The 42,501-nt window shown below is 32.8% G+C and carries 37 protein-coding genes and 1 riboswitch; of the genes, 30 read left to right on the top strand and 7 right to left on the bottom strand.

Annotated elements, in window-relative coordinates; all coding sequences use genetic code 11:
* Positions 1 to 438: 438 nt before the first annotated feature.
* Complete coding sequence (locus EKG35_RS12745; protein WP_126294843.1) at positions 439 to 1,038, top strand: nitroreductase family protein; 600 nt, start codon at positions 439 to 441, stop codon at positions 1,036 to 1,038.
* A 332-nt stretch (positions 1,039 to 1,370) separates the two neighbouring features.
* Here the strand turns inward: EKG35_RS12745 and EKG35_RS12740 are convergent, their stop codons facing one another.
* Positions 1,371 to 1,664, bottom strand: coding sequence for a YxcD family protein (locus EKG35_RS12740; RefSeq protein ID WP_126294842.1), 294 nt, complete (start codon positions 1,662 to 1,664; stop codon positions 1,371 to 1,373).
* Positions 1,652 to 2,113: a hypothetical protein gene (locus EKG35_RS12735; RefSeq protein ID WP_126294841.1), complete on the bottom strand. Its 462-nt coding sequence runs from the start codon at positions 2,111 to 2,113 to the stop codon at positions 1,652 to 1,654. Before EKG35_RS12735 ends, EKG35_RS12740 begins: the two co-directional genes overlap by 13 nt.
* A 220-nt stretch (positions 2,114 to 2,333) precedes the next feature.
* Between EKG35_RS12735 and EKG35_RS12730 the strand changes: the two genes are divergently transcribed.
* The 3 genes from EKG35_RS12730 (at position 2,334) to EKG35_RS12720 (ending at position 4,710) form a co-directional block, all read left to right on the top strand.
* Entirely contained in the window at positions 2,334 to 2,597 is a 264-nt protein-coding gene (locus tag EKG35_RS12730; RefSeq protein WP_126294840.1) for a YhdT family protein, read from the top strand.
* The gene (gene panF / locus EKG35_RS12725) at positions 2,597 to 4,036 is read left to right on the top strand and encodes a sodium/pantothenate symporter (protein WP_185807747.1); all 1,440 of its coding nucleotides are present in this window, start codon (positions 2,597 to 2,599) and stop codon (positions 4,034 to 4,036) included. Before EKG35_RS12730 ends, panF begins: the two co-directional genes overlap by 1 nt.
* Positions 4,037 to 4,122: 86 nt before the next feature.
* Entirely contained in the window at positions 4,123 to 4,710 is a 588-nt protein-coding gene (locus tag EKG35_RS12720) for a hypothetical protein (protein WP_126294838.1), read from the top strand.
* A gap of 44 nt (positions 4,711 to 4,754) precedes the next feature.
* On the opposite strand, the gene EKG35_RS12715 is transcribed toward EKG35_RS12720, so the two are convergent.
* Positions 4,755 to 5,126, bottom strand: a complete 372-nt coding sequence (locus EKG35_RS12715; RefSeq protein WP_126294845.1) for a nucleotide excision repair endonuclease — start codon at positions 5,124 to 5,126, stop codon at positions 4,755 to 4,757.
* 234 nt (positions 5,127 to 5,360) lie between these two features.
* On the opposite strand from EKG35_RS12715, the gene EKG35_RS12710 reads away from it, so the two are divergent.
* The 11 genes from EKG35_RS12710 to EKG35_RS12660 all read left to right on the top strand — a co-directional run bounded on the left by EKG35_RS12710 (position 5,361) and on the right by EKG35_RS12660 (position 18,658).
* Positions 5,361 to 5,783 (top strand): hypothetical protein, encoded by a 423-nt coding sequence (locus tag EKG35_RS12710; RefSeq protein ID WP_126294837.1) that lies wholly within the window; start codon positions 5,361 to 5,363, stop codon positions 5,781 to 5,783.
* Positions 5,784 to 5,910: 127 nt separating this feature from the next.
* Positions 5,911 to 6,330: an acyl-CoA thioesterase gene (locus EKG35_RS12705; protein ID WP_126294836.1), complete on the top strand. Its 420-nt coding sequence runs from the start codon at positions 5,911 to 5,913 to the stop codon at positions 6,328 to 6,330.
* Between the two features lie 297 nt (positions 6,331 to 6,627).
* Positions 6,628 to 8,130, top strand: a complete 1,503-nt coding sequence (locus EKG35_RS12700; RefSeq protein ID WP_126294835.1) for a malate:quinone oxidoreductase — start codon at positions 6,628 to 6,630, stop codon at positions 8,128 to 8,130.
* A gap of 189 nt (positions 8,131 to 8,319) precedes the next feature.
* Complete coding sequence (locus tag EKG35_RS12695; protein WP_246020346.1) at positions 8,320 to 12,096, top strand: AAA domain-containing protein; 3,777 nt, start codon at positions 8,320 to 8,322, stop codon at positions 12,094 to 12,096.
* An 18-nt stretch (positions 12,097 to 12,114) separates the two neighbouring features.
* Complete coding sequence (locus EKG35_RS12690) at positions 12,115 to 12,876, top strand: hypothetical protein (RefSeq protein WP_126294833.1); 762 nt, start codon at positions 12,115 to 12,117, stop codon at positions 12,874 to 12,876.
* A 66-nt stretch (positions 12,877 to 12,942) separates the two neighbouring features.
* Positions 12,943 to 13,052: riboswitch (SAM riboswitch) on the top strand.
* 104 nt (positions 13,053 to 13,156) lie between these two features.
* Positions 13,157 to 14,095, top strand: coding sequence for a homoserine O-acetyltransferase MetA (gene metA, locus EKG35_RS12685; protein WP_126294832.1), 939 nt, complete (start codon positions 13,157 to 13,159; stop codon positions 14,093 to 14,095).
* A gap of 253 nt (positions 14,096 to 14,348) precedes the next feature.
* Positions 14,349 to 14,855, top strand: coding sequence for a sigma-70 family RNA polymerase sigma factor (locus EKG35_RS12680; protein WP_126294831.1), 507 nt, complete (start codon positions 14,349 to 14,351; stop codon positions 14,853 to 14,855).
* The gene (locus EKG35_RS12675; protein WP_126294830.1) at positions 14,852 to 16,177 is read left to right on the top strand and encodes a DUF4179 domain-containing protein; all 1,326 of its coding nucleotides are present in this window, start codon (positions 14,852 to 14,854) and stop codon (positions 16,175 to 16,177) included. Before EKG35_RS12680 ends, EKG35_RS12675 begins: the two co-directional genes overlap by 4 nt.
* A 75-nt stretch (positions 16,178 to 16,252) precedes the next feature.
* A complete protein-coding gene (locus EKG35_RS12670) occupies positions 16,253 to 17,107 on the top strand; it encodes an MBL fold metallo-hydrolase (protein ID WP_246020344.1) in 855 nt (284 codons plus the stop codon).
* Positions 17,108 to 17,254: 147 nt separating this feature from the next.
* Positions 17,255 to 17,695, top strand: a complete 441-nt coding sequence (locus EKG35_RS12665) for an Rrf2 family transcriptional regulator (RefSeq protein WP_126294829.1) — start codon at positions 17,255 to 17,257, stop codon at positions 17,693 to 17,695.
* A 63-nt stretch (positions 17,696 to 17,758) separates the two neighbouring features.
* Positions 17,759 to 18,658 carry an NAD(P)/FAD-dependent oxidoreductase gene (locus EKG35_RS12660; RefSeq protein WP_126294828.1) on the top strand — a complete coding sequence of 300 codons (900 nt, stop codon included), beginning with the start codon at positions 17,759 to 17,761 and terminating at the stop codon, positions 18,656 to 18,658.
* Between the two features lie 100 nt (positions 18,659 to 18,758).
* Here EKG35_RS12660 and EKG35_RS12655 read toward each other — a convergent pair whose 3' ends face one another.
* Both EKG35_RS12655 and EKG35_RS12650 read right to left on the bottom strand, forming a co-directional pair.
* Positions 18,759 to 20,153 carry a hypothetical protein gene (locus tag EKG35_RS12655; RefSeq protein ID WP_126294827.1) on the bottom strand — a complete coding sequence of 465 codons (1,395 nt, stop codon included), beginning with the start codon at positions 20,151 to 20,153 and terminating at the stop codon, positions 18,759 to 18,761.
* Positions 20,154 to 20,366: 213 nt separating this feature from the next.
* A complete protein-coding gene (locus EKG35_RS12650; RefSeq protein WP_185807746.1) occupies positions 20,367 to 20,927 on the bottom strand; it encodes a phosphatase PAP2 family protein in 561 nt (186 codons plus the stop codon).
* Positions 20,928 to 21,376: 449 nt separating this feature from the next.
* Here EKG35_RS12650 and EKG35_RS12645 point away from each other — a divergent pair, with 449 nt between their 5' ends.
* Positions 21,377 to 21,586: a hypothetical protein gene (locus tag EKG35_RS12645; RefSeq protein WP_126294825.1), complete on the top strand. Its 210-nt coding sequence runs from the start codon at positions 21,377 to 21,379 to the stop codon at positions 21,584 to 21,586.
* Positions 21,587 to 21,598: 12 nt separating this feature from the next.
* Positions 21,599 to 22,477, top strand: a complete 879-nt coding sequence (locus EKG35_RS12640) for an alpha/beta hydrolase (RefSeq protein ID WP_126294824.1) — start codon at positions 21,599 to 21,601, stop codon at positions 22,475 to 22,477.
* A 206-nt stretch (positions 22,478 to 22,683) separates the two neighbouring features.
* Here the strand turns inward: EKG35_RS12640 and EKG35_RS12635 are convergent, their stop codons facing one another.
* On the bottom strand, positions 22,684 to 23,103 hold the full coding sequence (locus EKG35_RS12635; RefSeq protein ID WP_126294823.1) for a helix-turn-helix domain-containing protein: 420 nt from the start codon (positions 23,101 to 23,103) through the stop codon (positions 22,684 to 22,686).
* Positions 23,104 to 23,458: 355 nt separating this feature from the next.
* Here EKG35_RS12635 and EKG35_RS12630 point away from each other — a divergent pair, with 355 nt between their 5' ends.
* The 11 genes from EKG35_RS12630 to EKG35_RS12580 all read left to right on the top strand — a co-directional run bounded on the left by EKG35_RS12630 (position 23,459) and on the right by EKG35_RS12580 (position 39,846).
* Positions 23,459 to 23,668, top strand: a complete 210-nt coding sequence (locus EKG35_RS12630) for a helix-turn-helix domain-containing protein (RefSeq protein ID WP_126294822.1) — start codon at positions 23,459 to 23,461, stop codon at positions 23,666 to 23,668.
* Positions 23,669 to 24,412: 744 nt separating this feature from the next.
* Positions 24,413 to 25,123, top strand: coding sequence for a PAS domain-containing protein (locus tag EKG35_RS12625; RefSeq protein WP_126294821.1), 711 nt, complete (start codon positions 24,413 to 24,415; stop codon positions 25,121 to 25,123).
* Between the two features lie 253 nt (positions 25,124 to 25,376).
* On the top strand, positions 25,377 to 27,455 hold the full coding sequence (locus EKG35_RS12620; RefSeq protein ID WP_126294820.1) for an EAL domain-containing protein: 2,079 nt from the start codon (positions 25,377 to 25,379) through the stop codon (positions 27,453 to 27,455).
* Between the two features lie 35 nt (positions 27,456 to 27,490).
* Entirely contained in the window at positions 27,491 to 30,718 is a 3,228-nt protein-coding gene (locus tag EKG35_RS12615; protein WP_126294819.1) for a response regulator, read from the top strand.
* 22 nt (positions 30,719 to 30,740) lie between these two features.
* Positions 30,741 to 31,592: a CheR family methyltransferase gene (locus EKG35_RS12610; protein ID WP_126294818.1), complete on the top strand. Its 852-nt coding sequence runs from the start codon at positions 30,741 to 30,743 to the stop codon at positions 31,590 to 31,592.
* A 268-nt stretch (positions 31,593 to 31,860) separates the two neighbouring features.
* Positions 31,861 to 33,873, top strand: coding sequence for a methyl-accepting chemotaxis protein (locus EKG35_RS12605; protein WP_126294817.1), 2,013 nt, complete (start codon positions 31,861 to 31,863; stop codon positions 33,871 to 33,873).
* Between the two features lie 246 nt (positions 33,874 to 34,119).
* A complete protein-coding gene (locus EKG35_RS12600; RefSeq protein ID WP_126294816.1) occupies positions 34,120 to 35,652 on the top strand; it encodes a spore germination protein in 1,533 nt (510 codons plus the stop codon).
* A gap of 2 nt (positions 35,653 to 35,654) precedes the next feature.
* Positions 35,655 to 36,776 carry a GerAB/ArcD/ProY family transporter gene (locus EKG35_RS12595; protein ID WP_126294815.1) on the top strand — a complete coding sequence of 374 codons (1,122 nt, stop codon included), beginning with the start codon at positions 35,655 to 35,657 and terminating at the stop codon, positions 36,774 to 36,776.
* Positions 36,763 to 37,878 (top strand): Ger(x)C family spore germination protein, encoded by a 1,116-nt coding sequence (locus EKG35_RS12590; RefSeq protein WP_126294814.1) that lies wholly within the window; start codon positions 36,763 to 36,765, stop codon positions 37,876 to 37,878. Before EKG35_RS12595 ends, EKG35_RS12590 begins: the two co-directional genes overlap by 14 nt.
* A 133-nt stretch (positions 37,879 to 38,011) precedes the next feature.
* Positions 38,012 to 38,956, top strand: a complete 945-nt coding sequence (locus EKG35_RS12585; RefSeq protein WP_126294813.1) for a VanW family protein — start codon at positions 38,012 to 38,014, stop codon at positions 38,954 to 38,956.
* A 239-nt stretch (positions 38,957 to 39,195) separates the two neighbouring features.
* On the top strand, positions 39,196 to 39,846 hold the full coding sequence (locus tag EKG35_RS12580) for a glycoside hydrolase domain-containing protein (protein ID WP_126294812.1): 651 nt from the start codon (positions 39,196 to 39,198) through the stop codon (positions 39,844 to 39,846).
* A gap of 49 nt (positions 39,847 to 39,895) precedes the next feature.
* Here EKG35_RS12580 and EKG35_RS12575 read toward each other — a convergent pair whose 3' ends face one another.
* The gene (locus EKG35_RS12575) at positions 39,896 to 40,789 is read right to left on the bottom strand and encodes a 3-hydroxyacyl-CoA dehydrogenase (RefSeq protein ID WP_126294811.1); all 894 of its coding nucleotides are present in this window, start codon (positions 40,787 to 40,789) and stop codon (positions 39,896 to 39,898) included.
* A 179-nt stretch (positions 40,790 to 40,968) separates the two neighbouring features.
* Here EKG35_RS12575 and EKG35_RS12570 point away from each other — a divergent pair, with 179 nt between their 5' ends.
* Both EKG35_RS12570 and EKG35_RS12565 read left to right on the top strand, forming a co-directional pair.
* The gene (locus EKG35_RS12570) at positions 40,969 to 41,529 is read left to right on the top strand and encodes a flavodoxin family protein (RefSeq protein ID WP_126294810.1); all 561 of its coding nucleotides are present in this window, start codon (positions 40,969 to 40,971) and stop codon (positions 41,527 to 41,529) included.
* A gap of 200 nt (positions 41,530 to 41,729) precedes the next feature.
* The gene (locus EKG35_RS12565) at positions 41,730 to 42,212 is read left to right on the top strand and encodes a DUF2798 domain-containing protein (protein WP_126294809.1); all 483 of its coding nucleotides are present in this window, start codon (positions 41,730 to 41,732) and stop codon (positions 42,210 to 42,212) included.
* Positions 42,213 to 42,501 lie beyond the last annotated feature (289 nt).

The following is a 42,501-nucleotide window of genomic DNA, read 5'->3' as shown; positions in this document are numbered from 1 at the left end:
AGCTATGAACACTTTAAAGCGAAAATTTTATTAAATAATTTATATAAGAAAATTGGGGTTCATTTAGGATAATCGGGGTGCCGTGTAATATCACTTCACCCCAACATTTGACATAGAACCATAAAAGTAAAGTGAACGGTTTTCCATTGATTGCAAAATGAAGAGTGATTCTAAGCAATATTTTCACTTATAACGCTTACCATATTGGATTAAATCGTCCAAATTCTGCAAAAAAGTAGGCAACCAATACAAGATGAAATAGTAAGACATTTTATATTACGCCCTAAATAAAAGTGTGCTTCACAGAAAAAAGGTGTTCTATCGTAGTATTATTTTAAAAAATAAGAGGAATATTACTATAGGAGCCAAGTATGTGGATGAACAATTCTACTAAAGAGCGTACAAGTAATTTAATGAAAATTTAGGAGGAAGTAAATTATGAAGAAAGATTTTTACACTGTACTTAAAGAAAGACGTTCTTACTATGGGATTAATAAAGATGTACAAGTATCAGAAGAAAGAATTAAAGAAATTGTAGAATTTGCTGTAAAATTCACCCCGTCAGCTTTCAATTCTCAATCTGCACGTTTAGTTGTATTATCAGGTGAAGCACATAATAAATTATGGGATATTACAACTGAAACATTAAAAAAAGTAGTTGGAGAAGGAAATTTTTCAGGAACTCAACAAAAAATGGATTCTTTTAAAGCTGGTTATGGGACTGTTTTATTCTTCGAAGATGAAGCAATAGTTAAATCACTTCAAGAACAATTTGCTTTATATGCTGAAAACTTTCCAATTTGGTCAAACCAAGCATCAGGTATGCATCAATTAGTTGTATGGGCAGCATTAGAAGCAGAAGGATTAGGTGCATCTTTACAACACTATAATCCGCTAATCGATGATGAAGTGAAAAAAGAATGGAACATCCCTGATAATTGGAAGCTTATTGCACAAATGCCATTTGGTAATCCAACAGCTACACCAGGTGAAAAGGAATTCCAACCACTTGAGGATCGTGTGAAATTTTACAAGTAATTAATTATGAAATAATTTTAAACCAGTATCCTCACGGAGCTGGTTTTTTTGATGATAAATCATTGTTCTTGTAGATGTTATGAAATTCCAGTATGTAAATCCAATGAAGGGTATTAGGTTTAACCTAATAGGATTGATACTATGTACTAGGTTAATAAGCAAATAGACGAGTTGTAATATGTTTCATAATAATCAATCAATGTTTAAATACTGGAAAAATGCTGTTTATACTAAAGATTTTCAAGTATTTTCACAGAAACAGAAAGAAAATAACAATAAAGAGGGGACCAAAAATGATAAGTTTTTGATCCCCTCTTTCAGTAAGTAATTTATTACCACTCAATATTCGCAATAATTCCTTCATCATCATGCAAGTCTAAAACAATACGTGCTGATATAGAATCACGATTTAATTGTTCATCAATATATAAACGAATAGCTGTAATAAAATTAACTGTATTATAAAAATCCATTTGTCCATTTACATAAGCTTCAGCAGTAAACCCTGAAGCATCGTCATACATTAATTCGACTTCAACAGCTTGTGGTTCTACATTTCTAAACTTTGCATGAAACAAACAAAGTGCATTAATTACTTCTTGTTCTGATAATGTTATCTTTTCCAAGTGTCTGTTACCTCTTTATTCTTTCTACGAGTCAACATTTGATAAATTTTTATACAAATAAATACGATGAAAATAATAGCAAATGCATTAATTGCAAATCCTAAAATATTACCGATTAACCCCATATCCGAGAATAGACTACCAAATAGCAGCCCAGCTATACCACCAACAAATAAGCCTTTCATAAGACCGCCAGTTGTGAAGCCGCCCGCTTTTGTAGTGCTAGTATTCGATTTATTTGTTGTAGTAGTGGATTTATTCACTGTTGAATTTGTTCCGGAATCGTTGTTTTGCATATAGTTACTTGAACCTGTATTATTGTTATAGCTTTTCTTTCCAGACTTGTACGATTTTGCTTCTACCGTTTGAACATCATCTAAAAGAATAACTGTTCCTACACTTGAGAAAGCTAAAGTGAAGGCGATAAATATTGCTGAAAGTTTTTTCATTAAGTAATTCCTCCATTTATCTAATTACACTATAAGTATATCAAATTATATTAAATGAAAAAAATAAATACTCTGTTTGTTCAATGTTTTACGTATTTCGTAACAAAATGAGAAAGAAATGAACTTATTAGAAAATCTTCCATTTCTATATGTGACAAAGTATGATAGAAAAGTGAATAAATTCTATAAAAGTTTTTAGGAAATGAAAGGATGAAATAGGTTGCAAGATAAACGTTTTAAAATTGCAAACCGTGAAGCATTGATTGGTATAGTGCTTGTCGTGATTAATTTCGCAATTTGGTTTGGGTTTGCCTATGGTTTGGGTTCAGGTAATCCAACTGAATATACGTATGTTTTTGGTTTTCCTGCCTGGTTTTTCTATAGCTGTTTTGCGGGCACTATTTTTATGATTGTCCTTATTTGGCTTGCAATCAAATTGTTTTTCAAAGATATTCCATTTGACGATGAGGAGGAGCACCTATGATTCATTGGCAAGTGATTATCCCACTTTTGATTTTTTTAATTATTATTTTTTGTATAGGCTTTTGGGCTAACAAACATGTACGCTTATCCAAATCCTTTTTACAGGAATATTTTCTAGGCGGTCGTGAAATGGGCGGCTTTCTATTAGCTATGACTATGATGGCTACATATGGCAGTGCTTCAAGCTTTATTGGTGGACCTGGTGTGTCTTACAACTTAGGTTTAGGCTGGGTTTTACTTGCAATGGCACAGCTGCCAGCGGGATATTTTGTATTAATGATATTAGGTAAAAAATTTGCCATCCTCTCACGTCGTTATGAAGCGATTACATTAATAGATTTTCTTAAAAAAAGATATGAAAGTAATACTGTAGTAGTACTTTCTGCAATCAGCATTATTGTATTTCTATTTGCTTCCATGACTGCTCAATGGGTTGGGGGAGCAAGATTAATTGAATCGTTGACTGGCTTAAGTTATACAGTGGCGCTGCTTATTTTTGCGGTGACAGTACTAATATATGTTATTATCGGCGGATTTCGTGCAGTAGCATTAACAGATGCAATGCAAGGGTCAGTTATGCTAATTGGAACAATTATTTTATTAATCGGAACAATTATAGCAGGTGGGGGATTAGATAATATTATGAATTCCCTAGTAAATGAAAACCCACAGATGCTGTCTCCTTTTGGATCTGATGGATCACTTACGCCACTTTATGTTTCCACTTTTTGGATATTAATTGGTCTTGGTGTAGTAGGATTACCACAAATTGCAGTTCGTGCTATGAGTTATAAAGATTCAAAAAGTCTACATCGCGCGATTCTTATAGGCACAATTGGCATTGGAACGATAATGTTTGGGATGCATGTAATCGGAGTTCTTGCACGTCCGGTAATACCAGGAATTGAAATTGGTGATAAAGTAATGCCTATGCTTACACTTGAAGTATTGCCGCCGTTACTAGCTGGAATTGTACTTGCTGCTCCAATGGCTGCAATTATGTCAACTGTTAATGCATTGCTTATTTTAGTCAGTTCAACAGTAGTAAAGGATTTATACTTAAATTTTATTCACCCAAATGCGACAGATAAGCAAATTAAGACAAGAAGTTTTTGGGTTACAACAATAATAGGACTAGCTGTTGTATTCTTCGCAATGAAGCCTCCTGAATTTTTAATTTGGTTAAATTTATTTGCATTTGGTGGTTTGGAGTCTGCCTTTTTATGGTCAGTTGTATTTGGACTTTATTGGAAAAAAGCAAATAAATATGGAGCTATTGCTTCCATGATTACCGGCCTAGTTTTGTATATTTCTATTGATCGATTATCTCCGCATATTTTTGGGATGCATACTGTAACGATACCTGTATTGGTTTCCTGTATCGTTTTTGTTATTGTAAGTCTTGCAACTCATCAAAAGTCAGAACTTGAGAACATCTAACTTTTAATTAATCTCTTCAAATTTAATTGGGAACTTTCTTGAGGGAAATGGCTCAAAAAATAAAACTTGGAAAGGGGTCATTTCATATGGCAAATAAAGCTACGAAGCAATATAACGGAATGATTTTATTAACAGGCTATTTACAGCGGCTATTTGTTGCAGAAACTATTTATCGTAGGCTTAACGAACCTCATGATCCAGAACGCTTTGAAAAAGCGAAATCTTTATTAGATGAAGCATATACAATTGTGCAAGTATTTGAGAAAACTCAATCCTTAACATATGAGCAAAAAGAACAGCTATTATTGATTGTTAAAAAAACAGAAAACCTCATGGCATCTTACTTTAAAGAAGAAACAACTTACTCCTTTCCACAGAAGATTGCTATAGTGGGCTCTTCTTTATATGCAGAGCAGCATGTCAATTCAGGAATTGTGCGTTTAGGAGAGATATTTAAAGTTGAGGTTAATAGAGATTTCCACATGCGAATTAAATTCTATGAACAAAGAACAAAGGTAATCGACTATTTAGTTTATTCAATTGAAAACAAAGAATCGCCTGAAGAACAAATAATGAAAGCTATTGATTCATGGTTTAACGATGTAATGAGAAACAAAGAGTTTATACTGAATGATTTAAATCAAATACCACAAATGCTTGAGCATGAAAAATAATAAAAAAGCGAGTCGAAAATTTATTTTCGATTCGCTTTTGAATTTTAATAAAACACTTTATCAATATTATATTTTGCGCGGAATGTATTAATTGCGTAGGTTTCGTATATTTCACGTTCCATTGGGTCTTCAATTTCATACACTTCGATTTTATAAATTTCATCACGATGATTTTTCATCGGTGATACATTATCTTCGAAGTGTTTTTTAATACGCTGACGAATCTTCCGTGCTTTTCCAACAAAAAGCAGCTCGTTTGCCTTATTATAAAAGAAGAAAATGCCGCCTTTATCACGAGTAATTTTATGGAAATCTATAAATCCGTGGAAAGGTGTAATTGGCACATCGCCTTCTTTTAATTCTTGTTTACGTTGATAAATGACAACATCGGGTTTTGGAAATTCAATTTTAATCAAGCTAATTTCACGTCCTTTATTTGTATAGATTTTCATGCTACCATAACTTCCAATGAATTGCTAGAAAGGAAATATTCTATAGGCTATAATAAACCTTCTTATCATTAGTTTCTCACATTTTTTATATTTATATGTGTAAATCGCTTTATGACTTTATAAACAATCCACATTAGGTTCTTTTATTTAATTGTGTGTTAATATAAATTAAAAACCAAATAATGGGGATGGGTATAAATGCCAGTTTTAAATGATAGATTTTTTAAGGCTTCTAAAACTAGCTTGGAGTTTAAAATAATAGAAGTCGAGTCCTTATCGAGTAAAATAAAAATTATATTTAATAGCGGGGAACACCAATTAGAATTTGAATTTTTAACCTTAAGAGAAGATGTTGAGATGATTTATGAATTGATTTTTAATCACTGGGATGAATTATTAAAAGGTGGCGTGTGGGATGCAACTGATCCTTCGTTTTCATTTTCGATTTTTGAAAATAAAAGTGAAATAATTAATGATAAAATATATCGATTTCAATTTTGGATTGACGCAGGTGAATTTAATTGTAGAAGATCTACCGGATCAGGCATCGGGATAACGATATATCAAGATAGAGAAACTATTGAAAAATTTGCATTACAGTTAAAAAAAGAATTAGGATAGAATTTAAATTTTTTTGTAAAGACTAGTGGTCCTAAATATTAAAATTGATAAAGATACATACAAAGACATTTAAAAAAATCCCAATAAAACAGTTATTGCGCTATACTAATAATTAGAGGTGAATAAAATGTTTGTAAGTGAAAAACAGATAGAAATTCGTTATGCAGAAACAGATCAAATGGGTGTTGTGTATCATGCAAACTATTTAGTTTGGATGGAAATTGGGCGTACTAAACTCATTCAAGATCTAGGGTTTGACTATGCCGGATTAGAGGAACAAGGCTACTTATCACCAGTACTTGATCTATCGATTCAATATAAGAAAGCAATGAGATATGGACAAGTAGCTACTGTTCGAACTTGGGTAGAATCACATTCAAAGCTTCGCACTACATATGGCTATGAAATATTGCATGAAGACGGATCAGTTGCTGCAACTGGTACTTCAGTTCATACATTAGTGAAAAAGGATAACTTTAGACCTTATCCTTTAAGTAAAGTTGATCCTAAATGGGAAGCGAAATATTTAGAAATTGCACACACATAACTAAATTTTTAAGCAATTTTTCGATATTGGACATTACAAAACCTTATCCTAGCACATTCTTTAGGATAAGGTTTTTTCGTTAATTACTAGGTTGTGTTATATTATTTCTCACTATTTACCACTTTTTAATTACCTTATATATATCATATAATAGTATATATTTTAATCTATAAATAAATGTAGTATACTATAGAATGGTTATAAAACGATACAGAAAAGATGTGTTCCTAAGCTAGGCTTTGATTAGGTGGGATACCTGCATCTTTGCTGCAAATTTAGGGGAAAAGGTTGGTAAAAATGAGCAATAGAAAAACTAACACAGACGTCATTTTAATTGGCGCCGGAATTATGAGTGCTACTTTAGGTACACTGCTAAAAGAGCTAAAACCGGAATGGGATATTAAAGTTTTTGAATCGCTCGAAAAAGCAGGGGAAGAAAGCTCTAACGAATGGAATAACGCAGGTACTGGACATGCTGCTTTATGTGAGCTTAACTATACTACTGAAAAATCAGACGGATCTATTGATATTAGCAAAGCGGTTAATGTTAATGAACAATTCCAAGTTTCAAGACAGTTCTGGTCTTATCTTGTAGATAAAAAATTGATTAATAATCCTCAAGATTTCATTATGCCATTACCTCATATGAGTATGGTGCAAGGCGAAGAAAATGTTCAATTCTTAAAGAAACGCCATGAAGCAATGGTGAAAAATCCTTTATTTAAAGGAATGGAATTTTCTGATGACCCAGCAAAATTGATGGAGTGGATTCCACTTATCATGAATGGCCGCAAAGATAATGAGCCAATTGCAGCTACAAAAGTTGATTACGGTACGGATGTTAACTTTGGTGCTTTAACACGTATGTTATTTGAACATTTAGAGTCTAAAGGTGTAGAAGTTAACTATAAACACAAAGTTCAGAAACTTAAACGTGCTAATGACGGCTCATGGGAAGTAGTAGTACATGACCTTGATGGCTGTAAAGCAAAATACTATAATGCTAAATTCATTTTCCTTGGAGCTGGAGGCGGTAGCCTTGAATTACTACAAAAAACTGGTATTCCTGAAGGAAAACATATCGGTGGATTCCCTGTAAGCGGTTTATTTATGGTATGTAATAACCAAGAAATAGTAGAGCAACACCACGCTAAAGTTTACGGTAAAGCAAAAGTAGGTGCTCCACCAATGTCAGTACCGCACCTTGACACTCGTTATATTGATAATAAAAAATCGCTGTTATTTGGACCTTTCGCAGGATTCTCACCAAAATTCTTAAAAACAGGTTCAAATATGGATTTATTTGCATCAATTAAACCGCATAACCTTACAACGTTATTAGCAGCAGGGGTTAAAGAAATGTCATTGACAAAATATTTAATCCAGCAAGTGCTATTATCAAAAGAACAACGTATGGAAGAGTTGCGCGAGTTTATCCCTAATGCTAAATCAGAGGATTGGGATATTGTAATAGCAGGTCAACGTGTACAGGTTATTAAAGATACAGAAAAAGGCGGTAAAGGAACACTGCAATTTGGTACTGAAGTAATTACTGCTAGTGACGGCTCAGTTGCAGCATTACTTGGTGCTTCTCCTGGTGCTTCTACGGCTGTTCACGTTATGCTTGAAGTAATCAAGAAATGTTTCCCAGATCAACATAAAGAATGGGAGCCAAAAATTAAAGAAATGATTCCTTCATATGGCTTAAAGCTTATGGATCACCCAGAGCTTCTACAAGAACTTCATAATTCAACAGCACATACTCTTGGGTTAAGTGAAAAAGAACCTGTTCTTAGCTAAAAGCTATAAACTATAATTAGTATTCATATATTAAAGTATAAAGAAGAACCTTTGATCTAAGTTTGTTTGGATTAAAGGTTCTTTTTGCATTACTTTATATTTAACGTTTTGTCAAAACTACCGCTAACTTAAGAAACTTGATATAATGACGTTTGTGAGAAAAATCGAAAGAGAAATGGAGGTATGTTCATGGTACAAAATGCAAAAGATTCAGTAAAGTGTTTTATTGTTTTAACCAATACTGCTCGTGAAGCAATAAAGCAACATTTTCAAGATGAACATGCCTTTTTTAATTTACAAAAACCATTCGAAGTATATTTAGAAAAACAATCAATCGAACAAACTTCTATTTCATTAACAATTTATTTTGATAATAAAACAAATGAAAAACTCGCTAAGAAATTTGGCGAACGCGTTGTTATAATGGATTGCGTATTCGATTTAAAAAATGGACTCGTCGCAAAAAGTTTTCGTACACGAGGTAAAAACACACCAATAAAAACTAACCGTCGCCAAAAAATGCGCATTCATTTTGTACCTTCCCGCATTAATGGCCATACATATTCCGAAAAGTTTATCTCTTGCATAGCAGAACTTCCTGTTGCCCAAGAACGCTTTGACTATGTCAACAAGCGAATCACAAGCTGGGAAGGCTATTTAAAGGTGCTTTATAAAAATGCGTCTGTGGACGATATTGATGCAACCTTTGATTCGGTCAAGTTCAGTCACGACTTTTCAACTGTTACATTGCGCTGTAAAGGTATTGATAATAAAGAGTGGAAACAACTTAAAGGCTTAAGTGTTTATACGAAAGGATTCCCAAAAGAAATTGGGGAAGTCGTAAAAGTGAATCGATCTGATTTTACTGTAGATATTGAACTTAATCCTAGACTTGCAAAAGATGTTCGTAATCATAACTTCGATTTCGCTTCCGAGCATATTACGTTTAGCAATGCCTCCACAAAATCGCAATTAAATCGTCTCCTAAAAGGATTTGAACGACTAAAAGATGGTCTAGCAGCAAATCCAAATTTAGAAAATATTCTGTTCGAAGATAAGCCAACTATTGCTGAACGGAAAAATAATATCGAGCTTGAGTTTCATAATAATTTGAATGAATATCAAAGAGATGCAGTAATTGGGGCAATGAGTGCAGATGATCTATACGTTATACAAGGTCCTCCAGGTACGGGGAAAACGACTGTTATTTCTGAAATTTGCTACCAAAATGCAAAAGCTGGTTTAAGGACTTTGATTGCCTCTCAATCGAATTTGGCAGTAGACAATGCACTAAGCCGATTATTATCAAATAAAGATATACGTATTTTAAGATATGGCCGTACAGAAAGTATTGAAGAAGAAGGAAAAAAGTTTATTGAAGAAAATGTTGCACAGTACTGGAAGAAACAAACATACGAGGCTATTATTCATGAAATTAACCATCATCAAACAAAAGAACAAGAACTAAAAGAAGAAATCACTCAATGTAAAAGTCAAATTGAGTTATTAAAAAATAGAGAATTAAAATTACTTGAGGACATTGAAAAGAAGCAAAAAGCAAAAATAGAGCTTGAAGAAGTGGCAGAAAAGATTTCACAGCTCAAAAAACAAATCATTCCACTAAAAAAAGAACGTGAGAAAACAGAACAAGGAATAGAAACATTAACAAATTCTCTAGAAAAATTAACAGCAAAAATAAATGAACTAAATGAACAACTAACATCAATTGGTTCATTACAATCAATAAATGAGGAAATACAAAAAGCAGAGGAAAAAATTCAAAAAAGTAAACATACCATCGAGTATTTACAATTAAAAGAGCAATTAGATCAAGTAGAAAAACAACGAGAAAATATTCGAAACCGATTAGAAAAATTAGATTTTAGCTCTGATAAAGTGGAGAATACGGTAGAACAAATCCAATCGTTGAAAAAAGTTTATGAAGTTGAACAGATAATAGAAAAACACCAGCTACGCCGCGGATATGTTTTGAATCAACTGTTCGCTGATATGGAAAAAATCCATACGCAGCTAATAAAATTTAAACCATTAAAAGAAATAATGAATCGATTAGAAAAAGCAATTGAATATAGTCATACTACCCTTGGAATACAAGTGCAAACTGTAGATTTGCCGCCAAATCACCATTATTCTTTAGATGAGATAAATGACTTTTTAACTAAACTAAGCTATGCCTTCGCTCAAAAGAAGATTAATAAGGAAAATGGATTGCGTTCTATTCAAGGGTTATATATGAGAAAACGCTTCCTAGATCAGTTATCATATCGATATCGGGCGCTAATTGATGAATCTCTCCTCGTTTTTTCAAAAATAAAAGAAGAAGTAACCGATCAAATTATGGAGAAAACCGGAGTAGATCAATCTTCCATTAATTCATTAAAAGTACAAGAAGATAGCTTGAACCAAAAGATTGAACAATATCATAATCGTCTAGAAGCATTTCATCCTATTTTAGAAGGCTCGGTCATTCCTTCAACAAGTGAGCTGCAATCAGTTTGTACTTTACTTGAAGAAGATATTAAAAAATTACAACAAGATAAAGAACGGTTACTAGAAATTGACTCGCAATTAGAGAAAAAAGTAAATGAAAAGCAAAGTATAGAGACTGAATTATTAAATGGTCAACAGCTATTAAAAGAAACAATTGCTGACTTAAAACAACTTAATTTAGATGGTTTGCTCCTTGAAAAGAAATATGAACAATTAGAGCAAATTACAAAACTAAATCCTGAGCTTGAACTAGAAAAAACAAACGAAAAAATAAAAAGTCATCAAAAAGAAATAGAGAAACTGGATTTAAAAATTTCAATGCTTCCAATCACGCAAAGTTTACAATTACAGTGGAAAGAATTGCTTGAACAATCTACTGATCACGATTTAGATGAAATTCGCAAATTATATGTAAAACATGCAAATGTAATTGGGACAACCTGTGTTGCATCTGCAAACAAAGAATTTATGGATAATTACCCGATTTTTGATGTTGTTATTATCGATGAAGTGTCGAAGGCAACACCACCAGAACTATTGCTGCCAATGTTAAAGGGTAAAAAGATCGTATTAGTAGGGGACCATCACCAATTACCGCCATTAATAGGCGATGATACATTCGAAGAAACTTTGGAAACGGTCATAAAAGAAAGCGATACATTTGAAGAAAAACGAGAACTAGAAAAACTACTTGAAGAATCATTATTTGAACGGTTATATAAAAACTTGCCGCGTTCGAATAAAAAAATGCTCGCCATTCAATACCGGATGCACGAAAATATTATGCAAACAATTACGTCATTTTATAAGAGTGAAAATGACTCTCTTCAGTGCGGCCTAACGGATTCAGATGCAGTGAGAGACCATAAATTAAATAGCAAATTTGTAAATCGCAGCGAACATTTACTATGGTTCGATATACCGAATAAGCCGGCATTTTTCGAGGAAAGGATGAAGGAAGGCTCAAGTTTATTTAACACAGCAGAACTTGATATGATTCGCAATATGCTCCTTGACTTAAATGATGCAACTGAACAAGCAAAAGAACAAGGCATTATAGAACAAGACACTTTAAAATCAGTTGGTGTAATAAGTTTCTATGCTGAACAAGTAAAACGGATTAATCGATTAATCGAAGAAGAATTGCATCTTCCTCACCTGCATATTAGAACAGGATCTGTTGATAAATTCCAAGGCATGGAGATGGATGTTATTTTGGTCAGCATGGTTCGAAACAATGACAATAAGTATGGTGATATTGGTTTTGCCAAGGATTATCGCCGTTTAAATGTCGCCCTATCACGTGCACGGGAATTGCTCGTATTAATTGGCAGTACAGAAATGTTTACACGACGTCCAAAGCACGAAGAAACACGAAACATGTATAAAAATTTATTAAATGTAGTTAAAAACCAGAACGGCTATAGAGAATACGAAAAAACAGTTATTAATTAATGTTATAAAGGAGGAGCGATGGAGCTACAATTATTACAACAGAAATTATTAGAGCAGCTTGAAAGCAAAACTACTGGAACGATTGTTCAAAAAGACATTTGGTGCTTTCCTGTTCATACAATAAACGTTTCATATAAACCAGTACTTCGTACGAAAATGGACATTTTAATGAAAATGCTGCTTATTTCATTACAAAAAGCGAAATTTAAAAATAGTGAGCAATTAAGCGAAATTCTTTTAGTAGAAGAGCTCTTTGTACAAGATTTATTATCCAAAATGCATAAAACAGGGCTTATCACTAAAGTTGAGGATTGTTATCAATTAACTGAAAAAGGGTTGAAACAATTAGCAAATGGCGTTTATGAAGAAGATCAAGATACAACTTCCGTAGAGCTTTTATATAGCCCAACTCATCAGTCATTTTTTAGTGGGGATATTGAAGAAATTTTGGATTTTGAAGATTTTCCTGAAAAAATATATCGATATAGCTCACATGAGGAGGAGCTTAATATTGATAACGACAAGATTTTACCTGAAATACGAAAGCTGCAGCACAATTATGAAGACGATCAGCAATCAGATCAATTGTTCATTACATCAATCGATGCTATTGAAAATGTACAAATCAATGATATCCCATGTTTAGAGTTTATTATTTTTGATAAAGAAAAAAGTTCTTTTCATGCTCGAGTTTGGAACACACTACTGGATTCTTGGGACACTACTCTTGAGTATCAATTACAAGAAAAAGAACAATCTATGTGGCAAGAAAAATATTAACAAAAAAATAAATCTCGAATATTGCAAATATTAATTTTCCATGTTAGTATTAGCTTAATTTCATCTTTCTTATCAAGAGAAGCAGAGGGACATGGCCCTATGAAGCTTCAGCAACCTCTAACAGCAGTTAGAAAGGTGCTACTTCCAGCAAGACGTTATGTCTTGAGAGATAAGAGTGCGCGTTTACATTGTACCTCTCATTCTCATGCTGGAATGAGGGGTTTTTTATTTGATTTAAAAGAGAGATGAAAACGGCATTATAAGAAATGGGGGAACAAGAATGCCTATAAATATACCAAAGAATTTACCTGCTGGAGAAAAATTGCGACAAGAGAAAATTTTCGTGATGGAAGAAGACCGCGCGAGAACGCAACAAATTCGTCCACTAAACATTTTAGTTTGCAACTTAATGCCAGAAAAAGAGAAAACAGAGCTGCAACTATTACGTTTATTAGGGAACACGCCTTTACAAACGAATGTAACGTTTCTAAACACAGCAACATATGCGTCGCGAAATGTTTCAAAATCGCACTTAGACACATTCTACAAAACATTTAATGAAATTAAGCACCGTCGTTTTGATGGCATGATTATTACAGGTGCACCAGTAGAACGTATGGAGTTTGAAGATGTTAACTATTGGGAAGAAATTACAGAAATTATGGATTGGGCAAAAATTAACGTAACATCTTGCATGTATATTTGCTGGGGAGCACAAGCTGCACTTTATCATCATTTTAATATCGGCAAATTTGAACTGCCAAGAAAATGTTCTGGGATTTATTCGCATGTCATTACAGATCTTACGGTTGATTTAGTAAGAGGATTTAGTGATGAGTATGTTGCTCCTCATTCAAGACATACTTCTGTATCTATTGATGATGTACGCAGCCATCCTGACTTAAGATTATTAAGCTACTCTGAAGAAGCTGGACCATTTATTATCCAATCAAAAGATACAAAGCATATTATGATTACTGGCCATTTAGAATATGATGCAACAACGTTGGCAGATGAATATATTCGCGATGTTGAAAAAGGGGAGCCAGTAGATATTCCAGTGAACTATTTCCCGAATAACGATCCATCAAAAACACCAAAAAACACATGGCGTGCCCATTCACATTTACTTTTCTACAACTGGTTAAACTACTACGTATACCAAGAAACACCATACGACTGGCATTTTGTCGATGACATGATTGAGTACCATATATAGAAAGTGTAACGGTTACTTAAGAATTTTCAAAATATAAATACAATTTATGTTGGGGTTGTTTAGAAATTAAAATTTCTGAGCAGCCCCTCAACTGTTTGTAATCAGCAACTTCTTTAATAATCGTGTCATTTTCATCAGTAGGCTCATCCTAAAATGGCTTCAAAAGCAGCCCCTTTTTTACTTTATAGAAAAAGTTATTAATTAATGAACGTTTTTTTATTATAGAAAGTCTAATGATTAAAGGGGGAGACATATGCAAAACTTTGAACGCGAGAAAAAAGCAATTGATGGTGATAAATCAGCCTTCCTCGAACTTTTAGAAATGTACGAAGATACGCACTATAGGATTGCTTTTAGTTATTTTAAAAATGAATATGATGCACTTGATGCCATACAGGAATTTACTTACCGCAGCTTAAAAAAACTCCATACTGTTAAAAAGCCGGAATATTTATCTACTTGGCTTATTCGAGTGTTATTAAATGTATGTCATGATATGCAGAAGAAAAAGAAACGTTTGGAATTACATGAATCAATTGAAATCGGACAACACAATGATTGTTCCTATTTAGAACTTTCCGAAGCAATTTCTAAACTATCGCCAGAACAACAACATCTTATTTACTTAAAATATTTTCAGGATTTAAAAAATGAAGAAATTGCAAGTGAAATAAATATCCCAGAAGGAACAGTAAAATCTCGCCTACATAATGCACTTCGGAAATTAAGATATTTTTTTGGGGAAGGAGGTCAATCATGAGTAATTTTAATAAGCAAGATTTTGAGAAATTAAAACGGGAGTTAGAAAAAATTGAAATCCCTAAGGAGAAAATACAGGCAGCACGGCAACAGGCATATGCAAAACACCTCCATTCAAGAAAACGTCAAATAAAAACATGGAAACAAGTGTCGATTGTTATGCTTCTCCTTATAGCATTTGTTACAACCGTACGTGTTTCACCAGCATTTGCACAAACAATCGCTAAGATCCCAGGGTTTGCTCCACTCGTTGAAATGATTACACAGGATAAAGGGGTAAAAGATATATTAGATAATCAATATTATGAAGAGCTTAATATTGTAGAAATAAAAAATGACCTTATATTAACTATTCTCGGAACAATAGCAGATGAATCCGGAATGATTATTTTCTATCAATTAGAAGCGCCTTATGATATTTCAGAACTTGAAACGAAAAAATTTAGACTTACACAAAATGATAAAGACATCGAGGCAGCTACAACTTATTCTTGGGCAGCAAAAGACTCAACGAAAATAATAGAAGAAAAGCTAGAAGTCGTTGCAACAAATAAAATAGATTATTCAAATCCAAACTTTCAGCTTGAACTGACATTTGACGATGCCAATAATACTTCCTTTACCGTACCTTTTACATTGAAAAAAGAAATTGTACCGACTAAAACCTATGAGATAAATCAACAATTGGAGATTGACAATCAAATTATTCATATAAAATCCCTTAAAATTTCTCCATTGCGTGCAGAAGTACAGATAACAGCGGATGACCAAAATACAATGCAAATATTACAAATCAATAAGTTAAAGGTTTTAGATGAAAATGGTGAAGAATGGGGCAAAATAACGAATGGATTCTCCGGTTTTGGAGGATTTAGAGAAAATGACAATAGTATTTTTATTCAAAGCAATTATTTTAGAGAACCACAAAGCTTAACACTTGTTATCGATGAGGTCGAGGCTTTACCTAAAGGGGAAGACTATATTGAAATTGATTTCCTTAAACAAGAAATTTTAAAAATACCTCCTCTCAAAGACTTTGAGTTATCCTTAAGAGACTTTGATATGTTCGATGTATCATATAAGTCGCCGCAAAACGATCATAAGCAATTGTTAAGTACTGTTATTGATGCAAATGGAAATAAATTTTATAGTGATGGACATTCATTTAGATATAGAGAAAATAGCACAACAGCAACTTATTCGTTTGATTTAAAAGGTGCAGTTAACCCAGTACGCGTCTATTTCAATAGCTATCCGAATTTCTTGGAAGGATCTGCTGAAATTAACATACCACTGGATGATAAATCAGACAGCTCACAGTGATGTGAGCTTTTTCTATTTCTTTGAATAATCAATTTCTATATAGAGAAACTACCTTTAAAAGGAGGTTGTTTAAAATTGAGTGAACAAATGAATTATGGTGAAGATTATAAATATATTCCAATGACCTCACTGATGAGTGGAATCGGAATTGAGGTAACACCAGATATTTACGCTTATACAATTCAAGTGGTTAATCTATGTATGGTTGGAGAAAAGGGGAAAGCAACAGGCTGGACATTAATTGATGCAGGGATGCCTAAATCAGCTGAAGCTATTATTAAAGAAGCCGAAAACCGTTTCGGTGAAAATGCACGTCCAAATGCAATTGTATTAACTCATGGGCATTTTGACCATGTTGGAGCAATAGTCGAATTAATTGAGCATTGGGATGTTCCCGTGTATGCACATGAAGCAGAAATACCTTATTTAACAGGGAAAAAAAGCTATCCTGAACCAGATTCTACTGTTGAGGGTGGACTTGTTGCAAAAATATCCCCTTACTTTCCAAATGATCCAATCAATCTAGGAACCCATGTTAAACCATTGCCGGTAGATGGAACAATTCCGCCATTAAAAGATTGGGTATGGATCCATACACCTGGACATTCGCCGGGACATGTATCATTCTTTAGAGAATCCGACCGTTCTTTAATTGTAGGGGATGCATTCGTTACCGTTAAACAAGAATCCCTTTTTAAAGTGCTGGTCCAAGACAAGGAAATTAGCGGTCCTCCAAGATATTTAACTACAGATTGGCAGCAAGCATGGGATTCAGTGAAAAAGTTAGAATCATTAAAACCAGCTGTTGCAATTACTGGCCATGGTGCACCAATGGAAGGTGATGATCTCAAACTTCAGTTGCAATGTTTAGCTATTGATTTTGATACAGTTGCAATTCCAACTCATGGTCGATACGTTAATGGTAATTAAAGAAAATGCATGACGAACCAAAAACGTCATGCATTCTTATTTGTAGGGATTAACTTTTATTTTAAAAAGGGAGCTTAATAAATTGACTTATTTAATTATTAGAGATATTATAGACTCATTAAATCTACAATAATAGAGGTGAAAAAATTGAAGTACTCAAAGGCAACTAATTATGCATTACATACAATTGTTTATTTAGCACTTTTACCTTCCCAAAAAACAATCGGGGTAAAACCTTTAGCTGAAGTTCAGAAAGTATCGCCCACATACCTCTCTAAGGTGCTAACTAACTTAGTTAAAGCTGGTTTTATTGAATCTGTTACAGGGGTTAAGGGTGGTTATAAATTAATAAAGGATCCAAAGGATATAACATTCTTAGATGTTATCGACGCTATTGAGGGGACTTCTTCATTATTTAATTGTAGTTTAGAAAATAATCTTCACGATCGACAAAACTGTTTCATTGAAAAAGTGATGAATGAAGCAGAACTGAAAATGGAAAATTACTTAAGAACACAATCTATTGAAAATGTTATTCAAAAAGTTAATGAAAATACAGTAAATCAAATCAAATCTATGGCTAATTAATTTTTTTACATCAATTAAAGACTATAAATATCTATAATATCTATAATTAAGAGGTGAAGAAAAATGATTTTAGATTGTGCAATAATAGGCGGCGGCCCTGCTGGGTTAAATGCTGCTCTCGTACTAGGTAGGGCAAGAAGAAGCGTTATTCTATTTGATAATGATCAAGCGAGAAATGCTGTTACTCAGGAATCACATGGATTTATTACTAGAGATGGTGTTTCTCCAAGAGAATTCAGAGAGTTTGCTTATCAGGATATAAGTAAATATCCATCAGTAAAAATAAAAAAGCAAAAAATTGTAGAAATAAAAGAGGAGAATAGCTTCTTCAGACTAACTACGGAAGAAGGTAATTCCCATTTAAGTAAGAAAATAATCATTGCAACAGGATTAAAAGAAACTTTGCCTAATGTTGAAGGGATTAAAAATTACTATGGGAAAAGCTTATTCAGCTGCCCATATTGCGACGGCTGGGAACTAAGAGATCAACCTTTAGTTTTAATCTCTGAAAATAAAAGGGCTGCACATGCAGTAATGACGATTTATCAATGGAGCAAAGACTTAGTTGTTTGTACAAATGGCAGTAAAATAATTTCGGATGCAGAGGAGCAGTTATTTAAGAAAAAAGGCATTCGCGTTATAGTAGAACGAATAGCAAAGTTAAGTGGGGCAAATGGGAAATTAGAAAAGGTGATTTTTGAGAATGGGGAAGAGATTATTAGGACAGGAGGCTTTGTTTCGACAGAACTTGAACAACCGAATCATCTTGCAAATTCATTAGGGTGTGAGATGAATAGTAACAGTGGAATTATTATGGACGAGTTCGGTAGAACAAATGTAAAAGGCGTCTACGCAGCAGGGGATATATCATTTGGTCCATCACAATTAATAATTGCTGCTAGTCAAGGAAGTCGTGCTGCAATTGGGGTTAATAGTGACTTGATAACAGAAGAATTTAAGTAATTTATAATAAAATGCATGACAAGAGATAAAATGTTGTCATGCATTTTTATTTAGTGGGTTTTTACTAAGATTTCATTCAAGTAAACCTTTGCTTTAAGCTTTAAAGAATAAACATCGCCACAATCGTAGTTACTATTAACCCGATAACAACAGGCAATAAATTTCGGCGAGCTAATTCAAAGGGACTTACATTACAAATTGCAGCTGCTGGAATTAATGCCCAAGGAACTAATGTACCTCCGCCAACCCAGATGGCAGCAATTTGACCTAATGCCGTTAAAGTAGCAATTCCTTCACCGAGAGCACTACCAAACAAGTTAGCTACTGAACCGGCCAATGTAATACCTGAGAAACCTGAACCGTCTAAACCGGTAATCGCACCAACGCCTGTTAACGTAACAGCCGCTACTTCAGAAGTTAAAGGCACAACAGATGCTAATGCAATGCCGAGGTCATTGACGATTCCATGAGAGTCGGATGGAAGATATTCCCCAATAATTGTTAAGAATCCTGAATCTCCTAAATAGAAGAATGCTGCAATAGGAATGACAGGCCCAAATACTTTAAACCCAAATTGAAAGCCCTCGATTAAATAACTTGTAGTCTTTTCTAGACCATCATTTTTATGTGCAAATAGAGCTAATAAGATTAGGATGAAAACGGTTGTGCCGCCAATGAGCGCAGTTGCATCTCCCCCTGATAGGTTAAATAGAGACATGGCAACAACATCGAGCGCAAATGCAATTGGAATTAGGAAGGCAAAGAACTTTCGTTGTCCTAATGAAAGTAAATTTTCATTTACTTTATCTACTTTAGTTTCTCCTTCAAATGTACCAACCATTTCCATCGAGCCACGTTTCATATCACGACGCAAGAAAATAAACGCTACGATTGTTGTTACAACACCCATAACGATAACTAGGGGTATACTTGCAGATATAACATCACTTACTGGAATACCAGCAGCATCCGCTGTTAGCTTTGGTGCACCTTGAATTACAAAATCACTTGATAGTGCAATCCCGTGGCCAAATAAGTTCATCGCCATTGCAACTCCAAGTGCTGGCAATCCAGCGCGAATAGCTACTGGAAGCAATACTGCCCCTAGCAGTGCAACTGCAGGTGAAGGCCAAAAGAACCATGAAATAATCATCATTAAAATCCCGATTGTCCAGTAGGCAAGTGTTGGATTTTTAATGATTTTTGTAAAGGGAGCAACCATCACTTCGTTAATACCTGTTTTCATTAAAATACGACTCATAGCTACAATAATTGAAATGATTAATATAGTCGATAAGAGCTCGGTAATAGCAAAAACAAAGCTATTGAAGACTTTGCTTATAGAAGAAGTAAAATCTCCTGTTGCGACAATCGCTAAGACAAAAATACCAATTATACAAATAAGTGAAGTATCTCGACGCTTCACCATAAAGCCAATGATTAACACAATAAACACGACATATATCCAATGAAGAGCAGTTAATTCAACACCCATACAACATCCCCTCGTTTCCTTTAGACCTAGAATATGAGGCGATTGACTAGATGGTTCGTGATGGGAAAACAGTACCTTTTGGGTGGAAGTGAAAAAAATTTTTATTTAAATCTTATTTTTAATTTGCCTAAACGAAAATTAACTTTAAGGATAATAAACGGAACCTACAAATTAGTGAGATTCTTTTGGAATTTCGCTATACATTTGAAAACCCTAAAATTTCTTATTCTTCAAAGGATTCCCTTGTTCATACCACCATACACTTAAGATAAACCAACTATAACCAAGCATCCAGCCGGCTAATACATCAGAAGCATAGTGACGACCTTCTGTTATTCGAGACAGTCCAATAAATAGAATGAGTATAATTGCAGTTATCCAAACGGTTCGCGAATTTTTTTTAGAATTGATAACTCTATCAGAGGTATGATCAAATACATATGCGATTGTTAATAAATATACTAGACCGTGTAAAGCATGGCCTGAAGGAAAACTAAAGGTTGAAAATTGATCTATGATATCAGGGCGAGGACGTTCAATTAAGTATTTTAAAAATTGATACAATCCAAATCCAATACCTACATTCATAAATACAAAAAGCATCAATTTATAATCACGCTTTCGAATCCCAATAAATATTAAAACAATAAATGAAATAACAAAGATAAACTTTGTCTCGCCGAAATAGTGAAACATCGTAATCCAATGTACTCCATACAATAAATTAGATGCTAACGTGTCCAAAGCTTGGATAAATGGTGATTCATAAGTCATCCATAGGATACAGAATATAATGAAGGTACAAAACGCGACCATAAGATGTCTTTTATTCATTTTTATATCCTTTCCATTACAGGAATAAGTTGACTAGGGAGTTCACTAGTAGAGAATAAGGGAAATAACAACATAAAAAGTGTAAAAGGGCTCCCGATGCTACCATATCTTTTATTATTTTAGGCGATAATATTTTAGTTTAAAACGCTATTTTGAACACCTTTGTATGTATACGATTTGCCTTTATTTTGTCAGGTTATTTATAATGCATAAAGTTCTCTATTATTGGCAATAGAATCATGAACTAACAAGCATCAAGATAATTATAATTACTGTATTATTGATACATAACAATGACAAAGTCGCTTGTATTAATTAGTAATAAGGATTTTTCCATTGGTTATGCTAAATATTAAGAAAATTTTCTTATATTTTGGGGGTCCTTTTTAGTGCAGGAATTTAAAGTTACTTATTTTTTTGACGAACACCATTACGTAAGAAGATTTATCTATGTCGAGTCTCAACAAATGGCTGAACGACTTATTCAAAGTGAACGTGATCAATATATTTCGTTTACTGATAGTAGAGGAATTTATCATGAACTTAATACAAAAAATGTCCGAGTCATACAAATATCGGAATATCAGCGAAAAAAGTAAAGGAGTAATGTTATGCCGCTACATCATTATATAGAGCAATATTTTCAACAACATCCTGAAAGTCGAAGTAAAGGAATTTCTATAGAAAATTCCCCATTAGAAAAACGACCGAAAATATTTAAAGTAGAGGATAGTAATGTCAAAACTGCTCCACAAATTCCTATCAGAATATATACTCCCTCTGAAGAAAAAAATTATCCATTATTAATATTTTTTCATGGCGGAGATCTTCTTCAAGGTAATTTAGAAACACATGATGTTTCCTGCCGTCTTATTTCAACATTATCTGGATATAAAGTTATTGCTGTCGATTATCAAAATACATCAGCACAATTCTCTGATAGTTACCTTGTTACAAAATCGATAGTAGAGCATGCAGAAGAATATAAGGGGAAATCAATCGACATTGCTATTGGTGGGGCAAGCATAGGTGCTAATTTAGCAGCAGCTATCGTATTAAAATCAATTAAAACAGGAGATTTTAAATTATCTAAGCAGATACTTTACTATCCTATTACAGACATCAATAATCAAATAAAGGGCAGCGAATATCAATCGCGGGAATTATATAACGCAAAGTACGGACTCGATATTTCAAATGCAGAAAATCTTTCGCTTTACAACGAAAATGAGGAAACTGACTATATTTCGCCTATAAAAACTAGTAAAAAATACTTAACTAAAATGCCTAAAACTCTTGTTTTCACAGCTGAATATGATCCATTATGCGATGAAGGGGAGCTTTACGCCCAAAGATTAAAGGAGGCGGGAGTTGAAGTCAGACTAGTTAGATTCGATGGAAATATACATGGCTTTATGCAAAGTTTTCCTGGTTCTCCTGATTATATGCGCGGCTATGATATTACGACGGAATTTTTAAATAGTGATTAACGAAAACAGTACGAATCCACCAATGGTGTTCGTACTGTTTTAATATTTTAGATTTTAAATAAAATATTCGGAAATATTATGACAAATAATTATGCAAGGAATTTTTCTAAGAAACCAAGCGGGGGTATATTATATGTCTTCCTTGCACAAGTAATTAAAGAAAGAAGGGGGAAAGAAGATAAATAAGTTAATCATTTTAACGAAAACTAAGCCGTTTCAGTCGTTGCGGATTCTTCTCCATTTATTAATAAAGATGAGTTTTTATTTTTATTTTGTGATAACTCTTTTGAAATGAGAATACCGTCAATTATACCTTCGATTTTTAATCTTTCGTCGTAATTTAACTTTTTTATCTTCTTCACAAGTTCAATTTCATCCTTAATTATACTTATATATTCACTTTGTTCTATTTTTAGAACTACTTCATCTGCTCCGAATAGGAGACTGTCAGCAGAAATATTAAATACCTTGCATAAGGCAATAATTGTCTGTGCTGAAGGTTCAAATTTATCATTTTCATATCCACTAACATTACTTTTGGTCTTTTCAATTAATTCAGCAAGTTTATCTTGTGATAATCCGTGTAGCTTTCGTAGTTTTCTTATTCTTTCGCCCATTGTACTCATATTAGAACCTCCGTGCTAAATTTGTTTCAAAAACAATAACTTTGTTATTGATTTGTTTCAATATTGGAACTAAAATTAAGATATGAAAAACAAATTCATCAACTAGAGTTTATCACAACGTAATCCATTACTATACACTACTATATTTATTTATGAACATTGACAAGTAAATAGAAAGGAATGATCTGATATATGATTAAATTAAAAAATTGAATGACTATGTTTAACTTTTGTTACTGTAATCTCGAGTGTTTTTAGCTAAAATTTAATGAAGAACATCAGCGAAAACAAAGAGTATTTAATGCCTAAATAACAAGAAATCACCACCTTGATAATGCAGAAAGGAGTAAAGAAGATGAAACAAAGACAACTGACTCCATTAGGCAAAAAAATTGTCAAACGTCTTGTGGACCTGAACCAAACTCAAGTATGGCTCTGTGAAAAAGTTGGTGTAAGTAAAGTTTATTTAAACTTCATATTACACGGTGAACGTAGCGGGAAAAAGTATATGGATAAAATTATTGAAGTACTTGGCTTAGATGAGGAAGAACAACAATCAGCATAAAAATAACAAAGTATAAAAAAGCACAAAGCAATTGCAATTCCAGTGCAAATAAACAAGGTTTAATTTCAGTATACATATTAAATAAGTAGCAGGTGTTCTTCTAAAGTTGGAGTTTTTATTTATATTGATGTTATTATACATGTATTTGTTGAAAAATGAATGGGGATGTAATGTCCTAACCGCTACATTTTTCTGTAAGTGCTATAGTTTATAGTATGTCTAACGGGATTGTCTACGGATGCAACCTAGAGTTATTAACTGTGTCTTAGGTATATTGTACCACATTCTCTATTCTTTGATATTCTTAATTATAGATTTTGAATAATGTTAATAATGCAGAAGATGATATTATATAAACTAAATAGGTAGAATTAGCCAATAATTTGTTCTATTAAATTTTAATTGCACATGAAAATTACCTTTAAAAATCTCCATTAACCGAAAGGGCTGACTAAAATATAAATTTTCTAACAGTCACCACCTTGCTTTTGAAATAAATTTTCCTCTATGGTTAATTGTTACGTCATATCTAAAGGATCGTCCAAAATTTTGGAAGGTCTTTTTTACTTTACTCCCACTATGAATCCCAATGCACAAATATAGATAATTGGAAAATTAGGAAGCGTCTCCTATAAAAAATAAGAAGTATAGGTGATATATATTTTGAGTTTTTAAATCTATTATAAATTTATTCAATAAATTTAGTAGGACTATTTGAAGTTTAATAGAGAGGAGATACACTTTATGTCTCTTACTATCAATAATTATTTATCAAAAACTAATTCTGAAAATAACAAAGAAGGAATTTTTATATTAGATTCAGATGGATTCTTTTTGCAAGCTAATGCTGGTATGGAAAATATAATTGGTTATATTCCATTTGATTTAATTGGTACTAGTCTCGCTCAATTAATGCCTATTCAGGAAATTATAAGAACAAGAGAATTATTTAAAGATGTCATGAATGGGAATATAGTTCAATTTGAAACCGTGTTAATTCATAAAAATGGTCACAAAGTTTATGTTTGTGTAGAATTTACCCCTCATATGTTTAATGGCAAAACAATGGGGGTATTAACAACTGTAAGAGCCATTGCAAATGAAAATGATATTCCTAACGAACATTCGAAAACGATTATTCAAATATTGGATAATAAGGGGGAAATCAAGTATGTTTCCTCAACTTTAGAAAAGATTTTAGGGTACTCCATTCAACAGATAATTGGGAATTCATTTTTAGATTTTATCCATCAGGATGATCAATATAAAGCAAAAAATATCATCCAAGAATTAAAAACGATTAGAAAAAAAATGAGAGTTGAACTTAAACATATACATCAAAATGGCTATTCAATAATCTTAAGTTCTGAATTCGCATCTGTTTTTTCATCAAGTGGAGATATTGAAAGAATCATTATCAGCTATGATATGAAAGGATATACATTGTCTGTGTAACTATTTATCAGTTCCACCAAAATATAATAAGGCAGAAAAATATTATAGTTCTGATTACAAATATTCAATAAATAATTTGTAATCAGAACATTTTTTTGATTTTTATAAAATATTATGAATAGCTTTTAATACTAATTATTCATTATGTATTTGTAAATTATCTACAAACTTCTCCCAAATATAGGATTATTATGGTATGCTGATATTAAATATTTGAAAATTCCAAAATCTAAACAGGATGTGATCTTGAACTATGGAAAATGAAAAAATTAATATTCTCTTAGTAGATGATCGCCCAGAAAATATAGTGGCTTTGGAAGCAATAATTGAACGAGACGAATATAATTTAGTGAAAGCATATTCTGGTGAAGAAGCTCTTAAATATTTATTAAAGTATGACTTTGCAGTAATTTTATTGGACGTACAAATGCCTGGAATGGATGGATTTAGTACTGCTAAAATTATTAAAGCTCGTGAAAAAACAAAAAATATTCCAATTCTATTTATAACTGCAAATAATCAAGACTCACAATATATTTTCATGGGTTATTCTGTTGGAGCTATTGACTATATTTTAAAACCTTTTGATCCTATAATTTTAAAATCGAAGGTGGAGAGATTCGTAGAAATTTATTTATTGCGTCAAAAGCTTATTTCTCAGTCAAATGCTCTTGAAGAAAAAAATAAACTCATTGAGTATATGGCTTACCATGACGGTCTAACAAACCTACCAAATAGAAGAATGTTCAATGATCAACTTGTTGCGAAAATTTCTAAAGCTAAACAAACAAATGAAACCTTAGGAGTTATGTATGTAGACTTGGATCGTTTTAAATACATAAATGATTCCCTCGGTCATTTAGTCGGTGATAAGCTCCTTCAACAAATAGCAATAAAACTTTCTTCAATAATAAGGGAAGAGGACTTTATTGCAAGGGTTGGGGGAGATGAGTTTATTATTTTACTCCCAAATAGTGGAACAGAAGATTGTCTAGAAGTTGCTGAAACCATTATTAAACAATTTAAAAAGCCGTTCTATATTGATCAATACGAATTTTATATGACAACCTGTATAGGGCTATCAATTTTTCCATATGATGGGGAAGATTCTGACACCATTATGAAAAATGTAGATGCTGCGCTTTATCGAGCAAAAGAACAGGGCAAAAACAATTATTCTGTCTATCATTCTGGTATGAATATTAAATCATATCGAACGTACCTTCTTCAAAATGATTTGAGAAAAGCAATTGAACACAATCAACTTACATTAATGTACCAGCCGAAAATTCATTTATCAACAGGTAAAGTGTTAAGTGCGGAGGCCCTTATAAGATGGAACCATCCTAAATGGGGGACAATTTCTCCAGCTGAATTTATTCCTCTTGCCGAAGAATCTGATTTAATTATTGAAATTGATCGATGGGTATTGATAAACGTATGTAAACAGATTAACAAGTGGAAGGAAAGTCATAACATACCATTGCGAATCGCCATTAATTTCTCAGCTCAACATTTCATCCAAAGAAATTTAATTAAAGAAATAGAACAAATATTAAAAGATTATAATGTAGATCCGCATCTTATCGAAATTGAAATAACAGAAACCTCGCTTCTAGGAAATGAAGAGGCAGTGAAACAAACGTTGCTGCAATTAAAGGAAATGAATATTAAAATAACCCTCGATGATTATGGAACAGGCTATTCTTCCTTGCATTATTTAAGCAATTTTCTATTTGATATTGTAAAAATCGATAGGTCCTTTATTCAAGATGTGGCTAACAAAGAGAAAAATAGTCGAGCAATTGTCGAATCGATAATTACGCTGGCACGAAATTTAGATTTAAACGTTGTTGCAGAAGGTGTAGAAACTGTTGAACAGCTAAATGCCCTAATTGATTTACAATGTGAGGAAGTACAAGGATATATTTTTAGTCGACCGCAATTACCAGACAATTTATTAAACTATATCCTTGAGTGCGAGGAAAAAAATAAACTATTTTCTAGCAATTCCTCTTCCTTTTCATCATACCAAAATGAAAATGTCATCCTTCTTAATAAAAAGAATGAAAATGAACTTAACCAAGATGTAATTCAAATAGCTATACAAAATATTAAAACACATCATGCACTATCTACACGTGAATCAGAAGTTTTTTCATTAATTGTAGACGGCCTTAGCAATAAAGAAATATCTGAAAAATTATTTATAAGTGAACATACAGTAAAAAATCATATTACGAACATCCTTTCAAAATTATGTGTATCTGACCGTGTACAAGCAATCGCATTGGTCTATGAAACATGCATGAACAAAAAGAATGTTCTATAATTATCGATTCTTTCTTTTGATCGGAGTGTAACACAATGAAGGTTCGAACAAGGATGTTAATTGCACTAAGCACATTACCAATTTTACTTTTACTTTTAATTGGAAGCGGTTGGATACAAATTTCTTTTCTGAATAATGCAAGCAATGATATTGAAAGAAATTTTAATTTATCAGTATTAGCTAGTCAAATTCAATCGGATATAAAAGATAAAGGGATTATTTTAAGAAACTTAGTTAACTATAGTGATGACACAGCGATAAGAAAAGAAATTGCTGAATTGCAAATTAAAACTGACAACATAAAAAAAAATCTTTATATGATACAGGAAAATGCCGAGACAGATGAGCAAAAAGAATTAGTTGATACATTGAATAATACGATTAATGATTTTGAAATTTATAGCAACCAAGTCATTTCACTTATAAGTGAGAATAAAAAGGATGAAGCCAGAGCCTTAATTGGTGAAAATTCTAATTCGATTCACGAAGATTTCTCTAAAATTCTAAATGAAATCCATTTATCATATAACAGAAATCTAGAGAATTCATTAAAAATGATGTTGACAGAAGTTCAAAATAACATCATTTTATTTGGATTTATTTTAGTAGTTATTATTATTGTAGTTATGTTGATTATTGTTAAAAGTATATCTTCCATAACAAGCCGTATGACTTCAATGGCTAAACTGATGAGTGATATTGCAAATGGGAAAATAAATCTTACGACAAAAGTTGAGATGAAAGCAAATGATGAATTTGATGAAATCGCTAGATCATTTAATCAATTGACTGATACATTAGATAAGAAAATTGAAAAAGAAAAGGAACTAACATGGAAAAAATCAAATATAGCCAAAATTTCCGCTCATTTAACTGGTTCACACGACCTCGAAACATTAGGAAATAGATTACTTTCGGATATTGTTCCGCTAGTAGACTCAAGTCATGCTGTATTCTATGTAAAAAGTTTAGATGATCGAAAATCTAAACAATTTAATCTCATATCTGCCTATGGTTTAAAAGAAAATAAACGCATTCGTCATACACTTAAACCTGGAGAAGGATTAATTGGACAAGCCATTATAGAAAAGACACCCATCCTTTTAACAGAAGTGCCGCCTGATTACATCCGTATTGTTACTGGACTTGGTGAAACGGCACCAAGTCAGGTGTTTATATTGCCGATTATTTTTGAGGGTGAGGTAAACGCACTTTTAGAAATTGCATCACTTAAGCCAATAAGTCCAGCTCAGCAAAGCCTTATAGAAGAATTTGCTGATCATCTAGCGATAGTTATTGAGAGTGTGGTTGGACGAATTCAATTAACACAATTACTCGAAGAATCTCAATTACTCATGGAGGAAATTCAAGCTCAAGCAGAAGAATTGCAAAATCAACAAGAAGAGTTAAGGGCGACAAATGAAGAACTTGAGGAACAAACCCAGGCACTTCGTCAATCTGAACAAAAACTTCAAATACAACAAGAGGAACTTGAACAAACAAATACTGAGTTAGAGGAAAAGGCAAAACGATTAGAAGAACAAAATATTAAATTTGAACAAGCAAATCGTACTGTTGAAAAAGCGAAAGCAGAACTTGAAATAAAAGCGGAACAGCTTGCATTAAGTTCAAAATATAAATCAGAATTTCTTGCAAACATGTCCCACGAATTACGAACTCCCTTAAATAGTCTTATTATTTTATCTAAACTGTTAGCTGATAATCCAAAACAAAATTTAACAGAAAAACAAGTTGAGTATGCAAAAACAATCTATTCATCTAGTAATGACTTATTAATTTTGATAAACAACATATTAGATTTAGCGAAAATCGAATCAGGTAAGACCGAAATTATTCCAGGTACAGTCTACATTAGCCACCTGGTTGAATTTGTTCAAAATAATTTTAAGGCTATCGCAGAAGAAAAAAATGTGATATTAACGGTTGAAGTAAAAGAGGGAACCCCAAATACGATTTATAGTGATGAAGTAAGGATTCAGCAAATACTTAACAATTTGTTATCAAATGCATTTAAATTTACTGAGCAAGGTAAAGTTCATTTGGAAATTGGGCTAATTGACAACAGCCAAAAACCAATTTATGCGTTTTCCGTACTTGATACGGGAATCGGCATCTCGAAAGAAAAACTTGACTTAATTTTCGAAGCTTTCCAACAAGCGGATGGAACTACAAGCCGTAAATATGGAGGTACGGGGCTAGGCTTGTCTATTAGTAGAGAGCTTGCAACACTTTTAGGAGGAGAACTTCTAGTAGAAAGTGAGGAAGGCAGGGGAAGCAAGTTTACTTTATTTATCTCGGATTATATAGAAGAGAAAATAGAAGTGATTGACACTGCAAAAAATGAAGCAGCAGCAACAATTCCCGAAGAAATTGCTAAAGCAAACTTATATTTTGAAGAGAAACCAATGGATAATGTACAAAAAAATCCACCTGAAAATGGCCATATAAAACGCCTATTAATTGTTGATGATGATGTAAACCAACGTAATAGCTTAATGGAATTAATCGGAAATATGGATTTTGTCATTAAGGCTGTATCGTCAGGAAAAGAAGCGATCGAATTATTAAAATTAGATCATTTTGACTGCCTTATCTTAGATTTAGGATTATCTGATAAAAGTGGTTTTGATTTATTAGCAGAAATTAAGAATACCGAAGCTTATGAACAGCTAAAAGTCTTTATTTATACAGGACGTGATTTAACAAGTAAAGAGGAAATTGAGTTAAATAAGTTTGCACATACAATTATTATTAAAAATGAGCATTCTCCTGAACGTTTGGTTGCAGAGCTTGAACTTTATTTATCTGAATTGAAAACTAGTCAGGATAATGAAAGTTCAACTACCGAAAAAATTAGCTCAACGCATCAATTGGAAGGTAAGAAAGTACTACTCGTTGATGATGATATCCGAAATGTATTTGCCTTATCTAGTGTTCTTGAAATGATGGGAATGGAAGTTGTTTTCGCTGAAAATGGTCTAGAGAGTCTAAGAATACTTAATGAAAATTCGGATATTGACCTTGTATTAATGGATATTATGATGCCTGAAATGGATGGCTATGAGGCGATTGAAAAAATTCGATCCAATACTGAGTTTGAAAGACTTCCGATTATTGCACTAACAGCAAAAGCAATGAAGGAAGATCGTTTAAAATGCTTAGAAATCGGTGCATCAGATTATATTGCAAAACCAGTTGAACCGGAACAATTAATTTCCTTAATAAAGGTATGGCTATATTAAATCTAAAGGGGATTTTTAAAGAATGAACCGAATCAACGCATATGAGGTAAATCTTGAAGATGAATTAGAAAAGATTGAAATTCATTTGTTATTAGAGGGACTGTATTTAAAATATGGCTACGATTATCGAGATTATGCATATCCTTCTATCAGAAGGAGAATTTGGCACCGTGTACATGCTGAAAACTTAAAGACAATTACAAGCTTACTTGATAAGGTATTACATGATTCTAGTTGTTTACAAAGATTAATTGCGGACTTTTCGATTAATGTAACTGAAATGTTTCGTGACCCTTTATTTTTCAAAGAGTTTAAAGATAAAATTGTTCCTTTGCTAGGAACATATCCATCCATTCGAATTTGGCACGCTGGCTGTTCGACTGGTGAAGAGGTTTATTCAATGGCAATTTTTCTTCATGAGGTGGGTCTTTATGAAAAGACAAAAATCTATGCAACGGACATTAATACGAAGGTATTAACATCAGCTAAAAGTGGATGCTTCCCATTAGAGTATATGAAAAAATATACTAATAACTATTTACAAGCTGGTGGGGAACGTGCATTTTCTGATTACTATAAAGTCACAAATGATGGAGTGAAATTCCATTCATTTTTATCAAAAAATATTGTATTTGCCCAGCATAACCTTGTAACCGATAGCTCGTTTAATGAATTCCATGTGATATTATGCAGAAATGTATTAATTTACTTTAATAAAATACTTCAAAATAAAGTACATCAACTTTTCCATGATAGTTTAGGAAAGTTCGGTGTCCTTTGCCTTGGAAATAAGGAATCAATCAATTATACAGATTTTGTTGATTATTATGAAGTAATAAGCCCTGTTCAAAAAATTTATAAGAAATTTAAATGATTTTTATGTGACCCATTATAGTTTAAGTATAATGGGGTTTTTTCGCAGTCGAATCCAAAACGATCCAACAGAATTTCCACAATACTTTTGATACAACTCATTACATTATTAATATCAAGACTATTTTACTATATATCTTTTATTAACTTTAATTCCTATTACTTTATGTATATAATATATTTGGTAAAGGTATGGGAGAAAAGGATGGTGAATTTTTTATTTACAGTTTAATTATGTTTATTCATTAACAACATTGGGGGGTTTTTTAGTGGGTTCAATACAACAAAAGAAGCAAAAAAAGAGTAGCATTCGAACTAAATTTAGTGCTCTTTTTTTACTTGTAGCAATTATTCCATTACTCGTTGTATCTCTTTTTATTCAAAACAATAATAGTAAAATTTTAATTGCAAAAGAACAGGAAGCAATGCACAATCTTGTATTAAGTAAGGCACAATCAATTGATCAGTGGTTTACTTCCCGTATGTCAGAAATGGAGATTTCGGCAGCTAGTGATATTATGAAATCAATGGATTCAAATCGGATTATACCATATATTTCAATGCTTGAAAAACGTTCTGATGTATTCGAAACAATGTTTGTCGTTGATCGCAAAGGGACAGTAATTGCGCATACAATGGCAGACAGTATTGGGTCAGATTATAGTGACCGAAGTTATGTTGCCGCTGGATTAGGTGGTAAATCTAATTATTCTGAAGTATTAACATCAAAAGCAACAGGGAATCGTATTGTTGTTTCTGCAACTCCTATTGTAGATAATAATGGAGTAGTTGTTGGGGTTTTAGCTGGATCAGCGACTTTTGAAGTATTGGTTGATACATATTTAAAGGAATCTGAACAGTCTGAGAGTTCTGGCAACATGATTACTTTACTTGATCAACAAGGATTTATTCAAGAGTCTCCAATGGAGGAGCTAATTGGTGTCCATGTTAAAAAAGCAGAAATTGGGGACTTAAGTTCCTCTCTACAAAAAAGTATGGAGGAAACAGGTATTTCAAGTTTTAAATACGGTGGCGAAAATTATATTATTACTTATGCACCAATTAATTCAGTTGGCTATGGTTTAAGCATTTACACACCTGAAGATGTAGTGCTTGCAGACTCAAAAACAATTCAGAATACAACATTTATTATTATTGCGATATCAGCTATCATAATCATCCTTTTATCTATTGTTATTGTAAGAACTATAACGAAACCGATTTTAGCAGTTGTAGAAGGTATAGGTAAAGTATCGGATGGTGATTTAACGATTGAAAAATTGCATGTTAAAGCTAACGATGAACTAGGGCAACTTGCAAATAATTTCAATTCTATGATAGACAATATAAAACATTTAGTAACTGAAATAAAAACTGCTTCAGATCAAGTCCATTTATCCTCAGAGGAGCTATCAGCAAGTTCTGAAGAAACTGTTCAAGCAGCTGAACAAATTTCAGCTTCTATACAGGCAATTGCATCAAATACAGAAACACAGATAAACTTTACTGATGATGCTAAAAAAGTAGTAACGAATATATCAAGCGGAATTACTGCAATTTCAGATAACATTCAAAAAACAAATGAGTTAGCAAACGATGCAGTTGAAGCCGCTGAATCAGGAACAGAAGTAATAGAACGTACTATTAGTCAAATGAAAACTGTAGAGCAAAAAACAAATATTGCCTCTTTAACAATTAATAGTCTAGGAAAAAAATCATCTGAGATTAATGAGATTATTTCTGTTATTACAAGTATTGCTGATCAAACTGATTTACTTGCATTAAACGCTGCCATTGAGGCTGCAAGAGCTGGTGAATATGGAAAAGGCTTTGCGGTAGTAGCAGATGAGGTAAGAAAGTTAGCAGAGCAGTCGAGCCAAGCATCAGGGCAAATTAGCGAGCTAATAAAAGAAATTCAAAAAGAAATTGCATCATCAATCGAAGCAATGAATGATGGGAAAATAGCTGTCAATGATGGTCAAGCTATTGTTGAAAGAGCTGGCATCGAGTTCGATAATATCACTCAATCGGTTGAAAAAGTATCTAATCATATGCAAGAAATATTATCCGAGAGTCGATTAATTAAGACTAGTTCAGAAAAAATGGTTGAAGATATTACCCATATTTCAGAAATTTCAATAGAAGCAACAAGTAATACACAAGAAATTGCCTCAGCCTCTGAGCAGCAAACAAGTTCCATGGAAGAAATTGCAGCTTCTGCTGAAACTTTAGCAAAAATGGCTCAAGAATTAAAGTATGCGGCAGAAAAATTTAAATTATAAACAAATAAAAGGGAATGGGGTTGTCCAGATAAAATTATCTGAACAACCTCTTTTCTTTAATTTTTAGTATTCATTTAAAAGCAATGCTACTATAATGGTCAGATTAAAATTCAATGTAGTAAAGGTTCCCTCCAACATATTTTTGAGGGGACCTTTCTTTTATTTTGATAAGAATTTTTTGTATAGATACTTCCTTTAAAGCTAAATATAAGTAACAAGATACTATCTGGAGAGAATGTGAAAAGTATGAAAAAAAACTTAAAGAAAAAATTGGCTGGGATAAAAGATAAACAACCAAATCAGCAAAATCAAGAAAACCAAGAAGATTTACCAATATATCCTAACAAAAACGATTTTATTAAATCCGTAAAAGATAAAACACATTCACCAGCAGATTTAATTATTCGCTATGTTTCGCCAACGATTACAATTGTCTATATTGATAATTTGGTGGATGTACAAAGCTTAAATGAATTGGTATTAAATGGATTAAAAGATAAAGAAAGTATTACACCTAGTGAAATTCATTCAATATTACCAATACCTGAGATCAACCTATCGATCAAATTAAATAAAAGTATTAATGAAATGTTAATTGGGGCAGCGTTAATCCATATTGTCGGACAGCCTGAAGTTGTTATTGCTAAAATCTCTTCTTATCAATCACGGGGATTAGCAGCTCCGGAAAACGAATCTCAAGTAATTGGAGCGCAAATTGCTTTTAATGAAAATATTAATACAAATCTATCCCTTATTCGCAGATATATTACAAACCCCAATTTATGTAATGAAAAATTCACCCTAGGTAGACATACTCAAACAACAGTATCTATGCTCTATATCCATGGAATAGCAGCAGAAACTCATGTTAATACAGTGAGACAACGAATTTCAGACCTAAATATAGCAGATTTAATTGATAGTGCAGTACTTGCAGAATTAATAGAAGATAATTCATTTTCTATTTTCCCTCAAATGCTTTTAACAGAACGGCCAGATCGTTTTTCTGATGGATTATTAAGTGGAAAGGTTGGAATTGTCGTAAATGGAAGTTCAATGGCTATTCTTTGTCCCTATACTTTTTTTGAGTTTTTTCAAAGTAAAGAGGACCAAAATTTACGATGGCCAATCGCTACATTTGTTCGTTTACTACGATTCGTTGCTGTATTTTTATCCATTTTTTTAACGCCGATTTATGTTGCATCTCTAACATTTCATTATGAAGTAATTCCACAGCCTTTGCTAGTTCCTTTAAGTGAGTCGAGGGCAAAAGTTCCGTTCCCACCAATAATTGAGGCGCTTTTTTTAGAATTAATAATTGAATTACTGCGAGAAGCAGGTTTAAGATTGCCAACAAAAGTTGGTCAAACAATTGGTATCGTTGGAGGTATTGTCTTAGGAACTGCTGCGGTGCAAGCTGGAATAACAAGCAACATTCTAATTATTATTATCGCATTATGTGCATTAGCGTCATTTACAACACCAAACTATACAATGGGTAATGTTATCCGGGTGTTGAGATTTCCGACAATCGTGTTGGCAGGTTTTTGGGGTTATTATGGTATTATGCTGGCATTTTGCATATTATTGATTCACTTATTAAAACAATCAAGTTTAGGTGCACCTTATACCGCTCCTTATTATCCACCAAGATTTAAGGATTGGCCAGATAGTATTATTAGATTGCCTTTGCTTTTAATTAAAAGAAAATCAGTCAACACTAGAGGTGGAAATAGTGAGCATCCAATAAATGAACAAAATGGTGGGAAGAAGGTGTAAAGTTGAAAAACTCTTTACATATAAGTCTTAATCAGAAGATTAATGCTTTCCTTCTCATCGTCATTGTTAATGCTTGTCAAATTGGAGTCGGCATTCACGGGTTTCAACGAGTAGTCTATCAAGATGCAAAGCAGGATGCATGGATAGCAGTCATACTAAGCTTTATATATGCGCATTTTGTTGCCTTTATTATGATAAAGACGTTGAAAATGTTTCAGGACCAAGATTTATATGGCATTCATCAGATGATCTTTGGAAAGTATTTTGGGAATTTTCTAAATAGCTTATATGTGTTATATTGTTCTTTCGCTTTTGTATCAATAATAATAAATTATAAAGAAGTTATAAATACTTGGGTGTTTCCACATCTCGCTTCATCTTTCCTATACATTTCACTACTTATAATTGTAATATATACTTTTACTGGCGGTTTCAGAATTATTATAGGTATTAGTACAATAAATTTTCTTTTTACTTTAGCTATTCCAATTATTTTATTAGTTCCATTAAAATATGCAAATATAAATTCCCTTCTACCAATATTAGACAACGATATGATTAATTTGTTAAAGGGCGTATACTCCATGACGTTTACAATTGCAGGATTTGAGTTAATCAATTTTATTTATCCGAATGTAAAAGAAAAGAGTAAAGTTGGAAAGTATGTTCACATCGGGCTGCTTACCACTTTATTTGTTTATCTTACAACAATGCTTATTGCCTTAACGTATTTTAATGGTGAACAGTTAAATAAATTGATTTGGGCAACTTTATCAATGCTTAGTATGATCAAGCTACCATTTTTTGAAAGAATTGAAATTCTCATAATTTGTGGGTGGATGATTATTATACTTCCGAATCTGTGTATATATTTGTGGGCAGCTTACAGGGGGGTAATAAGAATTAAAAGCATATCTCCCAATAAATTTGTTTGGAGTTTCTCAATTGTTATTTTTATTTTGACCCTATTTATTAACACACGTTCACAAATTGAAATGGTTAATAATATTTTCTCAAAAATCGCTTTTATTATTGTTTTTATTTACCCTTTTATTTTGTTTATATTTGCCTTAATTAAAAAGCTCTTTACGAAGCGAAAGGTGCAAAACGATGAAACAATTTAAACTAATAGTCTCATTGCTATTATCCATTGTCTTAGTAATCGGCTGTGCAGATCCTAAAATATTAGAAAGAGTAGGAATAGTTACATTAATAGGGTATGATGCTGGAGAAGAGGATAAAGTAACAGTAACATCTGTCGTTAGACAAGTAAATCCAGATTACCAAAGTACGGTTAATACACATACTGAAACAGAAGCAACAGGCGAGAAAACCCGTCTAAAAGTGAACCTTGAATCATCTAAAAAAATAGTGGCTGGTCAAATGAGGGTCGTATTATTTGGTGAGGATATCGCAAAAGAAGGTTTGGACGAAATGCTTCATGCCCTTATTATGAATTCAGAAATAAGCACCAGCATTTATGTAGCGGTAGTAGAAGATAGTGCACAGACTTTAATTGAGGGACAATATAAAAATGTTACAGATATTGGCCAGCATATCTATGGTATTATTGAGCATAATATAGAGCAGCAAAATGCAGTTTCTTCTACTTTACATGAAGTAGTACGGGATTTTTATAGTCCACTTCGGGATCCTCTAATACCAATAGTAAAAAAAAATGGCGAGAATATAGAAATTTCAGGAACTGCTCTTTTTCATAAGGGCGCGATGGTAGGCGAGTTTCCAATTGAAGACACTCTATATTTAATGATGGTCAGGGGTAAATTTAGGCACGGAACTCTAGAACTAGAATTGCCAAGTGAGGGTTTATCTGCAAAAGATGACCTTGAAACAATTCCAATTTCAATCGACTCAATTAAATCTTATAGACAGATGAAATTAGTAGATCCTGCTGTACCTGAATTTGATTTAAAAGTAATAGTCCAATGCCGTCTTCTAGAAATTCATTCAAGCATTTCAACAGCTGATCGAACAATAGTTGAAAAACTTGAAAAAGGCATTAATAAAATATTAGAAAGTGAAATTTCAAGAATTGTCAACAAGAGCATTGAATTACATTCAGATCATTTTGGTTTCGGTGAAAAATATAGAGCAGATACTAGAAATGCAAAATTAACAGAAGAAGAATGGCATGAGATATATAAAAATTTGAAAGTAAATGTTAAAGTTCAGTCAACAATCGTTCGAGACGGAGTATTTGAATAAAGATGTGCCACCTTGTACATATCAAAAAAGTACAAGGTTTTTTTATTTTCATAAATGATGATTTATGGGGCACGATAAGTTATAGAAATTACATCTATCAAAGCGGATAAGGTTGGATTATATGGAAATGATGATGAAGAAAGTATGTTTATTATCAATCTTTTTAACAATAAACAACATATATGAAATCGATTCTAACGCAACAGCATTTGAAACTAAACCATTTGAGAAGGAATTAGAAACTCAAGGTACAATAGAATTAATTGATCCAGTTACGGAAAATGTAGTAAAAACCTTTGAGAGAGAAGATTATAGAATAGAAACTGAATTCGAAACATACTTAAAGGAAATAACTGAATGGGTTCACAGCTTTGCTAACGGGTCCGAAACAAAAATTGGTTATAACAAACCAATAATATTAGATCGCATTGATGAAGATGGCAGTATTATAAAGGGGAAGTCAATGGTTGTAATTAATGAAAAAGAATTGGTAGAAAAAATTGTTGAACGCTTATTTACCGGGGGAAAAATAGAACTTCCTTTGCTCTATATAAAAAGTGGATATGATGCTGAGGATGTCCCGCATTTACATGAGGTAGCACTAGCATCCTATACCACATACTTTAATGGAGCGAATATAGGTAGAAGTAAAAATATTGAGCTGTCTTCAATTGCAATCAATAACGTAATTGTGGGGAGCGGAGATATTTTTTCTTTTAATACTACAGTCGGTCCAAGAGATGTTACTACCGGCTATCAGGAAGCGCCTGAGATTGTTCGAGGAAAATTAGTAATGGGGATTGGCGGTGGTATTTGCCAAACTTCCTCTACACTTTTCAATGCAATAGATCAGTTAGATGTAAAAACAATTGAAAGACATCATCATTCGAAAGATGTTAAATATGTTCCGAGAGGGAGAGATGCTACAGTCTCATTCGGTGGATTAGATTATCGTTTTCAGAATACAACTGGAATTCCATTATTAATCAAAACTTACTATAGTAGAGGCTCCCTAACAGTGCAAATTAAAACTTCAAAAGAATATGCGGATTTATTTAAGTATGAGTTGAGAAATTGACGCCAACAAATTATCTTATTGTGCAGGTGATACAAACTAAAGGTATCGCCTTTTTTATTTGAAAACATATCCCCATATTACCTCCTATCACTCATTGTTCACACACTTCCTAACAGTTTCATATAAATAGATGGAGATTTAAAATCGAGGTCATTTACCTAATTAATATTTAAGAGGGGTTTTGCTGAACTTTAAAGTGAACTTTGACAATTAAAATCATCAAGAAAAGAGGTACTTAAATGGTTACTTATCATTGGGGTGTAGACTCTTCACAGGCGATAACAGGAGAGCTATATAACTCTGTATTAAATAATTATGGGAAACCTGAATTTTGGGGAAGGTATTTAACTAGAGTTGAAGGAATGGCAGAGGGTTTAACAAGGGAAGAGATTAACCTTCTTCATAATAGTGGTACTAAACTGCTCCCAATATATAATGATTTCCGACGGGCAGTGGGCGAAAGTCATGCAAAAGTAGTGGCAATGAATGCTGCATATCATGCCAAACGACTTGGTATACGTAAGGGTACACCTGTTTTTGCAGCTATAGGCAGCTCTATTGATGTAGATAGTGCATGGATAAAAGGGTATGTAGATTATTTATTTAATACTGATTATAAACCTGGTTTTTACCACGATCCGACTGAAGGTGAGTTTGTTGAAGCTTATTGTGAAGCAGCAAGTCAAGATAGACGAGTAGCGAATCAGGCTGTGCTGTGGAGTGCCAAACCAGAATTAGGTGTTACAAAAGCAAAGGATGCACCTAAATTTGAGCCGATTACACCAGATTGTGATGCAAATGTTTGGGCGTGGCAATATGGGCGGAATGCTAATGACCTTCCAATCAATACAAATTTAGCCGATAGTCGACTGTTTACAATGCTGGATTAATTTCTCTAATGCGGGCGACAAAGGTGTCGCCCCACATTATTTTTGATTTCTACTCAAGAAAATCTTTATTTAAATAGCTTGGGTCAGGATAAGTGTAAAAGCCTTCCTTCGTTTCTGCACCAAGTTTTCCTTTTTCGATATACTCCGATTTCAACAAGTTAGCTAATTTTTTAAACTCTTCTTGACCAGCTTCTCCTTTTGCATTTGCAATATTATATGCAGTATTTATACCTACAATATCTAAGATTGCAAAAGGCCCTTTAGGAGCACCTGTAGCAATCATCCAAGTTTTGTCTATTGTTTCAACATCAGCAACTCTTTTTAATAGCAACATTTGTGCTGCTTCTAAAAAGGGTACTAATAATGAATTTAAAATATAGCCAGGCTGTTCTTTTTGTAGTGGTAACGCAACCATTCCAATAGCCTTAGCAAAGTCAATGACATCTTCAAATACTTTTTTATCAGTATTCGGGTGCTTCATGATTTCTGCCGTATTATTTAACCAAATTTCATTAGCAAAATGCAGAGCTAAAAATTTATGAGGCCGCCCTGTACTTTCGGCGAACTGGCTAGGTAATAGAGTGGATGAGTTTGTTGCAAAAATGGTTTTTTCGGGAGCAACTTCAGCCAATTGATTGTAAAAATTTGTTTTAATATCTACGACTTCAGGTACTGCTTCTATTACTAAATCTGCATCCTTAACAACCTCAGATAAATCCGTAAAAAAAGCCATTCGATTATATGCTAAATTAACATCCTCCTCTGCTGCATCTAAGTCTTGTTGGTACCGAACTTTTAAATTCATAATTCTGTTTTTGGCACGATCAATTGCTTCATCATCAATATCATAAACAGATACTTTAAATCCTTTAAATGCAGTCTGGAATGCAATTTGACTACCTAAAACTCCACTTCCAGCTACTGTTATATTTTTAAAATCCATGTCTAATCTCCTTACATATTTTTGTACACAAATGAAAAGGTTTTGTGTTCATTTTTATGATACACATGCTATTATTTTTTAATCAGATGATTTCAATTACATTTGCATTTTAAGCAAATCTTATTTAGTTCTTACATTAAATGATTTTGAATAACATGCTATTAAAGGAGAGAAGTGATATGTCCATAGCGGTTATATATGGTAGTACTCGAGAGAATGGGAATACGGAATGGTTGACGGATCAGGTTATTCATGGAATTCCTGTTGAAAAAGTTTATTTAAATGAGTTTGAAATACTACCGATTAAAGATGAACGACATTCAGAAGCAGGGTTTCAAGAAGTTTTCGATGATTATAATACCGTCTTAGATAAAGTTTTAAAGCATGACATTCTTGTCTTTGCAACGCCTGTTTACTGGTATAGCATGAGCGGAACGATGAAGTTGTTCATTGATCGCTGGTCACAATCCTTAAGAGATAAAAAATACCCGAATTTTAGAGCAGATTTAGCAAAAAAGAAAGCATTTGTTATTGTGGTGGGAGGGGATAATCCTTCAATTAAAGCATTGCCATTAATCCAGCAGTTTAAATATATATTCGACTTTTTTGGCATGTCCTTCGAAGGATACTTAATAGGCAAAGCTAGTAAACCTGGAGAAATTCAACATGACAAAAAAGCAATTGCAGCTGCAATTCATATGCAACAGCAATTGAAAGAACAGTTGAAATCCAATAAATAAAAACGAGTTGATCTAGTGATTAAAACTCGTTTTTATTTATTTAAGAAGTGCCTATATAATGCCCGGTTAACTAATATCTCCAAATAATAAAAAGGCAGCATTTATAAATTTAATTTTATCGCTGTCACAAAATGTACACTTACGAAGCGCTTATTCAACTCTTTATAATACTCCTTGTGAATAGAAAGGAGTGTTGACTTATGCCAACAACAAGAAGAGAAAGTCTGTATTTTGGTATGATTATGTGCTTTGGAATGGTGTTAATTATGACCTTATATAATTTTTATCTTAATGGCACTTTGGGAAAAATGACTTTCCTAGAAGGAATATCTGACTTTTTAATTGGGTTTATTATTGCATTAATACTTGACCTGTATATAGTAGGGCCAAATGCTAAAAAAATAGCACTGAAATTAACAGCAAATACATCAAAAGTACTGTATAAAGTCCTAGCAATTTCGACATGTATGGTTATTGGTATGGCTTTTTTTATGTCGATTTATGGTTTAGCCACAACTTATTTCCACAATGGATTTAATTCAAATTCAATTGTATCACTGTACTTATCAATATTTGGGAAAAATTTCATTATGGCATTACCTTTACAAATCGTTGTCATGGGGCCAATAGTGCGTTACATATTCACCAAGTATATTAAAACGACTCGAAAAGAAATGGCTTAGTAAAAAAAGAATTTTATTTCAATCTAATGTTAGAAACCATTTAGATAAATTTTCTTAATGGTTTCTTTTTTTCTGTGAAAATAATTAATCCCTTCGGTCTTTGAATACTATTAATCAAATATGTTTATTCTTAAATTGACCGAAAAAAGCCAATAAGAAAGCAGAGCTACCTGTTGTGGGGTAACTTTGTATATTACTTTTTGGTTTTGGTTAAGTTATGACATTTGGGGTTCTTTATAAGGCTCCTTGTTTAATAACATGGAGTAAATAACCCGAAGCATTCGATGCG

Origin of the sequence: Lysinibacillus telephonicus (genome assembly GCF_003966145.1) — a bacterium.
Classification (GTDB): Bacteria; Bacillota; Bacilli; order Bacillales_A; family Planococcaceae; genus Ureibacillus; species Ureibacillus telephonicus.
This window is presented reverse-complemented; position numbering and strand designations above follow the sequence as displayed.

Coding starts and splice junctions, on each gene's coding strand:
- EKG35_RS12745 (WP_126294843.1), top strand. CDS start 439: ATGAAGAAAGATTTTTACACTGTACTTAAAGAAAGACGTTCTTACTAT.
- EKG35_RS12735 (WP_126294841.1), bottom strand. CDS start 2,113: ATGAAAAAACTTTCAGCAATATTTATCGCCTTCACTTTAGCTTTCTCA.
- EKG35_RS12720 (WP_126294838.1), top strand. CDS start 4,123: ATGGCAAATAAAGCTACGAAGCAATATAACGGAATGATTTTATTAACA.
- EKG35_RS12710 (WP_126294837.1), top strand. CDS start 5,361: ATGCCAGTTTTAAATGATAGATTTTTTAAGGCTTCTAAAACTAGCTTG.
- EKG35_RS12705 (WP_126294836.1), top strand. CDS start 5,911: ATGTTTGTAAGTGAAAAACAGATAGAAATTCGTTATGCAGAAACAGAT.
- EKG35_RS12700 (WP_126294835.1), top strand. CDS start 6,628: ATGAGCAATAGAAAAACTAACACAGACGTCATTTTAATTGGCGCCGGA.
- EKG35_RS12695 (WP_246020346.1), top strand. CDS start 8,320: ATGGTACAAAATGCAAAAGATTCAGTAAAGTGTTTTATTGTTTTAACC.
- EKG35_RS12690 (WP_126294833.1), top strand. CDS start 12,115: ATGGAGCTACAATTATTACAACAGAAATTATTAGAGCAGCTTGAAAGC.
- metA (WP_126294832.1), top strand. CDS start 13,157: ATGCCTATAAATATACCAAAGAATTTACCTGCTGGAGAAAAATTGCGA.
- EKG35_RS12680 (WP_126294831.1), top strand. CDS start 14,349: ATGCAAAACTTTGAACGCGAGAAAAAAGCAATTGATGGTGATAAATCA.
- EKG35_RS12675 (WP_126294830.1), top strand. CDS start 14,852: ATGAGTAATTTTAATAAGCAAGATTTTGAGAAATTAAAACGGGAGTTA.
- EKG35_RS12660 (WP_126294828.1), top strand. CDS start 17,759: ATGATTTTAGATTGTGCAATAATAGGCGGCGGCCCTGCTGGGTTAAAT.
- EKG35_RS12655 (WP_126294827.1), bottom strand. CDS start 20,153: ATGGGTGTTGAATTAACTGCTCTTCATTGGATATATGTCGTGTTTATT.
- EKG35_RS12650 (WP_185807746.1), bottom strand. CDS start 20,927: ATGACTTATGAATCACCATTTATCCAAGCTTTGGACACGTTAGCATCT.
- EKG35_RS12640 (WP_126294824.1), top strand. CDS start 21,599: ATGCCGCTACATCATTATATAGAGCAATATTTTCAACAACATCCTGAA.
- EKG35_RS12635 (WP_126294823.1), bottom strand. CDS start 23,103: ATGAGTACAATGGGCGAAAGAATAAGAAAACTACGAAAGCTACACGGA.
- EKG35_RS12630 (WP_126294822.1), top strand. CDS start 23,459: ATGAAACAAAGACAACTGACTCCATTAGGCAAAAAAATTGTCAAACGT.
- EKG35_RS12625 (WP_126294821.1), top strand. CDS start 24,413: ATGTCTCTTACTATCAATAATTATTTATCAAAAACTAATTCTGAAAAT.
- EKG35_RS12620 (WP_126294820.1), top strand. CDS start 25,377: ATGGAAAATGAAAAAATTAATATTCTCTTAGTAGATGATCGCCCAGAA.
- EKG35_RS12615 (WP_126294819.1), top strand. CDS start 27,491: ATGAAGGTTCGAACAAGGATGTTAATTGCACTAAGCACATTACCAATT.
- EKG35_RS12610 (WP_126294818.1), top strand. CDS start 30,741: ATGAACCGAATCAACGCATATGAGGTAAATCTTGAAGATGAATTAGAA.
- EKG35_RS12600 (WP_126294816.1), top strand. CDS start 34,120: ATGAAAAAAAACTTAAAGAAAAAATTGGCTGGGATAAAAGATAAACAA.
- EKG35_RS12590 (WP_126294814.1), top strand. CDS start 36,763: ATGAAACAATTTAAACTAATAGTCTCATTGCTATTATCCATTGTCTTA.
- EKG35_RS12585 (WP_126294813.1), top strand. CDS start 38,012: ATGAAGAAAGTATGTTTATTATCAATCTTTTTAACAATAAACAACATA.
- EKG35_RS12580 (WP_126294812.1), top strand. CDS start 39,196: ATGGTTACTTATCATTGGGGTGTAGACTCTTCACAGGCGATAACAGGA.
- EKG35_RS12575 (WP_126294811.1), bottom strand. CDS start 40,789: ATGGATTTTAAAAATATAACAGTAGCTGGAAGTGGAGTTTTAGGTAGT.
- EKG35_RS12570 (WP_126294810.1), top strand. CDS start 40,969: ATGTCCATAGCGGTTATATATGGTAGTACTCGAGAGAATGGGAATACG.
- EKG35_RS12565 (WP_126294809.1), top strand. CDS start 41,730: ATGCCAACAACAAGAAGAGAAAGTCTGTATTTTGGTATGATTATGTGC.